This is a genomic window from Paracoccus maritimus, assembly GCF_025195095.1.
GTDB classification, from domain to species: domain Bacteria; phylum Pseudomonadota; class Alphaproteobacteria; order Rhodobacterales; family Rhodobacteraceae; genus Paracoccus; species Paracoccus maritimus.
Window position 1 is genome coordinate 1 of sequence record NZ_JANAVZ010000015.1, and the last position, 47,337, is coordinate 47,337.

The window sequence follows — 47,337 nt, forward strand, 5'->3', positions numbered from 1 at the left end:
GACAAATCCTCCCTTTCTTCGATTGGTTGTCAGGCACCGCGCCTGCGATCCTCGCGCAGCAGGTCGGCGGCCTTCTCGCCGATCATGATCGCGGGGGCGTTGGTGTTGCCCGAGACGATCTCGGGCATGATCGAGCAATCGGCGACCCGCAGGCCACGGATGCCCTTGACGCGCAGCCTTTCATCCAGAACCGGGCCCATCGCGACCGTGCCCGTTGGGTGAAAAATCGTGCCGGCGGAATTGCGCACCCATTCCAGCAAGGCGGCATCGTCCTGCGCATCGGGACCCGGACGCATTTCGGCGGTGATCTTGCCGGAGAGCGGCCGTTCCCTGGCGATACTCCGGGCGATCTTCACGCCATCGACCATGGTCTGACAGTCGGTCTCGGTCGCGAGATAGTTCGGATGGATCGCTGGATAGACCGACGGATCCGCCGATTTCAGGCGGATGCTGCCCCGGCTTTCGGGCCGCAACTGGCAGACAGACATGGTGAAGGCCGAGAACGGATGGACGCCCTGGGTCGGGCTGTCGGCGGACCAGGGCTGGACATGGAACTGGATATCCGGCGTCGCGACACGGTCATTCGTGCGCATGAACCCGGTGGCCAGACTGGCGGCCATGCTCATCGGGCCCGCGCGGAACAGCGCATATTTCAGGGCGATCCGGGCTTGCTGCCACAGCTTGCGCACTTCGTCGTTCAGGGTCGGTTCATTGCAGGTATAAACCAGCCGGGCCTGAAGATGGTCTTGCAGACCCTGCCCCACACCGGCCAGATCGGCGACGACCGGGATGCCATGTTCGGCCAGATGCCCGGCCTCGCCGACACCTGAAAGCATCAGGATCTGCGGGCTGCCGATGGCACCGGCAGACAGGATGACCTCGCCCTTCACATCGATCCGCTGCACGGCGCCCGAGCGGTCGGAATATTCGACCCCGACGGCGCGCCCCCCTTCGATGATGACGCGGCGGGTCTGGGCGCGGGTGATGATGCGCAGATTCGGGCGCTTGCGGACCGGGTGGATATAGGCCACGGCTGCGGAACAGCGCCGACCCTTGCGGGTGGTCAGCTGAAAATATCCCACACCCTCCTGCGTGGCGCCGTTGTAATCGGGATTGAACGGATAGCCTGCGGCCTGTGCCGCCGCCACCCACGCATCGCAGATCGGCCGTGAAAGGCGCATGTCCGACACGTTCAGAGGTCCGCCGGCGCCATGAAACTCGTCAGCCCCGCGTTCCTGATTCTCGGCCCGCTTGAACAGCGGCAGGACATCGTCCCATGACCAGCCGGAAAAACCCATCTGCGCCCAACGGTCATAGTCCTGGGGCTGCCCCCGGACATAAAGCAGTCCGTTCAGCGACGACGACCCGCCCATGACCTTGCCACGGGGCCAGTCAAGCTGGCGCCCGTTCAGACCCGGATCGGGCTGGGTCCGATAACACCAGTCCACTGAAGGGTTGTTCATGGTCTTGAAATATCCGACCGGGATATGGATCCACGGATTCCAGTCCCACGATCCGGCTTCAAGCAGCGTGACCGTCACGCCGGGATCCTCAGACAGGCGATTTGCAAGCGCGCAACCGGCCGAACCCGCTCCGACCACAAGATAATCGGTTTCCAACTTATCCCTCCCACAAGACTGCGAATGACAGAAGACCGCAGATTCCTCTTGCAATGCGAACGTAAACAATTAGAAATGATACTACAAGTCTCAAAAATCGCATCTTTAGGGAGGAGGAGTGTGATGAAGGGAAGTATGGACACCATCCGCGGGCTTTCGCGCCGGGACGTTCTGCGCGTCGCGGGCCGGTTCGGACTGACATCCACGGCCATGGCGATAAGTGGTGCGGCAGGCCTTATGACGACCGCGGAACTGGCCAGCGCCGCCGAAAGCACCTATGAAAAGCGCTTCTCGAAGGAGCCGAAATACACGTTCAAGATGGGCGCGTCGGGCTTCAATGCCCGCAACCTGCTGATCGAACGCACGGGGTTCCTGGAATTCGCCCGGGATCTGGAAGAACGTACCGACGGCGAGATCCGGATCGAATTCATCGGCGACAACCAGATCTGCGGCCAGCTTGATTGCGTCGAGAAGACCCAGCTTGGCGTCGTCGAATTCTTCGCGGCCTCGACCCAGAACTCAGCCGGGGTGGCGCCGTATTACAACGTGCTGGACTTTGCCTACATGTTCCCGACCCGGGCGTCGCAGTATCATTTCCTTTACAGCCCTGAAAGCCAGCGGATCCTGCGCGATCCACTGGAAAAGCGGCATGGGATCAAGTTCCTGTTCTCGCATTGCGAACTGCGGGGAATCCAGTTGGGTCTGAAATGGAAGGACCGCGATCTGGTCACCAGCATCGACCAGCTGGCAGGCACGAAGAACCGCGTCACCGGCACTCAACTGGGCCGGATCGCGATGCAGCTGATGAACCTGAATCCGGTGCCGGTGGCATGGGAAGAGACGATCGACGGGTTGAAACAGGGGCTGATCGACGGGGCCGAGACTTGGGCCTCGGCCGTGGCCTATGCCAACATGACTCCGGTGGTCAGCCAGTCCGTCGATCTTCGCTTTTTCTGCGGCACCGAACATTGCGCGATGTCGTCCAAGGTCTTCGACGCGCTGGAACCGCATCTGCAGGATGCGGTGATGGAATCCGCCTATCTGGCGCAGGTGCATGCGCAAGCCGCGAACGAGGCCGCGCTGATCAAGACGGTCGGCTTCTCGGACCCTCAGATGCCCGGGACATTGTTCGCCGAACACGGCGTTCGCTGCGCTTTCCTGTCCGACGAAGAACGTCGCAAGGCCGAAGAGATGTGCTCGCCCGAGTTCAACCCCGATCCGTGGAGCCAGTGGCGCGAGCGACTGATGCAGTGGTCGGGCGGCATCGACACCTATGACGAGATCTATCGCATCGCGCGCGAGATCCCGGCGGACATGAAGCCCGAAAACGTCGAGCCGCGCCGCTGGTGGCGGTCGGCCTGATTGCAACACGGCGACGTCCGTTCAAGGGCGTCGCAATCGGGGGGGAATTCTTATCATGGCAAGCATATTTGCCGATCTGGGCACGATCCTTTCCGCGCTGGCGACGCGGGATTCCTGGGAAATCAACACCGCACTTGGCCAACCCGCGGCGTGGCTGTTCGGGTTGATGGTGATGTCTGTCGGTGCGGCGCTTATCCTGGCGCTGTTCCGGGCTGTTCCGGTTCTGGATCGGCACCTTGAACGCGTGTTGATGGTCGCTGTCTACCTGGCCATTGCCGCGATCATCTTCGTCGAGGTGATCCGCCGTTTCGTCTTCAGCCTGCAAGAACCCTGGTCCACGACCCTGCCGCCCTATCTGTTCCTGCTGCTGACCTGGTTCGGCTGCGCGTTCAACGTGAAGCTGCGCGCGCATCTGGCCTTCAGCGAGTTCCGCAGCCGCATGGGGCGCGGCGGGCAGTTGGGCTGCCTGGTGGTCGACAACCTGCTTTGGCTGGGCATGGCCTGGATCGCGGTCACGACGACGTTGCGGCTGGCCGCAAACTCGGCCTCGAATTTCCAGATCCTGCTGGGAACCGATCACGTCATGGTCTGGTGGTTCGTGATCCTTGTGCCCGTCTCGTTCACCATCCTCGCCGCTCGTGCGGTCGAAAACCTGTTCGAGGATCTGCGCCGCTTTCGCACGGGTGCGCCGCTGATCGAACTGACCACCCTGGGCGACAGCTGAGAGGCCAAAATGACCGATTCCACGTGGATCACACTAATTTCGCTGGCCGTGACAGGTCTGTTCATGCTGGGCGTGCCGGTCTTTCTGGTCATCGCCTACTGGGTCATCGGCTGCTCGATCGTCCTGGGGATGACCTTCGACAATATCGGCGCGGCGCTGACCTATGCGTTTTCCAACGGCTTCGCGCTGCTGGCCATGCCGTTGTTCATCCTGACCGGCGACCTGATCAACAAGGCCGGCATCGCGCGACGCCTGTCGGATTTCGCCTACGCGGTCCTGGGCTGGCTGCGCGGCGGGCTTGCGATGGCCGCCATCGGGGCGTGTGGGCTGTTCGCCGCCATTTCGGGTTCGAACTCCGCGACGACCGCCACGATCGGGTCGATGATGCATCCCGAGATGGTGAAGGGGGGCTATGATACGCGCTTTGCGGCCGCGACAGCTGCGGCTGGCGGGACCGTCGGCATCATCATCCCGCCATCGATCATCTTCATCGTCTATGGCTTCCTGATGAACCTGCCGATTTCGGATCTTTTCGTCGCAGGGATCATCCCCGGCATCATGATGGTCGTCGCGATGCAGGTGGTCTGCTGGATTGTATCGCGATACAACCGCTGGGGCCATATCATCCGCTTCGATATCGGCCGAGTGCTGCGGACCGCCTTCGGTGCGTGGCTTGGGTTCTTTGCCATCGGCCTGGTCCTGTGGGGCATCTACACCGGCAAGTTTTCCCCGACCGAGGCTGCGGCGGTCACCGTCGGCTTCTGCGTCATCGTCGGCATTCTCAGCCGCTGGCTGTATCCGCTGGTCGCCTCGGGCATGGACGAAGACGGCCGGCCCCGGACCTACACCGCCAGCATTCTGGTTGAAGGGTTTCAGATAAGGGATCTGCCCTCGATCACCATGCGATCCGCCCAGATCACCGGAATTCTTGCGCCCCTGATCGGGATTTCCGTGGTCATGCAGCAGATCCTGTCGCTGCTTGGTGCCCAGGATGCGATCGGAACCTGGGTCGCCGGACTGGGCGGTTACTGGATCGTGCTGGCGGCGTCGATGGCGATCATCTTCATCGGCGGAATGGTTCTGGAAAGCCTTCCGGTCACCATCATCCTGGCACCGATCCTGGCTCCGCTGGCGGCGGCGAACGGGATGGACCCGGTGCATTTTGCCGTGATCTTCCTGGTCGGCGCATCGATCGGCTTCGTCACGCCGCCCTACGGGCTGAACCTCTATGTCGCCTCCAGCGTCACGGGGGTTCCCTACATGCGGTTGCTGCGCTATGCGCTTTACTATCTTGCGGCTCTGCTGACCGTCTGGATTCTTGTCGCCGTGACACCATCGCTGACGACAATCCTGCTTCCCTCACGCTGAGGCGACATGCGGTGGCGCTGATTGTGTGGACAGGGGATATGGACAGTATCGGCCGCGAAGATGACGCAAGCACCGACAAGGCGCCGCAGAACAACCTGCGACCGCTTTATATCCTGAAGACCGTGGCCGAGGCGGCGGCGCCGCTGTCCGCGCTTGAGATCGGTCAGGCGCTGGACCTTCCCAAGCCCACCATCCACCGCCTGCTTCAGACGCTCGAGGACGATGGATGGCTGATGCGGGATCTTGGCGGTCGCGGTTTCGTCGCCGGTCACCTGCTGAGACGGCTGGCGGCGAATACCTTCAGCGGTCCGGGCCTGCGCCGCGAACGCATGGCGATCCTTCAGCGTCTGGCAAGCGAGGTTGGCGAAACCTGCAATATCTCGATGCCCGAAGGAGATGCGATGGTCTATGTCGATCGCGTCGAGACCCACTGGCCGCTGCGCATCCGACTGCCGATCGGAAGCCGGGTGCCGCTGCACTGCACAGCATCCGGCAAGACCTACATGGCCACATTGCCGCAATCGCAATTGTCGCGCCTGCTGCGCCGTGTGACGCTGACCGCACAGACCCCGCACACGATCACCGAACGAGACGCGCTGGTCGCCGAGCTGAAGACGACAAGGGAACGTGGCCACGCCGAAGACGCCCAGGAAATGATCGAGGGCATGATCGCCCTGGCGGTGCCGATCAGCGACAATCTTGGCAGGGTCTTCGGAACGCTTTCCTTTCATGCGCCGGTCCAGCGCCTGACGCTGGATGACGCAAGACTGCACCTGCCGCTGTTGACGAGGACGGCCGCAGAATTGGCAGAGACGGTCTGATCAGCACGGGCCTTCCGGCAGCTGTCACTCAGGCAAAGGGCGATATGCCCCTGCGGAAGGTCCTTTGCGATTGGCGCTGATGGCCGAAACTAGGCTGCGGCCGCTTCACGCCCGTAATACAGCTGCACCACGTGTCGCGCCTCGGCGAAGAACAGCCAGCGCGACACGAACACACCCAACAGATGCAGCGCAAAGGCCAAACCGAAGGCGATCGGGTGCGCGCCGATCAGCAGCGTGATCGCAGGCAGGACCGAGATCAGGCAGATGCAGATCACCCGCAGCTTGGCAGCATGGCGCCGGGCGACCTGAAAGCCGAATTCCTGCAGCAGATAGTTCGTTCCGCTATGCGGGGATTCGAACATGCGGATCTGTCCATGCAGACCGGTTGCCGAGTTCATGTCGTGGCCCCTTTGCGCGAAGCGGCCGTCACCGGACATCCAGCAGAAAACCTGCAACGGCCCCAGAGCGATCAACAGGATCAGGGCAAGGCTCCAGGTTGCTGACAGGATCGCACCGGCGGTCAGCGCGCAGGCGATGAAATAGGTCGGAGTCAGCGGCGAATTCCAGCGCGGAACTGTCTTCATCTGGGCATAGATCATCGAGGTCACGAAGACCGTCGCGACGGAAAGGGCTGCTCCGATTACGCCCAGGATCGGCGGGATCGACCCGAAGAAGATCGCCGAGATGGCGAAAACCGCCATGATCAGCAGTGTCGCGACCGAAGCCCAGCCTTCGCGCGACAGCCAGCTGGTGCGCCACTGCGTGAAGGCCAGCAATCCGCGCTGCGGATTGCCCAAGTGGAAGACCGATGAGACAAGCCCCCCCACCGCCATCGCGAAGGCCAGCGCGAATTGCCAGAAGGCCGGCCAGCCGGTGGAGGCCGCCCCCAGCCCCAGAAAGGCCAGATAGCCAAACCCCGCGCCCGACAGCACGGTAAAGAGAATGACGGAAGGTGCAGGATGCATTCAGATCTTCTCCAGCGTGCGGTCGAGCCAGGCAAGAAAGCCGGTCGCATCGCGCCGTTCTGTCGGCAAGACGGGCGCCGTGGCGACGCCGCCCGTCAACCGATCCTTCGGACGCGGTGGCAGGTATTTGTTCACCGGCTTGGTGCCCTGTTCCGGCATCAGGTCAAAGCCGCCGCGTTCCGCGACCAGCTGGCTGACGGCACTGTCCGGATCGCCCAGATCGCCGAAATGCCGCGCGCCTGCCGGGCAGGTGCGCACGCAAGCCGGAACGCGATCCACCTCTTCCAGATTTTCGTTGTAGATGCGGTCCACGCAGAGGGTGCATTTCTTCATCACGCCCTCGGCCTGGTCCATCTCGCGCGCGCCGTAGGGGCAGGCCCAGGCGCAGAGGCCGCAGCCGATGCAGGCATCCTCGTTCACCAGCACGATCCCATCCTCGGCGCGCTTGTAGCTGGCGCCGGTGGGACAGACGGTCACGCAAGGTGCATCCTCGCAATGCAGGCAAGATTTCGGGAAATGCACTGTCTGGGCACAGCCGCCCCCTTCGGGCTGGATCTCGTAGCTGTGGACACGATTGAGGAAGGTGCCCACGGGGTCCGCGCCATATGCGTCCATATCCGACAGGGGCGCGCCGTAGTTCTCGGTATTCCAGCCCTTGCAGCTGATGACACAGGCATGGCAGCCGACGCAGGTATCGAGGTCGATCACCAAGCCCAGCTTGCGCTCAATCCGTTCCGGAAGTGCGGTCATTTGCCCACCTTCCAGCGCAGGTTGCGCGGGCCGCGGCCGACCGGAGACGCCATGGCGCCCATGTCCGGATCCGTCTCGTGCTGCGCCGGCATCTTTTCTATCTTGACGCGCAGGTCGAACCACGCGGCCTGACCGGTAATCGGGTCGGAATTCGACCAGCGCATCCCGTCGCCGCGGGGCGGCTGCAATTCATGGATGAGGTGGTTCAAGAGAAAGCCTTTCGTTGCCTCGGGCGCGTCCTTGTCCAAGGCCCACGCCCCCTTGCGCTTGCCGATCGCGTTCCAGGTCCAGATGGTGCTGCCGTTCAGGCCGGCATGCAGCGCGACCGGCACGGTGATTGCCCCGTGGATCGAACTGACGCGCGCCCAATCACCGTCGGCAAAGCCATGCGAATCCCAAATCTCGCGCGGCACATACATCGGGTTCCGGCCGTGGATCTGCCGCAGCCACGCGTTCTGGCTGCCCCAGGAATGATACATCGCCATCGGACGCTGGGTCAGGGCGTGGATCGGATATTCCTCGGGATCGGCGTGGCCGTCCTCGAACGGCGCATACCAGATCGGCAGCGGGTCCATCACCTTGCGGATCTGGTCGCGCAGATGATCGGGCGGCTGGCGGTCGCCATGGCCCTCGGCCGCGCGCTGGAACTTGCGCATCGGTTCGACATAGAGGTTGAACAGATAGGGCTGCGGCGCATCATAAAGGCCCATGCCGACAGCCCAATCCTGATAGGCCATGTTCCACGGCTTGTAGAAATCCGCGCCTTCCGGAATATGCGAGACGAAAAAGCCGCCATTGTCGATATAGCGCTTCAACTGATCGGGGTTTGGCGTCCCGCGTCCCACCTGTTCACCGTCGCCCCGAAACCCGGCCAGCGGGCCGACGCCCGGCTTGCGTTCGTGATTGACGATATAATCCGCGTAATCCTGCCATTTCGGGCTGCCGTCTTCATGAACAAAGCCCGGCAACTCCATCAGGTTGGCCAGCTGGATCAGGGCGGTCTGGAACCCGCGAACATCGCGGTCCGGTTCGACCACCGGCCAGCGGATCGCGTCCGCCGCAGCGTCGGCCTCGCAGATCGGACGGTCCAGCAGGCTGATGCAATCGTGGCGTTCCAGATATGTCGTATCGGGCAGGACTAGATCGGCATAGGCCACCATCTCGGACGAATAGGCGTCGGAATAGATGATCCGGGGGATCACATAGTCGCCGTTCTCGTCGGTGTCGGTCAGCATCTTCATGACGCCGCCCGTATTCATCGACGAATTCCACGACATGTTCGCCATGTACATGAACAGCGTGTCGATCCGGTAGGGATCGCCGGCATGGGCGTTCGAGATCACCATATGCATCAGCCCGTGCGCCGACATCGGATTTTCCCAGGTAAAGGCCTTGTCGATCCGTGCCGGGCTGCCATCCGCCTTCAGCGCCAGATCTTCGGGACCATGGACAAAGCCCAGATGCGGGCCGTCCAGCGGCATATCTGGCGTGGTCTTGCAATGCGGTTTCGGATGCGCCGTGGCAGGTTTCGGATAGGGCGGCTTGAAGCGGAACCCGCCCGGAACCTCGACCGAACCCAGAAGGATCTGCAGGACATGCAGCGCCCGGCAGGTCTGGAAACCATTGGAATGCGCCGAGATCCCGCGCATCGCGTGAAACGCGACGGGGCGACCTGTCATCTTCTCGTGCCGCTCGCCCCGGAAATCGGTCCAGGCCTGGTCCAGCGTGATCGCCTCGTCAAAGGCCACGCGCGCGATTTCCGCCGCGACAGCCCGGATACGGGGTGCGGCTATTCCGCAGCGGTCTGCAACGGCCTCGGGTGCGTATTCGGGCTTCAGGTAACGCTCGGCCATCAGCTGCATCACCGTGCGATGGCCGGGATGGCTGGCGTTCAGGTCGGGGCGCACGCCCTTCTCATCGAACGGTCTCAGATGACCGGTCGCGCGGTCGATCACCAGCGTCTTGCCTCCGTCATCGCGCAGGAACAATCCGGTCTCGTCATCGACCAGCAACGGCGCATCGGTATAGCGCGCCAGGTAATCGAGGTCGATCTTGCCCGCCTCCATCAGGCAATGAACCAGCGACAGGATCAGCAGGCCATCCGTGCCCGGCGTGATGCCCAGCCATTCATCGGCCACCGCGTTATAGCCCGACCGGATCGGGTTCACGCCGATGATCCGCGCGCCACGAGCCTTCAACTTGCCAATGCCCATCTTGATGGGGTTGCTGTCATGGTCCTCGGCCACGCCGAACAGCATGAACAGCTTGGCGCGATCCCAGTCGGGCTGGCCGAATTCCCAGAACGCACCGCCCATCGTATAGATGCCCGCCGCCGCCATGTTCACCGAACAGAACCCGCCATGCGCGGCATAATTGGGTGTGCCGAAGGCCTGCGCCCAGAAGCTGGTAAAGCTTTGCGACTGATCGCGACCGGTGAAGAAGGCCAGCTTCGAAGGGTCGGATTTCCGGATCGGGGTCAGCCATTCCCTGGCAAGGCCCAGGGCCTCGTCCCACGAGATTTCCTTAAACTCGCCCGAGCCGCGCGGGCCGACGCGGCGCAGCGGTGCGCGCAGTCGCGCCGGCGCATTGACCTGCATGATCCCGGCCGAGCCCTTGGCGCACAGCACGCCCTTGTTCACCGGATGGTCGCGATTACCCTCGATATAGGCGACGCGGCCCTCCTTCATGTGAACGTTGATGCCGCAGCGGCAGGCGCACATGTAGCAGGTGGTCTTGCGGATCTCGTCCGAAACCTTGGGCGAGGTGTCGATCCATGGCTGATTCATGATTGCTCCTTGGGTCGCCCGCTTATGCGGGCTGCCGTTTGATGCGCGATCTGACAGACGGCCACAGCGACCACAGCACGAAGATCAGGGCGAGAAACAGGATCGTCGCGCTGATCGGGCGGGTGAAGAAGACCGTGTAATCCTGCCGGGAATTGGCGACCGCGGTCAGGAAGTAACGCTCGGCCAGGGGGCCCAGGATCACGCCCAGAACCATCGGCGCCGACGGAAAGCCGACGCGCTTCATCGCCCAGCCTATGACGCCGAAAATCAGGCAGACATGCACATCGAAGATATTGTTCCTGACACCGTAGGCTCCGATCAGGCTGAGGATCACGATGAACCCGGCAAGGATCGCCGGCGGCGTCCGCATCAGGGTCGAAAACATCTGTGCCACGCCCACGCCCGCACCTATCATCAGCACGTTGGCAATGATCATCGCGGCGAAGATCGTATAGACCATCGACGGATCCATGATGAACAGCAGCGGGCCGGGATTGACGCCCTGCAGCATCATCGCGGCCAGCATGATCGCGGTCGCCGCGCTGCCGGGAATGCCAAGTGTCAGCAGCGGAACCATCGCGGCGCCGGTGGTGGCGTTCTTGGCGGCCTCGGGCGCCGCCAGCCCGGCCTCGACGCCGGTGCCGAATTCCTTGCCGCGCGGATTGATCTGCTTTTCGACCCCGTAGGCGATGACCGCGCCTGGCGTGGCGCCCGCGCCCGGAATGACCCCGATCATGCAGCCAAGGCCCGTGCCCCGCGCAATGGCGCCCTTGACGTTCCAGATGTCGCGAAAACTGGCACCGGCCATCTTGCCGTCCGCCTTCTTGGGCCGCAGATCGCGGTCGGTGGCGACCAGATCGACGACCTCGCCGATGGCGAACAGGCCGATCATCACGACGACGAAGCGGATGCCGCTTTCGACTTCGGGAATCCCGAAACTGAACCGGGCCTGCCCGTAAAGCGGATCGACACCGACGGTCCCGATGGCCATGCCGCTGAGCAGCGAGATCATCGTGATGATCGGCTTGTCCTTGGCGATGGCGATGACGCTGACCAGCCCAAGGACCGTGGCCGCGAAGAACTCGGGCTGCGAAAACTTCATCGCGAACTTGGCGAAGGGTGCGGACAGGAAGGTCAGCATCAGGGCGCTGGCCAGACCGCCGACGGCCGAGGCCGTCACCGCGATGGTCAGCGCGCGCTTGACCTGACCTTTCTTGGTCATCGCATAGCCGTCCCAGGTGGCCGGCAGCGAGGCCGGCGTGCCGGGAACGTTGATCATGATGGCCGAGATCGATCCGCCAAAGACGCCGCCGACATAGATGCCGCCCAGAAACAGCATCGCGTGGGTCACATTCATCGCATAGGTAAAAGGCAGCGCCATCGCCATGGCGTTGACGAAGGAAATGCCCGGCAGGGCACCCGCGATCACGCCGACCAGAAGGCCGACAACGACCGTCAGGAACGCGCCGATCTGGAATGCCGATGCGAACCCGGCGAACAGAAGATCTATGGTCTGCATGGTCGCGCCCCCTTAGTAGATGCCCAATAGTTGCAGCAAAGCGACGCTGAACTGGTCGAAGATGCCGACACCCCGGCTGAGCGGCATCAGCGCAAGACCCATGAACATCCACAGCAGCGCGATCGTGCCCAGGGTCGGGACCAGAACCAGGACGAACGGGTTTCGAAGCCCGCCATACAGGCACCAGATCAGCAGGAACCCCGCGCAGGCGATGGCGAAGCCGACATAGGGCAGCAACCATCCGAAGGCGATCACAAGGCCGATCCCAACCAGCGCCTTGCCATAGTGATAGACATCCTCGTCATGGGGGGCCGAGAGGCTGGTCGAGACTCGCCACTTGACCAGCCCCCAGACTTCGATCGCAAGCCAGATCGACGAGAAGACACCCAACAGCAGCAGAACCACGTTCGGCCAGGCCGCCGGACCAAGGCCGGGCACGTCCGGTCGTCGGTCGCCGGTGAACATGAAGGCGGGCAGCACCAGTGCCGCGACCAGCAACATCGCCGGTACCGCCACCGGGATCAGCCGCGCCATCGCCTTGCCACGGCCGCCCTGCGCCGCCACGTGTTTCGGTTCCGCGTCGCGCCAGGACGCGCGGTCGTCTCGCGCCTTCTCGACCATCGCCATCGTCCTGCCTCAGCTTGCCAGCTGATCCGTGATCAGCTGAAGGAAGTCCTGGACCATCTTCTGCGCATCCTCGCCGGTAACCGGCTCGATGCAACTATAGGTCTCGGCGCAGAATTTCTGCCATTCCTCGCTGGCGACCGATTCCTCGACCGCCGATTGCAGTTTTTCGACGATGGCGGGGTCGGTTCCGGCGCGCACCGCGACCGTGCGGAAATTGTCCAGCCCCGAAATTTCGTATCCCAGTTCGGTCGAGGTGGGGACATCCGGAAAAGCCGGGTGCCGTTCCTCGGAGAACACGACCAGCGGTTTCAACTGTTCGGCCTTCAGGAACTGTGCGACATCGCCCGGTTCTTCATAAAGGACTGCGGTATGGCCGCCGATGGGCGATGCATAGCGCTCTCCCGGCGACTGGAACGGTACGTTCTCCATCTGAACCCCGTCCTTGGCCAGCAGTTTCAGCGTGACGTCGTCCTGCGTTCCATACCCCGAGGTCGCCACCGTCAGTTCGCCCGGATTTTCCTTTGCATAGGCGAAAAGATCTTCAGCGGTCTGATAAGGGCTGGAGGCGGGCACGAACAGAAACGACGGCGAATTCTGCACGACGGCGAGCACCTCGAAATCATCGACGCTGCTATCGCCCAGCCCCGATGCCCACGAGGCCACCGTCAGCGAAATCAGCGTGCCGATCGTGTACCCATCCGGCGCGTCGGTCTTGAGCCGGGTCAGGCCGGCATTCCCGGATGCGCCCGCCACGTTCGAGATCGGGATCGAGACGCCAAGCGGCTTTTCCATCAACCGGCCCATCTGCCGGCCCATCAGGTCCGCGCCGCCTCCAGGACCGAAGGTCACGACCATCTCGATCGGACGCTGCGGATAGTCCTGCGCGCTGGCCATCCCGGCCGAGGCGATCAGTGCCGCCGTGCTTGCGCCGGTCAGTGCATATGTCAGTAAGGCTTTGTAGGACATCGGTTTCTCCTCCCGTTACGACCGTTGCTTTTTTGCTGTCCCGTCCTCTCCTCCCAAAGCGGACGGGCTTGCGGTCTTATTCGGTCATCTGTGCCAGCCGCAGGCGTTGAATCTTTCCGGACGGGCCTTTCGGCAGTTCGGCCATCAGGTGAATAACATCGGGCGATTTGAACTTGCCCAGGCGGTCCTCGCAAAGTTGCGTCAGCTCTTCGATCCTCAGCCCTGATCCGGGCCGCAGGGCCACTGCCGCCTCGACGCGTTCACCGTAGCGGGCGCATTTGCGGGCGAAGGCTGCGGCCTCGATCACATCCGGATGGGCATATAGCGCCTCGTCTATTTCGCGCGGGGCGATGTTCTCGCCGCCCTTGATGATCAGTTCCTTCAACCTGCCGGTCACGAAGACATATCCGTCCTTGTCGATCCGGCCCAGATCGCCCGTGCGCAGCCAGCGATCAGCGGTCAGCGCAGCCGCAGTAGCCTCGGGGTTGTCCAGATAGCCGCGCATGACATTGGGGCCGCGCACGCAGATCTCTCCCTCGGTTTCCGGCGGCAGGGGACGCATCTCGGCATCCATGATCGCCACCTCGTTGCCCACGCCCTGACCGGGCGAGCCGATCTTGCGCATGCCGGGCGGCAGCGGGTTCGACAGGATCTGCGCGGCGGTTTCGGTCAGGCCCATCGTCTCGACGATCGGGATACCGAAGCGCTGCTCGAACGCGCTTTGCACCTCGACGGCCAGCGCGGACGAGGCGGATCGGCCGAACCGGATTCGCGACCGCGTGGTCAGATCCGGTGTCCTCTCGCCATGCAGCAGATGCGAGATGATGGTGGGCACGACCGAAAACCACGTCGCGCGATATTCCTCGCACAGCGACCAGAACCGACCTGCCGAAAATCGTTCGCAGACGATTGCGATCCCGCCCGCGATCAGCGGACCCATGATCGTCACGCACAGCCCGTTGATATGATAGATCGGCAGCACGCACATCGCGCGGTCCGCCTCGGTCAGGTGATGCGCCGCGGTTGTCGTCCAGCCTCCGGCCAGCAGGCTGGCATGACTGTGCAGCACGCCCTTGGGTCGCCCGGTCGTGCCGGATGTATACATCAGCAATGCGTCATCGTCGGCGTCATGCGGATGCGGCGCGGCGGCCACCAGACCCGCAGGCCAGGCAAAGCCGCCGGTCCCGGCAGTCACGACCATGGGCTTGTTCTCGTTGCCGACCAGCGCGCGGTCCAGCAGATCGCGCTGCGTTTCGGCGACCAGGACGATCTTCGCGCCCGAATGCGACAGCGCATAGCCAATGGCATCGGCGCCCGCGACAAGGTTGATCATCGTCGCCCGGAACCCGCCATAGAGAGCCCCGAACAGTCCCAGCACCGCATTGCGCCCATTGGGCATCATCAGCGCGACGCTGTCGCCCTTCGCGATCCCCATCCCGGCCAGATTGCCGGCTATCTCGGCGGCGCGGTCGCGCAACGCGGCCCAGCTCAGCGTGCTGTCATCGTCGGGAAAGACATGGCTGATCTGCTGCGCCTCGTTCTCGGCGCGAAAATCCAGCCAGTCGCGGGTCGTCCCGCCCGGTGGCAGGTCCGGATCGAACCTCATTTGCCGACCTCAGCCCAGTATTCGGAAAAGATATCCTCCAGCGCCGGTTCACGTGGGGCAATGGGCCGAACCACGCGGGTATGCTGCAGATAGTGCCGCCAATGCAGGTTCGCATCGATCGAGTTGCCACCCCAGGAACCGCACCCCATCGACAGAGAGAAGGGCAGACCATTGTCGAACGCCCCGCCGGTGGCAAAGCAATGCGCCTGGTTGACGATGACCCGGCAGACCGGCAAGGCGCGGCCCATCGCGACGGGCCGTTCAGCATCGTCGGAATGCAACCCGACGGAATGGCCGGCGCCCTGATGGTCAAGGATCCGGCGTGCGATGGCGGTCGCATCGTCGAAATCGCGGGCCCGGTATAGGGCGACGACGCGGCTCAGCTTTTCGCCGGACAATGGATGTGCCGGCCCTATCCCATCGGTCTCGACAGCCAGAAAGCTGATCCCTTCGGGAACGGTTCCCGTCAGGCCCAGCTTTTCGATCATGACATCGGCATCCTTCGCGATGATCTCGCGGTTCAGATGCCCGTCGGGCCACAGTCTCGCGACGATACCGCCGGCTTCGGCGGCAGATACCACGGCACCGCCCGCGGCCGCCATCGCAGCGACGAAATCGTCATACACCGCATCGACCACGATCAGGGCATTTTCGGACGAACACGAGGTCGCATTGTCAAAGGTCTTCGATGCGGCGATCTTGGTGGCGGCGGCGGCCAGATCAGCCGTCTCGTCCACGATAACCGCGACATTGCCCGCGCCGACGCCGATGGCCGGTGTGCCGCTTTCATAGGCGCGGCGGACATTGTCCTGACTGCCCGTGACGATCGCCAGATCGCAGGTTTCCAGAAGACGCTGGGTCTTCGCCTTGCTGCCGGGCGCCGGCAGCATCTGCACCAAGCGCTTGTCCTCGCCGATCTTGTCGAACTCGGCATGGATGAAATCCAGCAGCATCTCGCAGCAGGCAACCCCCTTGGGCGACGGCGACAGGATGATCGCATTGCCGCATTTCAGTGCGTTGATGATATTGTTCGCCGGGGTAGCGGCCGGATTGGTCGAGGGCACGACAGCCCCCACCACGCCGATGGGCCGGGCGATTTCGACGATTCCGGTGGCGTGGTCGTCCGACAGGATACCGTAGGTCGGAACGCCGCTGATGTCGCGCATCAGACCCAGTGTCTTGCGGTGGTTCTTGGTAATCTTGTCGGCGACATTTCCAAGCCCGGTCGTCTCGACCGCCAGTTCGGCCAGACGCCGGTTGCGTCCAGGCTCCATGATCGCCCAGGCCGCCGCCTGCGCCGCGCGATCGTAACGCGCCTGGCTGCCTTCGGCTTCGAACACGGCCTGAGCATCGCGCGCATCGGCCATGACCGCATCGACCGAAAGGATATCATTCGAAATATTCATATTCGTCACACGCTTTCCGAAAAGCCATGGACGCCGACGCGTGCGCCGGTGGTCCTCCCTGGTGTGCGACCCCGCAACTCCTCGATTGCCGGATCACGATTTTCACGATAGGACATGAAAATAGTCTTGCAAATGTTTTCATAAAATATCCGCAATAGGGCTAAAACTGTTGAAAAAACAGAGTGATAAACCTGATATTGTTTCCGTAGCACGTCTTGCTGGCGTGTCGGCTGCCACCGTTTCGCGGGCGCTGAATCACCCCGATCTGGTTCATCCGGCGACCCGGAAGAAGATCGATCTGGCGATTCGGAAGTCCGGCTATATCCGCAATCGGGCCGCCCAGACGATCCACGGCCGGCGCAGCGCCACGATAGGACTGATCGTTCCGACGATCGCCAATGTCATCTTCGCCGAGCTGGTCCAGGCCTTCAACGACGCGGTCAGCCAGCAAGGCTTCACCCTGCTTCTGGCATCCCACGGCTATGATCTGGCGACCGAATATGCGCTGGTGCGCAAGCTTCTGGAACACCGCGTCGATGCGCTTGCGCTGATCGGGCTGGATCATGGCGAAGATACATATCGGGTGTTGCGCGAACAGGGGCTGCCGGCGCTGGCCATCTGGAATTATGATCCAGTCTCGACGATCTCCTGCCTCGGGATAGACAATGCCGAGGCGGGGCGGATTGCCGCCAGCCATCTTCTGATGCTGGGCCATCGCCGGATCGCGACGATCTTCCCCGATACGGGCGAGAATGACCGGGCCCGATCACGGCGGTCGGCGGCCCAGGCAACCCTGAAGGCCGCAGGGCTTGGTGATCGCGCCGACTGGCAGATACAGACGCCCTACAATACCGGCCAGGCCAAGCGGGCCAGCCTGGAACTGCTGGCCTCTGTCGACCGGCCGACCGCGCTGTTGTGTGGCAATGACGTGATCGCACAGGGGGCGTTGTATGCCGCGCTTAAGCTGGGGCTGAAGGTGCCCGGGGATCTGTCCATCATCGGCATCGGCGATTTCGTCGGCTCGGCCGAGTTGGAGCCACCGTTGACCACGATCCGCATCCCGGCGCGCCGGATCGGGGCGGCAGCAGCGGATCATCTGGTGGCAGCGGTGGACAGCGAATCCGAAGACGCGATGATCCGCACGTGTTTCGAATGCGAGCTGATCATGAGGGCCACCACGGCAACCCCTCCGGTCGGATAAGCAGCCAGGGCCCGGCTCAATCGCGCCGGTCACGAACCGGGGTGACACGGGGCGGCGGCGGGATCAGCGCCCGAATATCGGCGAAGGGATAGCGCGGGCAGAAGGACAGTGCCTCGGCATGGCCGGCATCATCGCCGCATTGTGCGGCACGCAGCCGTGACAAGGTTTCGGCACGCTGGACGAACCGCGCAGGTTGCTGCGTCTGATGGCAGAGAATGGCGCGCGCCTTGTCCTTCGCATGGGGGCCGATGTCGATCCAGTAGCGCGGCTCTACCCCAAGGCCAGAAGGCGGGTCGCAATGTGCCACAGGCACCCGGAATCCCGCCGCCTGCAAGACCGCGGTGGCCAGCGCCCGATGATCCGCATGATAATCGTTCACGGGATGGGTCATAACCAGATCGGGCGCGATATTCCGGATCGCCGCGCCAAGCAGACCCGTCACCTCGGGCAACCGTTCCGTCAGGCTGCCATCCGGCAAACCAAGCATGCTCAATGCGGCACCCAGGACTGCTGCGCCATCGGCGGCCTCTTTCGCACGCTGCGCCGCCAGCGCCTCCGCGTCACCCTTGCCCCCAAGCCGACCATCCGTGGCTATCAGGATGAACGTCTCGGCGCCCACCTCGCGCCAGGCCAGCAGGCTGCCTCCCATGAAGATTTCGGCGTCATCGGGATGCGCCGTGACGGCCAGGATCCGCATCATGCGGCCTTTCGCAGGAACTCGATGACCATCGCGGCGGTCCAGGTGAACCGGCCGCCGCCGCAAGGCGTGCCATCCCGAGGACCGTAATATTCGGCAAAACCACCGGTCGTGATAAGACGCAGGGAATCGTGCCGGATGCGTTCCGCGGTGGACTCGTGGCCCGCAGCCCGCAGCCCATCGGCGATCAGATAGTTCACGATCAACCAGACCGGGCCGCGCCAGTAGCGCAGGGGATCGAAACGCGGATCGGCCGGATCGTGGCTGGGCACCGTGAACTGGACTTGCCCGGCCAGCGCGTCGACCCGCGCGGCAAGCGCGGCCGACCGTGCGGGCGGCAGCGTCGCAAAAGCCGGCAGGATGCCTCCCACCGACGCACTGCCGATCAGATCGCCGGTGACCCGGTCAAGGCACAGATACTGCCCGTGACCTTCGTCCCACAGCGCCTCAAGCGCCGTGGTCGCACGGGCCGCGCGGTCGCGGTTGCGGGCGGCGATCTCCGGCAGATCCAGCCGGTCCGCCAGTTCCGCCAGGTCGGCGCAGGATCGGATCAGGATGCCGTTGAACCCCGGATCGACGACCCGGAAGGGCGAGGCGTCATGCAGTCGCGTATTGTCCCAGCCCATCGACCGGAAATGTTCGACCAGCCACAGATAGCGGTCATACTGGTCCTTGGTTGGGCGATGTTCGGGGTCTGCATGCTGGGTATCGCGACGAGTATATGGCGCGATCCCATCCGTCGGCACCCGTTCGAAGGCCGTGTCCCAGTCGATCGAATTGTCGCGCCCCGATTCCCAAGGATGCAGGATGGCCACCAACCCCTGCCCTTCGGGATCGCGGCAACGGAAGAACCAGTCATGCCATCGGTCGATCGCGCCTGCCAGCACGCGGGCGCGGTCTGCGAAGGCGGCAGGATCGGCACTGCGTTGCATTAGCCGCGCCAGGGCGAAGCCCGCCACAGGCGGCTGGGTGATACCCGAGGTCGGCGTTGCCAGACCAAGGATCGGCGCGGTGTTCCAGACATCGGCACCAGGAAAATAGCCGTCGTCATCGACGTGAAAGACGATATGCGGCACCATTCCATCCGGCCACTGATGCGCAAACAGGGTCTCGATCTCGGTAAAGGCGCGATCCTCGTCCAGCGCCGCAAGCCCCAGCGCGGTCAGGCAGGAATCCCAATTCCACTGAAAGGGATACAATCCCTTGGTCGGAACGGTGTAGGCGCCGCGATCATTTTCGCGCAATATCTCGGCGGCAGCGGCATAGTCGGGTCGGGTCATCTGGGTCACATCTTCCTCAGGCGGCAATGGCGGTTTCGGTTTCCGGATCGAACCAGCGGGCACGCCCTGGCATCGGTGCCAGATGCAGGCGGTCGCCCGGCACCACGCGACGTTCGCTTTCCAGAACGGCGCGGAAGGTCTGGCCCTCGACCTCTGTGGTGACCAGCAGATGCGGACCCAGCGGCTCGACCACCCTGGCGATGGCGGGAATGCCGGCCTCGGCGGGGGTCAGATCCTCGGGCCGGATGGCGAATTCCAGTGGTCGTTCGGCGGTCGGCCCCTGCAGCGAGAACCCTGCAACCGACCAGCGCCCACCGCCATCCGCGCGCGCGGGCAGGAAATTCATCGGAGGGTTGCCGATGAAGCTGCCAACAAAGCGCGTCGCCGGATTGCGATAGACCTCGATCGGTTCGGCTGCCTGTACGATGCGTCCCTTGTGGACGACGGCGATGCGGTCGGCCAGACTCATCGCTTCGACCTGATCATGGGTGACATAGATCGCGGTCGATTTCGCTTCGGCCAGAACGCCCTTCAATTCGGCCCGCATCTCAAGGCGCAACAGCGCGTCCAGATTGGAAAGCGGCTCGTCCATCAGGATCACCTCGGGCTCCATGGCCAAGGCACGCGCGACGGCCACGCGCTGGCGCTGCCCCCCCGACAACTGACCGGAATAGCGTTCCAGCAACTGTTCGATATGCATCAGCTCGGCGGTGCGGGTCACGCGGCGCCGAACTTGATCCTGTGGGGTTTTCTGCATGCGCAGGCCGAAGGCGATGTTTTCGAACACGGTCAGATGCGGAAAGACGGCATAGTTCTGGAAAACCATGGCGATCCCGCGCTGGCGCGGCGGCAGGTGGTCCACCCGTCGCCCGCCGATCCAGATTTCGCCCTCGGATGGGGTTTCCAGCCCGGCGATGATCCGCAGCAAGGTGGTCTTTCCGCAACCCGAGGCGCCCAGAAGGACCATGAATTCCTTGTCAGCGATGGTCATGTCAACATTGTGCAGCGCGGTGACGGCGCCGAAACGCTTGGCCACGTTCTTGATTTCTATGATAGCCATGAACCCCTCCTCAGCGGTTGGCGATGCCCCACATGGCAAACAGATATTTGCGCACGAGGAAGATGAAGATCAGTGCGGGCACGACCAGCACGAAGCCACCCGCGAATTTCAGCGGCATCGGCGAGACGTCCAGCGATTGCAGCAGGAATGCGGTCAGCGTCCGGTTCTGGATGGTCAGCACCGAAGCGGCGAAAACCTCGTTCCACGAAATGACGAAGGCGAACACCGCACTGGCGGCGATCCCCGGCCGGATCAGCGGCCAGACCACCTTGTGAAAGGCACCGATGCGCGTGCAACCCAGCGTCCAAGCGGCTTCCTCCAGCTCCATCGGGATGCCGGAAAACAGCGAGAATGTGATCAACACCGCGAAGGGCAGCGCCAGCGTGGTGTGGACCAGGGCAAGCCCGAACAGGCTGTCATCCAGACCCACGCGAATGAACATCACGGCCAGCGGCAGCGCCAGCAAGGGCAGCGGAAAGGCCCGTGTCATCAGCACCAACAGCCGAAAGCTCTCCTTGCCGCGAAAATCGAACCGCGACAGGGCGTAGCCGGCAGGCGCGCCCAGGCCGATCGACATGATCATGGTCAGCAGTGCGACGATCGCCGAGTTCAGCAAGGCGCGGCTGACACCCTGAAACCCGGCAAAGAACGACAAGCTGCCCAGATCGAATTCCGGCACCAGCGATTTCGGAAATCCGTTCACCGCGTCGGGCGAGCTGAAGGTGTTCACCGCCAGAAGCCACAGCGGCACCAGCACCCACAAAAGCAGCGCGACCACCGCGGCCCGCATCGCGAACCGCCCGCGCTTGCGATGCGCGGGTAGCGCATCCGTCAGGGTTGTCGTGGTCATATCCGGGCCTCCTTGGGCACGCGCAGCGCGCGCATGATGACCAGCGTCGCCGCGATCGAGATGGCAAGGATGACGATCGCAAACGCCGCCGCCACGCCGCGATCCTGCAAGGCGAACTGCCAGTGATAGGTTTCACCCATCAGGACGGGCAGCGAGGTTCCCCCCAGCGCAGCCACGACCGCGAAAACCTCGAAGGCCAGGATGACCCGCAGGATCAGCGCGGTCTGAAGGCTGGGCCTCAGCAACGGCAGCGTGACGCGGATGAAGCGTTTCCAGGGCGAAGCGCCGAAAACCTCGGCGGCTTCATCATATTCCTTGGGAATAAGCCCCATCCCGGCGACAAGGATCACCAGCATGATCGCCGTCGCCCGCCACACCTCGGCCAGCACGACGGCCGCGAAGATCACGCCCTTGCTTTGATAACCAAGCCATGTGCCAGGCTGGTCGATGATGCCAAGGTGATACAGCATCGAATTCAGAAAGCCCGACTGCTCGAAGATGGCCAGCCAGATGATGCCCGCGGCAAGATCCGAGATGCCCAACGGGATCGTGAAGACATACAGCGCCATGTCGCGGCCGCTGGTCATCTTGGTCACCAGCACCGCCATAAGCAGCGCCAGCGCCGTCTGGATCGGCACCACCACCGCCGCCAGCAGCAACGTGTTGGTCATCGCTGCGGGGAATTTCCAGTGCCCCAAAGCAGTCTGGAAGTTCTGTGCGGTGAAAGTTCCGTCACGGGTAAAAGCTTCGATCGCGACAAGCACGAATGGATACAGAAAGAAGGCGCACAGGAACAATGTCGCCGGGAGCAGCAGCAGATAGGGGATCCGGGCTGGCGTCAACATGGCCACCTCTGGCTAGCGGAGTCGATGAAACAAGGATCTTGGGGCCGGCACGGAATTGGCGCCGTGCCGGCCTGATGCCGTCACTCGACCGGGCAGGGACCATCGGACGGGGCGTCCGGTGCCCAACAGGGCGCGCCGGTTTCCTTCATCAGGGCGTCCAGCGCGTTTGCCTGATCGTCCAGCGCATCACGGATCGGCTGGCCGCCAAGTATCGTGCGCTCGAACATGTCGACATAGACCTGGTTGAACTTTCCGCCCGCATCGCCAAGGCCCATGGGCAGCAGCGCCGTGATCGAGTCCTCGGATTTCGAGGTATAGCTGATCACCTCGCCCGCAGCCTTGACCGAGGGCGGCATGTCATCTGGCAGGTCCACATCGACGACGGGGAAGAAGTTCGTGGCCCGAAGCGTTGCGATCTGGGCCTCGGGCGACAGCATATAGTCGATCAGCGCCGCCGACGCCTCGGGATCGGGCGCCGTCGCCGGGATCGCCATGCCGGCGATGACCGGCATGTAGCCGCGACCCTTCGGCCCCTTGGGGGTCGGGAAAGCCACGAAATCGTCGGGCTTCTGATTGAACGCTTCCGCAAGGCGCGCGGTATGGTCGAAGGCGACCCAGACCTCTCCGGTCAGCAGCGGTTCCTGCATGAAGGCATAGTTGGTCGATGCAGGGGTGGTGAACTGCCACAATTCGGCCAGCTTGTTCCACGCCTCTTCCGCCTCGGCAGACTTGAAGGTGCGCACGACCCCGCCGGTATAGGACGGCAGCAGATAGCCCTGGAAGAACCGGTGCTTCAGCCCCTTCGGACCGGCAGGCAGACCGAATTTCGGCCCGCCTGTGGCCTCGGCCATGGCGCCGGCCCACTGGATCAGTTGGTCATAGGTCAGCTCGTTCAGATCGGCGCCTTCCGGCAGAAATTCCAGCGCCTGCTTGTTGGCCGCCATCATATAGGTCGCCTGCATCCAGGGGACGTATTTCTGTCCGTCACCGCCAAGCTTGCCCAATTCTGCATAGGCGGGCACGACATTCGCCGAGTCCAGATCGGTATCCAGATCGACAAGCCCGCCTTCGACCGAGGTGAAATCGCCGTGCAACCCGCCCAACAATGCGATGCTGCCTGACCCGGCCTGTGTTTCGGCCTGAATCCGGGTGATCCAGGGGCCTTCGTCGGCGGCCTGATAGTCCACCGGCTGGTCAAACCCCGACAGAACGTCGTCGCGCATCCGCTGCGTTTCCTCGACGGGCTTGGCCTGCGTGGACCAGAACAGCAGATCCTGCGCCTGCGCCGACGTCGCACAAAGCGCAAGCCCGGCGGCAACAATGCCGGTCGTCAGTCTGAATTTGGTCATGTTGTTTCCTCCCTGTTTTTTCATTCGAGTAGCGGCGCAGGACCGTGCGTCGCCCGCGAAACGAACTGCGCCTGGCACATCATCTGCGTCGGGGCGCCGTCACGGGCAGTCAGCAGATCGTGCATCATCCCGGCCGCCAGCCGACCGACCTGACGGTTGTCGGGGTCGAATGTTGTCAGCGGCGGCGCCGAATAGGCCGATCCCGAGATATCGTCGAAGCCGATCACGGAAAGCTCTGCCGGAACGGACAATCCGATCCGGGCCGCGATCATCAGCACGTCCAGCGCGATCCCGTCGACAAGTCCCAGTATAGCGGTCGGCCTGTCCTTGCCCGCGAGGATCGAGGCGATTCCGTCGTGACGCGCGCGGCGATCGTCGCGCGCCGCCGCACAACGCGACAGACGCAGGCCCAGCCTGCTTGCCGCGGCTTCGGTGGCGGCCTCGCGGCGCCGCGCGAACGTCAGATCGTCCGTGATCGAGATCAGACCGACATGACGATGCCCCAACCCGGCCAGCGTCTCGATCGCGTGATCGAAGGCTGCACCGTCATCGACATCCAGCCACGGGTGATCGGGCATGCCGTCGCGCTGGCGCCCCAGCGTCACGAAAGGCAGGTCGCGATCCAGCAGAAAGGCGATCCGAGGATCCTCGGATGCGATCCTCGTCAGCACCAGCCCATCGACCCGGCGCGCGTTCACCAGCTTTCGGATCGTGTCCAGCGGCGTATGGCCGGGCGCGACGGCCGCGATCATCAATTGCAGATCCCGCTCGGCAAGGCCTTCGGACAGGCCCGCGACGATCGCGCCAAGATAGGCGTCCACGAACTGGCGCTCGCCCACCGGCAGGACCAGCCCGACATATCCCGACTTCCCAGATGCCAGCATTCGCCCGGCCGAATTGGGTTCGTATCCCAGCCGCCGGGCGGCGTCCGCGACGCGTTCGCGTGTCGCAAGGGCAATATCGGAATAGCCCCCCAAAGCGCGCGAAACCGTCGGCACCGACAAGCCCAACTCTTCTGCGATCTCGCGAAGCGAACTGCGCTTGGCCATCTTGATCGGCACCTCCCCGCGCCGGTCGCCTAGTTTCTAAAGCGCTTTAGATCCTGTTCTATGCCTATCCACTTGTCAAGACGCCCACTGATGAAAGGTCGTGTGGAAGGATTGTCACTCATGGCGCGCCGATCCAGAGCGACACACTCCCTGCCGGATTCACAATGCGGCGGTCCACACCCGGAAACGCGTGGCGCCGGTGGTCTCGCGGACCAGCCCCATTCCGGCCAGACGCACCAGCAGGCGTTCCGCAGTGTCGCGGCTGATCCCGGCTTCGGCCTCGACCATCGCCGTGGTCATCTGTGGCGACGCCGCCAGAACCGCCACGATCCGCAAAGGGTTGTCCCCCTTGATCCGGGCCACCCGACGCCGCGCGTGATCTTGCCATGCCGTCAACCGGGCAAGTTCGGTCCTTGCCGCATCGGCGCCCTCGGCGATCGCATCATACCACGCGGAAAGGCGCTGACCCGGCGCGCCGCCCGCAACCCGAACTTTGCGGCGCGACCGGCCGATCGGCGCGAACACCGCCGCGACACAATCACACGCCATGGTCCGGGCGGCCCAACAGGCCGGCTCGACCATGTCGCCCTCGGGCGTAAGATCGGACAACCGCAACGCCAACTCTCCAAAGGCTGCCCGCGTCAGCGGATGCAGACCTGCCGCCGCCGCCATCGCCATGTCGAACTCCGTCGCGGCCGCGTCGAACGCATCGCCGGTCGCCCGCAGCGGCAGCAACGCCGTGGTTCCGCTTGCATCAAGGCGGTGAAGCCCCAGGAAGTCGCGCAGATCGTCCAGACGGCCCCGCCCCTGCAGCCGCCGCAGCGCCCACCGTCCGGCGCGCAGCGCGTCAGGATCGCTGTCGGCGCGGGCATCCATCACGTCGCGGCCCAGAATTTCGGCCGACAGAGGCGTGCCGGCCGTCCATAGAATGGCCTCGGTCTCGCGCATTGCCAGCCGCGCGATCGCACCAGGCCTCAGCCGCGACGCATCCAGCGCCGTCAGAGCACCATCCAGCCGACCCAACGCCATTGCCGCGCGCGCCAGCGGTCCTGCAAGAGTCGCCTCGGCGACCTGCCAGGAGACGGGATCCATGATCCGCGACGGGTCGTCATCGACATCGGATAAAGGGTACTGAACCATACGATCCGCAGATTATCGCAATTCTGCGGATTACAGAAGCACACATTTCCTTTGCCAATTACTCGTGATAAGGTGCACTTATCAGGACTGTTGACAACAGCATGAAACCGTCCCCATTCTCCCCCTCATGCAGCCATGCGACAGCACACGCGCACTAGGTTCGGAAGGGATCTTCCAGCGCCACACCAGTCGGTGCAAAGTCCGCGACATTGCCTGTCACCACCACGGCGCCATGCCGCAATGCGGTCGCCGCGATCATCAGATCGGCGCCGGAATGGCCGATCTGCCGGCTCAGGCGGCCCCAGATCCGGGCGTCCTCGGCCCCGAAATCCAGAATCCGGTCGCCAAAGATCCGCAGCGTCCGGTCAAGCCACGCCTGCAGATCAGACGCAAAGCCGGGATCGCGCTGCACTTGCTGCTGGATGCCGCGCTCGATCTCGCCCACCGTGATGACGCTCAGGAACAGATCCGCCTCGGCCTTGTCGGCAAGCCACGCGGCGACACGCGGCGCGCGGTCGGGACGGCGCGCCGCCGAGATGACGTTGGTATCCAGAAGATACATCAGAACTCGACATCCCGGGGCTGCACCTTGGTACGCGGGATTTCAGGCCCCGGAAATCCCATCAGGTGCTGGGCAAAACTTTCGCGGCCCTGCACCTCACCGGCCAACATGCGCCGATATTCCTCGACCGAAAGCACGACAACGGCAGGCTTGCCGCGCCGGCTGACCTCTTGCGGCTGCCCGGCCAGCGCCGCTTCGACCACCGCGCTGAAGCGGTTCTTCGCATCCTGGAGGGTCCACATGGCTTTCTTCCTGTCTAGCTATCTGTCTAGATATGACATCCGCAGGGTGCCATGACAACCCCCCTGCCCTTCACCGACCACCTGCCGTGGACCGATGCCGCCGCACTGGCCGAGCTGTATCGACGCGGCACGCCCGACAACACAGTGCGGGCCTGGGAACGCGATCTGGCCTATGTCACCGCCTGGAAACAGGCGGCGTTCGGCAACGCGCTGACCTGGCCCGAAGCCGAGGCCGTGGCCCTGCGTTTCGTGCTGGATCACGCCAGCGACCTCAGCGACGCCTCCGGACCTGCTCGCGATGCGGCCGAGGCATTGATCGTCGCGGGGCTCAGGCGCAGCCTTGCCTGCCCGGCCCCGGCGACACTGGATCGCCGCATCGCGTCGTGGCGGGCGTTTCATCGCATGAAGAACCTGCCCTCGCCATTCGATGCGCCGCTGGTGGCGCAGGCCCGGGGCCGCGCCCGGCGCGCCGCCGCGCGGCCCCGCCACCGCAAGTCGCAGAACCCGATCACCCGCAAGGTGCTGGAGGCGATGCTTGCGACCTGCGACAGCAGCCATCGCGGCCTGCGCGACCGGGCGGCGCTGATGCTGGGCTGGGCCTCGGGCGGGCGGCGGCGGTCCGAAATCGTGGCCCTGAACCGTGACGACATCGACGACCGCGACCTGACCGCCAAGGGCATATTGCGCATCAGATTGCTGACCACCAAGACAACCGGGCCCGACGCCGCGCCCCGGCTGCCGCTGAAGGGACGCGCGGCGCACGCCGTGATGGACTGGATCACCGCCGCGCGGATCGAGACGGGCCCCCTGTTCCGGCCGGTCAGCCTGGCCGACCGCCCCCTGCCCCGCCGACTGTCGCCGGACGGCCTGTCGGTGCTGCTGCGGCACCGGCTTGAACTGGCGGGCTATCCGCCCGGATTCGCCAGCGCACATGGCCTGCGCGCGGGGTTCCTGACCCAGGCTGCGCTGGACGGTGCGCCCTTGCAGGCTGCGATGCAGCTTTCGCTGCACCGCAGCGCAAATCAGGCACAGCAGTATTACGCGGATATCGAAATCGAACGAAATCCCGCCACCGACCTTCTGGAGGATTGACCCGGATCGGCAATCTTCCCCGCGGGGAAGATCAGTCGATCTGGTCCAGCAGCGCGGCCACAGCCGCCTCCAGCCGACGACGGTCCACGGCGGTGAAATCGCGCGGCAGGCGGATCTCCAGCCGGCCATTCGCGGCGACGCATTTCGCGCTGCCCTGCGGGCGGGCAAGCTGGAAGGTGGTCTTGGCCTTGCCGCCGGACCCGGTCGGCGCGGACCGCGCACGCGGCGCGGCATCGCCCGACCCGGCATCACCCCCCTGCCCCGCGAAACGCCGCAGAACCTCCAGCTCGTCCTTGACCGAACGCGTGTCCCAGTCGCGAAACTCGGCCTTGATCGCGGCAGCCGTTCCCGGCATCTCGTCCAGCCGTTGCGACAGCGCCAGACCCAGGGCGCGCGGAATTTCCTGCGGATACAGCAGCGTCTCGCCCAGCCTTTCCACCACGCGGATGAAATTCCTGATATAGCTGCGCTTCTGATAGCCCGCAGACCGGAACAGGATCGCGACGGCCTTTTCGGGATCGTTCTCCGGGGTCAGCGGGTCCATCGCATAATGGACGGCAAGCTGCGCCATCTCGGCGAACGAGATGTCCTTGCGGACCATGTTCTCGTCCACCATGCGACGATACAGCTGTTCCAGCGCGTCGCCGCGTGCCGCGATCCCGGCGGGGATCCGGCCCCAGGCTTCGGCATCACCCGTCTCTTCAAGCAATGCGCGATAGGCCGACAGGCGGCGCCAGCCCTGGATCAGCTCGTATCTTCCATCGCCCGAAGGTTCCACGCGGATCGGGTTCGACAGACCGATTTCGCGGATCGAGTCGGTCAACTCGGCCAGTTCGAAATCCGCCCCCGGCGCGCGGTCGCGGATCAGTTTCTGCGTGTCGATCGCATCCAGCGGGATCATGTCGGTGATCAGTCCGGCGCGCTTCAGACGGACATGTTCCTGCGCAAGCGCGTCGTTCTCGGCGCGGATCCGCGCCTCGACCTGCGCGCGGTCGCGGCTGGATTCGGCCGTCTCGGCGATCGCCGTGGCCATCGGACCGCGCCGCGCGTCACGGTCGTCGGTCTTCCCCGCGGGGAAGGTTTCGGCGGGATCTTCCTCTGGCATCTCGATGTCGAACATGCGGCGTTTGCGGCTCATGCGTCAGCCTCCATCTGGTCCCATGCCGCCAGGACATGGCTGCGGAATTCCTCGTAGGCCTGATCGAATGTCGCGCGGGCGCGTCGCCATGTGTTGCGGGTCATCTCGCGATAGTCGATCTCGTAGATCGAGCTAAGGAAGCGGCCGGACTGTTCGACGGCGCGCGTCAGCTCGATCGGGTGCTGGGCCATGCGGTCGCCGAACACCTGCCGGAACGCGTTCAGCATCGCCTGATGCAACTCGTTCGACGGCTCGAACCTGGTCATCAGGAAGCGGACATCGTGGAACGCCTTGGGCAAGGCGATCTTCCCCGTGGGGAAGTTTTCGAACCCGTGCGACAGATCCTCGAGCGCCTCGGACAACTGGCCGATGAAGCTGGTGGTGGAGTCGTATTCCCAGTAGCCGGGACCTGACGGGATATACAGCATGTCGGCGGCAAAGACCGCGTTCATCGACTGATAGCCGATGGCGGGCGGGCAGTCGAACAGGATCAGGTCATAGGCGTCATCGGCCAGCCCGTCCAGGAAACGCGACACCGCGCCGAAGAAAGTCCATTCGGGATTGAGGTGCCGATACTGGGCGCTGGCGAATTCGACGAAGGCCGCGTTGGCGCAGCTGGGAACGATGTCAATGGTCGGCCACGCGGTCGGCTTGATGAAGTCCGACGGGCGCAGCGCGCCCAGGCCCATGTCCCGGATCGAGGACGGCAGCTTGCGCTGGGGCAGGGCGGTGCCGCTTTCGGCGCCGGACCCGACGGCGTTCATGCGATCCGTCTCGCGTTCAAGATCGCGGGCCATGATGCCCCAGACGGTGTGGTCCTCGCCGACATCGGTCAGGCCCATCGAATGTGACAGCGTCGCCTGCGGGTCGAAATCGACCAGCAGCACCCGATAGCCGTCCAGCGCCGCGGCGTGGGCGAAATGCAAGGCCACGGTCGACTTGCCCGCGCCGCCCTTGAAGTTGGCGATGGCCGCGCGGAAGGCGCGCTTGCCCGCCGGACGGGGAGGCAGCAGCGACCGCTTGCCGATCCGGATGCGGCGGCGCAGTTCGTTGATCTCGTCCAGGCTGAACCAGCGCTGCCGGCCTTCTTCCTCGACTTCCCCAAGGGGAAGGTTCGGGTCCGCCGCCAGCTTGCCGCGGAAGGTGGACTGGTTGATGCGGAAGATCAGTTCCGAGACTTCCCAGGACGAAAAGCGTCGCAGCGTCTTCTCGTTATCGGGGCTGAAGGTCTGGCGCCGGATCCAGCCCTGCATCTTCAGGGACTGTGCCTGCAGCCGGGCGAGGTCTTCGTGCGTATACATGTTGTGCCTGTCTTGAAGGACGTTGATTACTGCCATCTCTGCTTTTACGCCGAATTTGCGCTTTTGGCAAAAGACGTTTTCAATCAGGTCAGCATCGGTCGCCAAGGCGCGAATCGCGGCCCATATCTGCGAATCGGCGCGCACCGGGCGCAGCGCCCAGCCCTCGGACCGGACGCCAGAAATGGGGGACGCGGGAAGGCCGCACACCACAGATTGGGGGACATCGGCGCGATATCAGGGGACATCCAAGGCGTCACCCAATACCAGTGATACCGATTTTTCAATCAGGATCGGGACAGGAAACGATCCAGCCGAGCAAAGTTCTTGACAGAATCGGATTTCAGGACGCAAATGCGGTAAGGATGGCGAAAAGCGTTGCGGTCGTTCGACCAAGACACCAGACAGGGCGGCAAAGACCCCCCAAGCCATCGAGGCAGAAAGGCCGCAGCAAGGCGGCATGGCAAGGGCAGCCGGTGCATGACCGGCAGGAGCAGTGATGCAGGTGATCCGACCCGTCGGCCGGGAGGCCGCGGCGAAAAAATACGACATCCTGTCGGCGATGATGGCCCATGCGCTGGCCGGTGACCAGCACCGGCAACGGCTGATCCTGCGGCTGATGGCGCTGATCACCACACGCTACAACTGGCAGCGCAACGAACTTGCCACGGGACAGCGCGAGATCGCCCGGCTGTGGTGCGTGGACGAACGCACCGTCAAGCGCGACATGGCGCGGCTGCGCGGACTTGGCTGGGTTCAGGTCAAGCGGGCAGGGGCCCGCGGTCGGGTCTCGGTCCTGGGGCTGGATCTGGAACGGATCATGCTGGATACGCGCCCCGAATGGTCCCATATCGGCGAGGATTTCGTGGCCCGTGTCGGACAGGGGCCGCAGCCCGCGGAAAGCACCGTGGTTCCGTTCCGCAGACCCGATCCGGTGCCGGGCGACGGCGTCTGGCCTGCGATCTGCGACCGGCTTGCCGCCGAGGATCCGGCGCTGTGCGACGCCTGGTTCCGGGCGCTGCGCGAGGCCGGGATCGCCGAGGGGCGGCTGACCCTGATCGCGCCGTCGCGATTTCATGCGACCTATGTGCGCACGCATCTTCTGGGGCGGCTGAAGATCGCCGCGCGACGCCATGACGGTAGCATCGCCGATGTCGTCATCGACACGCTTTGATGCAACGAAGTCGTTTAATAACAACAGCTTGGGAAATGCGGTTGACGCTGTCCCGGCCCCCCGACATGCTACCCGGTGATAAATGGCGGGTGAAGATCCGCCGTCTTCAGACAGGGAAAAGGGGAAAAGATGATACGCGAATTCAAGTCTCTGGCACTGGCGGGTTGCATCGGTCTGGGCGCGATGAGCGCCGGCATGGCAACCGCGCAAACGGCCAAGGTCGCGACCGACCCCAGCTTCGTTCCATTCGAGATGCTGGATCAGGAAAGCGGCGAGATGATCGGCTTCGATATGGACATCATCGCCGCGATCGCGGACCGGGCCGGGTTCGAATACGAACTGAACACGATGGACTTCAACGGCATCATTCCGGCCGTGCAGACCGGCAATATCGACATCGCGATTGCCGGGATCACCATCACCGATGAGCGGGGCGAGATCGTCGATTTCTCGGACCCCTATTACGACAGCGGCCTGAAGATCCTGGTCGCCGCCGATAACGAGGACGTCGAATCCGTCGAGGATCTGGCCGGCATGAAGATCGGCACCAAGATCGGATCGACCAGCTTCGACTATCTGACCGAAAATCTGGGCGACGACGCCGAGATCACGCCCTATCCCGGCTCCAGCGACATGTATATGGCGCTGATGGGCGGCAGCGTGGACGCGGTCTTCTATGACGCGCCGAACGTGGCCTATTTCGCGCAGACCCGCGGCGAGGGCCGCGTGAAGGTCGTCGGCCCGCTGTACGAGGGGCAGCAATACGGGATCGCCTTCGTCAAGGGCAGCGAATTGCTGGAACCCGCCAACGAGGCGCTGGCCGCGATGCGCGAGGACGGCACCTATGACGAGATCCACGCGAAATGGTTCGGCGAAAGCACCGAATAATCTTCGGGCACGATGCGCCGCCCGCCTGACGGGCGGCGCCACCATGACGCGGGTCCTGTCACGGAGCGGATCACTTGGACAGCACATTTCAATTCGACTGGCAGGCGGCGTTCGATTCGATCCCGTATCTGCTGAAGGGCATACCCTACACGCTGCTGATTTCGGGCGTGGGTCTGGCCATCGGCTTTGTCATCGGCATCATCTTCGGACTTCTGCGGATCAGCCCGATGGCGTGGCTGCGCTGGATCGCGATCATCTATATCGAGGTGTTCCGCGGCACGCCGGTTCTGGTCCAGGTGCTGTTCATCTTCTACGGGCTGCCGCAGATCCTGGGCGGGCCGATCGATGCGGTGACGGCGGGGATCGCCGCGATCGCGGTCAATTCGGGGGCCTATATCTCGGAGATCGTGCGCGGCGGCGTGCAGTCCATCGAACGCGGTCAGCGCGAGGCGGGATTGTCCCTGGGCCTGACGCGGATCGACACGTTCCGATTCGTGATCTGGCCGCAGGCCTTTCGGCGGATGATCCCGGCGCTTGGCAATCAGGGTATCATCAGCATCAAGGACACCTCGCTGTTTGCGGTGATCGGGGTGGGCGAACTGGTGCGCCAGGGGCAGATCTATATCGCCACGACCTTCAACGCGCTTGAGGTCTATCTGATGGTTGCCGTCCTGTATCTGGCGATCACGCTGTCGCTGTCGGTCGGTCTGCGGCTTCTGGAACGCAAGGGATTGGTGGGACAATGAGCCAAGACGACGACAAGGCGCCGATCGTTCGCATCGAGGCGCTGAACAAGCATTTCGGCAGCCTGCATGTGCTGAAGGACATCGATCTGCAAGTGGCACCCGGCGAGGTGGTGGTGGTGATCGGCGCCAGCGGGTCGGGCAAATCGACCCTGATCCGCTGCGTGAACGGGCTGGAGGAATTCCAGCGCGGCCAGATCGAGGTGGACGGCAATCTTCTGAAACCAAACGGCAAATCCGGCGGCGCGCTGCAGGCGATCCGCACCGAGGTCGGGATGGTCTTCCAGCAGTTCAACCTGTTTCCGCATCTCAGCGTCATCGATAACGTGATGCTGGCGCCGATGCGGGTGCGCAATGTCAGCCGGCAGCAGGCCGAGGACACCGCGACGCGGCTGCTGGAACGGGTCGGCATTTCCGATCAGGCGCGGAAATTCCCGTCGCAACTGTCGGGCGGGCAGCAGCAGCGGGTCGCGCTGGCGCGGGCGCTGGCGATGGAGCCGCGGCTGATGCTGTTCGATGAGCCGACGTCGGCGCTGGATCCCGAGATGATCGGCGAGGTTCTGGACGCCATGCGCGAGCTTGCGCGCGAGGGGATGACGATGATGATCGTCACCCACGAGATGAGCTTTGCCCGCGAGGTCGCGGACCGCGTGATCTATATCCACAAGGGCGAGATCACCGAGGAGGGGACGCCCGAACAGGTCTTCGACAACCCCCGCAACGAACGCACCCAAAGCTTTCTGGCGCGCGTCCTGACGCATTGATCGCAGGGCCCGGGCGCGGCGGAACGGCGCCTGGTCACGGGATCGTTTGGAACTGCCCTGTGCTGCCGACTGTTCGGTTGCAGATGACTTTGTCCGCGACGCCGGACGTTACAGGAGGGCACCGATGCGCCGCATCATTCACAACACCACCGCCATAGCGGCATGCCTGTCGCTGATGGCCCCGCATCTTGCGATGGCACAGACCGCCGCCGTCGAGGGCGAAGCCCAGCAACAGCAACCCGAAGTGCTGCCACCCGAGACGGATCAGCAGCCCGAGGGGTCGGAAGACCCGCTGGCGGAGGCCTTGGCGCAGCAGGAAGAAGCTGGCGCTGAAGGCGATGACGCCGCCGGGCAATCCGCGGCCGAGGCAGATGCAGCCCCAGAAGAGCCGGCAGCCGAGGCCGCGCCGGTGGAAGAACCCGCCGAAGAGGCGCAGTCCGCAGAGGAGGCCGCGGACGAAAGCGCGATCGACGCGCAGCCCGCTGCTGAGCCCATGGCCGAGGAACAGGACGCAGCCGAGCAGCCAGCGGCCGAACCCGCCGACACCGCCAGCGACGCGCCGTCCGCCGAGAGCGCCGCGGGTGATATGGCAGCCGACGATATGATGGCCGGTCACACAGCGCCCGAGGAAGATGCCGCCGCCGAAACCTCGGACGCAGCAGAGCCGGTCGGCGATCCGCTGGCTGAGGCGCTGGAGGCAGAACAGGCCGATGTGCCCGAAGATGCCAACGAGGTGCAGGCAGAGGAGGCGCAGCCCGCCGACGAGATGACTGACGAGACCGCAGGCTCTGAACCCGCAACCGAGGAGGCCGAGACCGATCAGGATCCGCTGGCCGAGGCCCTTGCGGCGGAACAGCAGGCCAGCGAGGCCGAAGACGGCGACGCGGTGACCTCGGACGCGCAGGCGGATGTGGATCAGCCCGCCGAGAACATGACCGACGAAGCTGCAGACACCGAAGGCGAAGCCGCGACCGATCAGGACGCGTTGGCCGAGGCGCTGGAGCAGGAACAGTCGGGCGCTGAGGGCGCTGTGCAGGACGCCGAGGCGACCGAGGAACGCGCAGAAGCCCCCGAGGCCGACGCGAAGGAAACCGAGGCCGCCAAGGAGGCTGCCGAGGCGTCCGAGGCGCCGAAGGCCGCAGCGCTTGACGACGATGCCAGCAGCGATGCCGAGATCACCGAAGAGCAGGTGACCGAGGAGAACAGCCGTTCGTCTGCCGAAGATTTCGCGACCAGTCTCAGCGAGGCGCTTGGCGCGGCCACCGGCCAGCCCGAGGCACGCAGCCGCGAGGATGACGACGACGACAACGATCTGACCAAGGCGCTGCTTCTGGGTGCGGGCGCATTGGCGGTCGGCGCGATGCTGAACAATAACCGGCAGGTCTCGCTCAGCACGCCGGACCGGGTTGTGGTGACGCGGCCGGATGGTAGCCAGCAGGTGATCAAGGACGAGGTCGCGCTGCTGCGGCAGCCGGGATCGACCGTGGCGACCGAGAATTTCGATGACGGGTCGTCGCGCACCATCGTGACGCGTCAGGACGGCAGCAAGGTCGTCACCATCCGTGACGCCGATCTGCGGGTGCTGCGCCGCACGCTGGTCTCGGCCGATGGCACGACGACGCGGCTGATCGACGACACCAGCGCGCAACCCGTCGATATTGCCAGCCTGCCCGCGCCGGCTGCGGCGTCGAACGGCACCGCTGGTGAAATGAACGAGGATCAGTTGCGCGAGGCGCTGCGCCGCGAGGCGAATGTCGACCGCCGCTTTTCGCTGGCGCAGATCCGGGACATCCCGCAGGTGCGCGCGCTGGTGGCGCCGGTCGCTGTCAGCGGCATCACCTTCGACACCGGTTCAGCCGCGATCAGCCCAGATCAGGCAAAGCAGCTATCGACATTGGGGAATGCGCTGCGCGAGTCGATCGCCGAGAACTCGGGCGAGGTGTTCCTGATCGAAGGCCATACCGACACGGTCGGCTCGGACGCGGCAAACCTTGCCCTGTCGGATCGCCGTGCGGAATCGGTGGCGCTGGCCCTGACCGAGTATTTCGATGTGCCGCCCGAGAACATGGTCGTGCAGGGCTATGGCGAACAATATCTGCAGGTCCGGCGCGAAGGCGATGTGCGCCAGAACCGTCGCGCTTCGGTCCGCAGGATCACCGATCTGCTGCAGCAGGCATCGGCCGACTGATCGCGGATCATGGCCACGAGCAACCGGGGACGGGCGGCGCTGGCCGCCCGTCTTCACATTTCGATGCTTGCAAGTTCCGACCCGGCTGACGCAATCTTTCTGCTCAGAGGGGGATCGGGATGGACGAGGCGACACGGGTTTACGTCAAGGACGCCAGCAAGCGGTTCGGCCATGGCGCCACTGTCGTGCACGCGCTGGCCGATGTGACGCTGACGATCGAGGGCGGGTCGTTCTTCACGCTGCTGGGGCCGTCGGGCTGCGGCAAGACCACCCTTCTGCGGTTGCTGGCGGGGTTCGAGACGCCGACCGGCGGGCGCATTCTTCTGGGCGATCAGGACGTGACTGCGCTGCCGCCCAACCGCCGGCCGATCAACACGGTGTTTCAGTCCTACGCGCTGTTCCCGCATCTGAGCGTGGCGCAGAATGTCGGCTTCGGCCTGAAGATGCAGGGCATCGCGCGCGCGAAACGTGACGCGCGGGTAGATCAGATGCTGGCGCTGGTCAGGATGCAGGATTTCGCCGAACGCCCGGTCGCGCAGCTGTCGGGCGGCCAGCAGCAGCGGGTGGCACTGGCCCGCGCGCTGGCGCCCGAGCCGCGTGTCCTGCTGCTGGATGAACCGCTGTCGGCGCTGGACCTGAAGCTGCGCAAGGAAATGCAGATCGAGTTGAAGCGGTTGCAGCGCGAGACCGGCATCACCTTCGTGTTCGTGACCCACGACCAGGAAGAGGCGCTGACCATGTCGGACCGCATCGCGGTCATGTCGGCGGGCCGCGTCCAGCAGATCGGCACCCCGCGCGAGATCTATGCCCACCCGGCCAACCGCTTTGTCGCGGGCTTCATCGGCGAAAGCAATTTCCTGCCGGTCACTGTCGCGGACGGGGCGGCGCGGATCGGGGATCATCGCATCAGCCTGGCCGCACCCGCCGATCCCGGCCCTGCGACGCTGGCGATCCGGCCCGAGGATATCATGCTGGAGCCCGGCGCCGCGCTGTCGGCCGAGGTGACCGATACGGTCTATCTGGGCAATGCCGTGCAGATCATGGCGCGGCTGGAGGACGGAACCCAGATCGCGCTGCGCCAGCCGGCAACCATCGACCTGCCGGAAAGCGGCCAGCGGATCGGGCTGCGCCTGCCCGTCGAAGCCGTCCAGATCCTGGAGGCGGAATGAGCGCGGGGCAGGGGCAGGCCAACCGCACCTCCTGGAGCCTTGCCGCACCCGCGCTGGCGCTGCTGCTGATCGGGTCGATCGGGCCCTTGCTGATCGTGCTGGTCTATTCCTTCATGACGCCGGGCGACTATTCCGGCGTCCAGCGGCCCTTCACCACCCAGGCGTGGGAACAGGTCTTTCTGACCCGTGACATCTTCGACGACACGCTGGGATGGGCGGACGCGCACATGACCATCTTCTGGCGGTCGGTGAAGCTGTCGGTCCTGACCGCGGTGATCACCTTCCTGCTTGGGCTGCCGACGGCGTGGTTCATCGCCACGCGGCCGCCCGACCGCCGGGCGCTGTGGCTGTTCCTGATCACCATCCCGTTCTGGACCAACCTGCTGATCCGCACCATCGCCATCAACGAGATCATCCGCAACGAGGGGCTGCTGAACCAGGTGCTGCTGAAACTGGGGGTGATCGGCGCGCCGTTGCAGATCCTTTATACCGATACGGCGGTGCTGATCGGCATGGCCTATGTCTATCTGCCGATGATGGTGCTGCCGATGTATGCGGCCATTGACCGGTTCGACACCAGGCTGCTGGAAGCCGCCTATGACCTGTTCGCAAATCGCTGGCAGGCACTGTGGCATGTGGTGCTGCCGGTGATCCGGCCGGGCATCCTTGCGGGGTCGATCCTTGTGTTCGTGCCCTCGCTGGGGGCCTATGTCACGCCGCGCGTTCTGGGCGGCGGCAAGAACATGATGATCGGCAACTTCATCGAACTGCAATTCGGACAGGGGCAGAACTGGCCGCTTGGCGCGGCGCTGGCAGTGCTGCTGTTGATCGCGGTGGGGCTGGCGCTGACGGTCTATGTCAGGGTTCTGGGCGGGGCAGGGCGGGCCGATGGCTGAGCGGCGTTTCGATCCGACCCGACTGCCGGGCTTTGCGACCGTCGCCGTGGCGGTGTTCGTGTTGCTGTATCTGCCGATCGCGACACTGGTTGCCTACAGCTTCAATGGCGGGGACTCGGTGGCCGTCTGGGGCGGCTTTTCGCTGGACTGGTATGGCCGGGCATGGGCCAATGAAACCGTCAAGGCCGCCGCGCTGCGGTCGGTGGTGATCGCCGCCTGCGCCTCGGCCCTGGCCACGACCCTGGCGACGCTTGCCGCGGTGGGCGTCGTGCGCAACCGGCGCATGAAGGGCAGGGCGGTGGTCTATATGGCGATCAACCAGCCGCTGATGGTCCCCGAGATCGTGACGGCGGTGGCGTTGCTGATCTTCTTTGCCAGCGTCCGGCAGTTCACCGGCTATCAGGGTCTTGGCTATCTGATCGCGGCGCATGCCGCATTCTGCGTGCCCTTCGCCTATCTGCCGATCTCGGCCCGGCTGGAAGGCATGGACGCCACGCTGGAGGCGGCGGCGGCCGATCTTTACGCCACGCCGCGGCAGGCGTTCCGGCATGTCACGCTGCCCTTGCTGACGCCCGGCATCATCGCGGGCGCGATGCTGGCCTTCGTCATCAGTCTTGATGATGTGGTGATCACCGAATTCGTCAAGTCGGCGGGACAGGACACCCTGCCGACCTATATGCTGGCGCAGATGCGGCGCGGCGTCTCGCCCGAGGTGAATGCGATCTCGACCATGCTGCTGATGGTCACCGTCGTGCTGCTGACCGCATTCTTCATCATCAACAAGCAGACCAACAGGGGAAAACAATGAAAACCACAGCGATCCTTGCCATCGGCATCTCGGCGCTTGCGCTGCCCGCGCTGGCCGAGGGGCAACTGAATCTGTACAACTGGGGCGACTATACCAGCCCCGAGATGATCAAGAAGTTCGAAGACCAGACGGGCATCGACGTCACTATCACCGATTACGACAGCAACGACACCTCGATGGCCAAGGTCAGCGCGGGCGGGCACGGCTTTGATCTGATCGTGCCGTCACACAACTATCTGCAGATCTTCGTGCAAAAGGGGCTGCTTGCGGAACTGGACCATGCGCGGCTGAAGAATTTCGGCAATATCGATCCGAAATGGGTGGACGTGCCGTGGGATCAGGGCCGCACACATTCGATACCGTGGCTGTGGGGCACGGTCGGCATGGGCGTGAACACCGACACCTATGACGGCGATCCCAACACCTCGGCGATCTTCCTCGACCCGCCCGAGGAGCTGGTGGGCAAGGTCAATGTCGCCCCCGAGATGACCGACATCATGCATCTGACCACGATGTATCTGGGCGGCGAGCCCTGCACCGAGGACAAGGAGATGCTGAAGAAGGTCCGCGACAAGCTGGTCGAGGCCAAGCCGAAATGGATGTCGATGGATTACGGCATGTCCGACAAGATGGGCAGCGGCGACGTGAAGGCGTCGGAATACTGGTCGGGCGCGATCATGCGGGCGCGGCTGCAGAACCCGGCGGTCGTCTATGGCTATCCGAAGGAAGGCTATCCGCTGTTCATGGACAGCATCGCGCTGCTGCATGACGCCCAGAATGTCGATGAGGCCTATCAGTTCCTCGATTTCATCATGGACCCGGAAAATGCCGCGATGAATTCGGACTACACCAAATATCCGAACGGCATCGCCGGCAGCGAGGAATTCTTCAGCGACGAGATGCGGGCCGCGCCCGAGATGGTCGTGCCCGAAGAACATCTGGCCAACGGCAAGTGGATGCCGCTGTGTTCGCCCACGGCGCGCGACTACATGACCGCGATCTGGACCGAATTGCAGAAATAGGGGTTGCAGGCCACCGGTCCGGGCGCCTGCCCGGACCGTTTGCGATGACCAGTCCGGGTCAGCCGCGCAGGCTGCGCCACAGGGTCAGTGCGGCGTCGGCCAGATCGCCGCTGCGCGCCAGCAGATGTTCGCGTTCCAGGCCCGGCGCCTCGGCCTTGCGGTCAAGGCGCGCCAGCAGCCGCATCAGTCTGCGCCGATGCACGCCGGTCCATAGTTGCAGCGGGTCCGCCAGAAGCCCCGCGAAGGCGGTGACCACGGACGCGGCAATGGCCAGCGCGACGCCCGTGACGGCGACCTGCGCGGCGCTGGGTTCGACCGGAAACATGCCGTTCCACAGCCGACCCAGCCCGCTGCCAAGCACGAAATCGTCGATGGCCTGGCGCTGCGCGCGCAGTTCGGCCACCGGCCCGGCCAACGAGATCACCCCCGGCGTCGTTGCACCGAACATCGCGACCCCGACGATCAGCACGATCATCGAAGTGGTGATCTCGGCCACGGCGTTGCGGGTTTCGGTATAGACCGAGACGGCGCGCCGCAGATCCGCGTCGGGGATATCGGGTGCCAAGCCTTCGGCCTGCATCGCGCGCAGGAAGGCTGTCAGGTCGTCATGCAGCAGCCGCGCCAGATCTGATGGGAGGAACACACGTCGCCGCGCCAGCCAGCCGCCGGCCGCGTGCAAGCCCACCTTGCCGCAGACCCAGGCACCCAGACGTGTCAGAAGAAATACCGGCGACAGCGCGACATTGATGGGCGCGCGCAGCAGATCCAGCCCCAGCACCGCCCGATGCAGGCGCAGCGTGCCGCGCGGGCCGTAACGATCGCGGACAAAGCCCGCGACCGCCCTTTGCCGTGCCACCTCGATATCGTCTGGATTGCCGGTCACCGTGCTGCCGCCCCCGCGCTGGGATTCCGCTGCGCCAAGACATAGGGGCAGCGCGTCTGCGGGTCCAGAACCGCCACGCGCGAATTCAGGAGCGGCTCGCCGCCGCGGCGATCAGGCGGATCCCTTCGGGAATGTCGCGCTGCGCGATCGAACCATAGCCGAGGCGAAAGAACGGGCAGGGTTCGGGGGGCGTCTCGAAGAATACCGCGCCCGGCTCGATCAGCACCCCGTCAGTCAGAAGCTGCTGTGCCAGAACGGCGCTGTCGACATCGCCGGGCGCGCGTAGCCAGATGCTGGAGCCGCCTGAACTGGGCGCCCCGGCGATCTGCAACGAGGTGGAGGCCAATGCCTCCTGCAGGGTCGCACGGCGTGTCTTCAGCGTCTGCCGCAGCCGCACGATATGGGCGTCATAATGCCCCAGCGCCAGAAAATAGGCGGTGATGCGCTGCAGATGACTGGGTGGGTGGCGCAGCATGATCGACCGCAACGCGCGGGCTTGCGCGATCAGGTCGGCCGGGCCGACCATATAGCCGATCCGCAGCCCCGGAAACAGCGACTTCGAGAAGCTGCCGACATAAACCACGCGCCCGTCGCGATCCAGCGACTTCAATGCCGGGGCGGGCGGCGCCAGATAGGACATCTCGAAGTCGTAATCATCCTCGATGATCAGGAAGTCCTGCGCGGCGGCGCGGGCGATCAGGTCGCAACGCCGGTCCAGCGGCATCGTCGCCCCGGTTGGAATGTGGTGGCTGGGCGTGATGATCACGAGGCTGGTCTTTTCGGGCAGATCATCGGGGTTCAGCCCGCCATGATCGACCGGCAGGAAGGTCGTGGGGCTTTGCGCGCGGCGCAGCGTTTCGGCGAAATCCGGGTAGCCGGGTTCTTCGGTGACCGCCAGGCGGTCGGCGCGGGCCAGCAATTCGGTCGCAAGGAACAGCGCATTCTGCGCGCCAAGTGTCACCAGCACCTCGTCGGGGCGGGCATGAATGCCGCGGCGGGGCAGGGTGTTGGAACAGATATAGTCGATCAACAGCGGATCGTCGGCACCATACCGGTCTGCGGCCAGATCGGCGAAGTCGCGCGTGCCCAGGGCGCGGCGCGCGCAGTCGCGCCACGCGTTGTGGTCGAACAGCGTGGGATCGGCCTGCCCGTAGATGAACGGGAACCGGAAGTCGCGCCAGTTCGCGGGTTTGCGGATCACCCGGTGCGGCAGCTGATGGCCGGACAACCAGTCCGACCAGTCGGGCGGACGTGCGGCCTGCTGCCGGATGCCGGGCGGGCGCAGGCGCCGATGGGGCACCGTCGCCGCCACCGCGATCCCGGAACGGGGCAGGGTTTCCAGATATCCCTGACTGACAAGATCCTGATAGACCAACGTCACCGTCATCCTCGAGATTCCCAACGCCGATGCAAGGCTGCGGCTGGAGGGCAGCCGCGTGCCCGGGCGGGCGCGGCTTTCCAGAACTGCCCGTACGATCGCCGCCGCCAGCCGACCCTGCAGCGTCGGCGCTTCGTCGTCGCGCAGAAAGATGATCTCGGTGGGTATGCGGCCTGACATCTGGACCTATGAACGGTTCAAACTGGACATATCGTTCCGGCGCCGCACCTGCAACATTCTGCCGCATCACCACGCATCGCGATCAACGCGACGACAAACAGGGAGACTTCGATGACCTATATGACCCGCCTGCTGACCGGCACCGTGGCTGCGCTTGCACTGGCCCTTCCGGCCGCGGCCACCGAATACCGCGTCGCGGTCGGCGACGGCGCCGGCGGTACGCAAGAGGCGCTGGGGCTGGCCTTCATCGCCGCGCTGGAAGAACAGTCGGGCGGAGAGATGACCGGCAAGCTGTTCCTGAACGGTCAGCTTGGCGACGAACAGGACACCGTCACCGCCGCCGCCACCGGCACGCTGGATTTCTCGATCCTCGCGATCAACAATATCACTCCCTTCTCGCCGTCGGTCGGCACGCTGACGCTGCCCTATGTCATCCTCAGCCAAGATGACGCCGAGGCGATCACCCAGGGCGAGGTCGGCCAGCAGATGATCGACCAGACCATCGAGGATGCCGGCGTACGCATCATCGGCTGGGGCTATTCGGGGTTCCGCGTTCTGACCAACTCGAAAAAGCCGGTCTCGACCGTCGAGGATCTGCAGGGGCTGGTCGTCCGCGTCCCGAAGAACGAGATCATGATCGAAACCTACAAGTCATGGGGCATCAACCCGACCCCGATGGCCTGGGGCGAGACGTTCGCCGCGCTTCAGCAGAAGGTCGTTGACGGTCAGGACAACCCCTACATGACCAACTATGCGATGAAGTTCGACGAGGTTCAGAAATACATCACCGACCTGCACTATATCTTCTCGATCGAACCGCTGATCGTCAGCGAGTCGCTGTTCGAAAGCATGTCCGAAGAAGAGCAGCAGCAGGTGCTGGCCGCAGGCAAGGCCGCGACGCAGGCGTCGGCAGAGTTCCTGCGCACCGAAGAGGCCAAGATCCGCGAAGAGCTGGTCAATCGCGGCATGGAAATCACCCAGCCGGCCAATGACGAACAGGAATTCATCGAACTGGCCACCTCGGCGGTCTGGCCCAAGTTCTATGACCAGATCGGCGGCAAGGAAGTGCTGGACAATGTCCTGACCTCGCTGGGTCGCGAGCCCGCCGCCGACTGACCGGGCGCGCGGCCCGGCCCGCGCGTCCCCGTTTGCCGCCTGTCCTTTTCGCTGCCCCCTTCGGAGGCCCGTCATGTCTGCGCTCTGGTCGTTTCTCGACAGGTTCGAAAGCCATGTTTGCCGCGTTCTGCTTGCTGTCTTCGTGACGCTGCTGTTCGTGCAGATCGTGTCCCGCCAGATCTTCGGTTTCTCGATCACCTGGATCGAGGAACTGTCGATCATCCTGTTCGTCTGGTTCGCCTATTTCGGGGCGTCCTACGCCGCCCGGATCGCTGCCCATAACCGCGTGACCTTTCACCTGAATGCGCTGCCCCGGACCAAGGCACGCATCATCGAGGCGATGGGCGACGCGTTCTGGATTGCATTCAACCTGGTCTTCGTCTGGCAATCGATCGAATTCATCAGCCGGCTGAAGCCGTTCGTGAAGGCCCAGACCCTGGGCTGGGAGATGCGCCATGTCTATCTGGCGTTGCCCATCGCCTTCACGCTGATGACGCTGCGGATCCTGCAGGTGAATTATTTGAAGCTGGTACGCGGCATCGATCCGACCGATCCCGACAAGGCCAGCGTTCAGGCGGCGCTGGAACTGGCCGAGGACGAGAAGCGCAACTTCGAGAAGGGGGAACACTGATGGATTCCCTGCTGATCGAGATCCTGTTCGGCGCCTTCTTCGCACTTCTCGTCCTTGGCGCCCCGATCACCGTGGCGCTTGGCGTCTCGTCGCTGGCCGCGATGCTGTATCTGGGCGACAACCCGATCAAGATGGTGCAGATGGCGTGGTCCTCGGTGGGTTCGTTCCCGCTGATGGCGCTGCCTGCCTTCATCCTGGCCGGCGCGCTGATGGAGGCCGCGGGCCTGTCGCGGCGGCTGATCAACGTGGCCGAAAGCCTGGCAGGTCCGTTCACCGGCGGGCTGTCCGCCGCCACCGTGATGGCCTGCCTGTTCTTCGGCGCGATCTCTGGTTCGGGTCCGGCCACCACCGCCGCCGTCGGCATGCTGATGATCCCGGCGATGGTGCGGCAGGGGTACGGCGCGGGCTACGCCGCGTCGGTGACCGCCGCGGCAGGTGGGCTTGGCATCATCATCCCGCCATCGATCCCGATGGTGATCTACGGCATCTCGGCCATGGGCATGCAACCGCCACCCGAGGCGATCGAGGCACATGGCGCGTTCCAGTCGGTGTCGATCTCGAAGCTGTTCATCGCCGGGTTCCTGCCGGGCGTGGTGATGGCCGGCGGCCTGCTGACCATGAACTATATCCGTTGCCGGATGCGCGGCTTCCACGGGTCGTCCGAGCCGCTGTCGGTCGGCAAGATCCTGTCGGCCTGCTATCATGGCTTCTGGGCGCTGCTGGCCCCGGTGGTGATCCTGGGCGGCATCTATTCTGGCTTCTTCACCCCGACCGAGGCCGCCATCGTCGCGATCTTCTACACGCTGTTCGTGGGTGGGGTGATCTATCGCGAACTGGATCTGCGCCAGATGGTCAAGTCGCTGGACACCACGACCTGGCTTGCCGGGCGTGTGCTGCTGGTCCTGTTCACCGCCACGATCTTCGGCCGCATCCTGGTCGAGAACAACGTGCCGGGCGTGATCGCGGGCGGCATCCTGTCGCTGACCGACAACATCTACCTTATCTGGGCGATGGTGATCGGTCTTCTGCTGATCATCGGCATGTTCATGGAAACGCTGGCCGCGATCATGATCCTGGTGCCGGTCATGCTGCCTGTGGCCTACATGATGGGCATTGATCCGATCCATTTCGGGATCGTCATGATCTGCACCCTGTCGGTCGGCTTCCAGACCCCGCCCCTTGGCGAGAACCTGTTCATCGCCTCGGGTATCTCGGGCATCTCGATCGAGCGGATCAGCCTGCGGGCCATCCCGTTCGCGATCGCCTCTGTCACCGCAATCTTCATCATCGCCATCTTCCCGGAAATCGCCCTGTGGCTGCCCCGGATGATGGGCTACTGACGCAAGGAGTCCACACATGACCGCCACGACCACCCGCACACTGACCGCCGACGACCTGAAGGCCACCTTCGACGCCTTCAACCGCCACGACATCGACGGGGTGATGACCCATTTCGCCGATGACTGCGTGTTCTTCACCGTCGCGGGCGAGAATGAATACGGCAACCGGATCGACGGCAAGCCCGCCATCGCCAAGGCTTTCGAGGGTGTCTGGACCGCGATGCCCGACGTCCAGTGGGCCGATCACAGCCATTTCCTGTCCGAGGATGGCACCCGCGGCGTCAGCCAGTGGACCTTCCGCGCCACCAATCCCGACGGCACGCGGACCGAGGTTCAGGGCGTCGATCTGTTCCGCATCCGTGACGGCCAGATCGTCGAAAAGCAGGCGATCCGCAAGCAACGTCCCTCTGTGCCGGCCAAGTGAGGAACGCAATGGATGTGATGGCGAAAAGGGCAGGGTCGGTGCCGTTCGACCCGTTCTATGACCCCATGACTGCCCCGAACCTGGGTCCGGGTAGCGATTATGCGCCGACCTACTGGATCGGCACGGCGGGAGAGATCCCCGATGACGACGGCCCGGTCACCGGCGATATGGATGTCGATGTCGCCGTGATCGGGTCGGGCTATACCGGATTGTCGACGGCGATCCACCTGTCCAAGATGCATGGCATCAAGGCCACGGTGTTGGAGGCGAATGGTGTCGCTTACGGCTGTTCCACCCGCAACGGTGGTCAGGCACAGATCAGTTCGGGCCGCCTGAAGCGCAGCCAGTGGATCACCCGCTGGGGCCTTGATGCCGCGCGTGCGCTGCATGACGAGGTGGTCGAGGCCTTCGACCTGTTCCGCGGCCTGATCCGAGATCATGGCATCGACTGCCAGCCGCAGGACGGCGGCCATTACTATATCGCCCACAAGGCCTCCGCGATGCCCGCGCTGGAATCCGAGACGCGGCTGCTGAACGAGACATTCGGCTATGGCGCGCGAATGCTGGACCGGGATGAGCTGTTTCGGACCGTCGCCCGCGACCACGAGGCGCACGGCGCGATGTGGGAACCCGACGGCGTCGGCATCCACGCTGCCCGGCTGGCCTTCGGCTATTTGCGCGTGGCCCGCGAACTGGGCGCGACGGTGCATCCCGACAGCCCGGTGCAAGGCTGGGTGCTGAAGGACGGCATCCACCATCTGCGCACGCCGGGCGGCACCGTCCGCGCACGGCGGGTGGCGGTGGCGACAGCGGCCTATGCGCCCCGCGCGCTGCATCCGCGGCTGAAGGACCGGCTGATGCCGATCATGTCGAACAGCGTCGTAACGCGGGTGCTGACCCCGGATGAACTGGACGCGGTGGGTATCCGCAAGCTGTCGCCGCTGACGGATACCCGCACGCTGCGCCATTACTACCGCCTGCTGCCCGACAACCGGCTGCAGATCGGCTCGCGCGCGGCGATCACCGGGCGCGACGCCGCCAACCCGGCGCATCTGAAGGCGCTGCGCGAGGGCATGGCGCGGAAATTCCCGGTCCTGCGCGGGATCGATCTGGATTATTCATGGTGGGGCTGGGTCGATGTCAGCCATGACATGATGCCGCGCATCACCGGCCTGCCCGACCTGCCCGGCGCGTTCTACGCGCTTGGCTATGGCGGCAACGGGGTCATGTATTCCGCGATGGCCGGCCGCCGCATGGCGCAGCTTGTCGCGGGCGAGACGGTCCCCGACCTGCCGATCTTCAATACCGAATTGCCGCATGAGGGATGGAAGACGCCCTTCCGACGGCTTGGCCAATGGGGCCTCTACCATCTCTACCACTTCCGCGACGAGCGCAAATAAGGAGCGACGCC

43 protein-coding genes are annotated in these 47,337 nt (G+C 64.3%); 20 read left to right on the forward strand and 23 right to left on the reverse strand.

All coding sequences use genetic code 11. The features are described 5' to 3' along the window. Positions 1 to 29: 29 nt before the first annotated feature. Positions 30 to 1,619: a GMC family oxidoreductase gene (locus tag MU516_RS17265; RefSeq protein WP_260278503.1), complete on the reverse strand. Its 1,590-nt coding sequence runs from the start codon at positions 1,617 to 1,619 to the stop codon at positions 30 to 32. Positions 1,620 to 1,742: 123 nt separating this feature from the next. Here MU516_RS17265 and MU516_RS17270 point away from each other — a divergent pair, with 123 nt between their 5' ends. The 4 genes from MU516_RS17270 to MU516_RS17285 are packed head-to-tail and all read left to right on the forward strand — an operon-like array spanning position 1,743 to position 5,894. Beyond that, positions 1,743 to 2,981 carry a TRAP transporter substrate-binding protein gene (locus MU516_RS17270; protein WP_260278504.1) on the forward strand — a complete coding sequence of 413 codons (1,239 nt, stop codon included), beginning with the start codon at positions 1,743 to 1,745 and terminating at the stop codon, positions 2,979 to 2,981. Between the two features lie 55 nt (positions 2,982 to 3,036). Further along, on the forward strand, positions 3,037 to 3,705 hold the full coding sequence (locus tag MU516_RS17275; RefSeq protein WP_260278505.1) for a TRAP transporter small permease: 669 nt from the start codon (positions 3,037 to 3,039) through the stop codon (positions 3,703 to 3,705). A gap of 9 nt (positions 3,706 to 3,714) precedes the next feature. After that, positions 3,715 to 5,073 (forward strand): TRAP transporter large permease, encoded by a 1,359-nt coding sequence (locus MU516_RS17280; protein ID WP_260278506.1) that lies wholly within the window; start codon positions 3,715 to 3,717, stop codon positions 5,071 to 5,073. 38 nt (positions 5,074 to 5,111) lie between these two features. Then, entirely contained in the window at positions 5,112 to 5,894 is a 783-nt protein-coding gene (locus MU516_RS17285) for an IclR family transcriptional regulator (protein WP_260278507.1), read from the forward strand. Positions 5,895 to 5,983: 89 nt separating this feature from the next. On the opposite strand, the gene MU516_RS17290 is transcribed toward MU516_RS17285, so the two are convergent. The 8 genes from MU516_RS17290 to sauS form a co-directional block, all read right to left on the reverse strand. Continuing rightward, entirely contained in the window at positions 5,984 to 6,859 is an 876-nt protein-coding gene (locus tag MU516_RS17290) for a dimethyl sulfoxide reductase anchor subunit family protein (protein ID WP_260278508.1), read from the reverse strand. Then, positions 6,860 to 7,609 carry a 4Fe-4S dicluster domain-containing protein gene (locus MU516_RS17295; RefSeq protein ID WP_260278509.1) on the reverse strand — a complete coding sequence of 250 codons (750 nt, stop codon included), beginning with the start codon at positions 7,607 to 7,609 and terminating at the stop codon, positions 6,860 to 6,862. Further along, on the reverse strand, positions 7,606 to 10,395 hold the full coding sequence (locus MU516_RS17300) for a molybdopterin oxidoreductase family protein (RefSeq protein WP_260278510.1): 2,790 nt from the start codon (positions 10,393 to 10,395) through the stop codon (positions 7,606 to 7,608). Before MU516_RS17300 ends, MU516_RS17295 begins: the two co-directional genes overlap by 4 nt. Before the next feature lie 22 nt (positions 10,396 to 10,417). Continuing rightward, positions 10,418 to 11,914 (reverse strand): tripartite tricarboxylate transporter permease, encoded by a 1,497-nt coding sequence (locus tag MU516_RS17305; protein WP_260278511.1) that lies wholly within the window; start codon positions 11,912 to 11,914, stop codon positions 10,418 to 10,420. Positions 11,915 to 11,926: 12 nt separating this feature from the next. Beyond that, complete coding sequence (locus MU516_RS17310) at positions 11,927 to 12,535, reverse strand: tripartite tricarboxylate transporter TctB family protein (protein WP_260278512.1); 609 nt, start codon at positions 12,533 to 12,535, stop codon at positions 11,927 to 11,929. 15 nt (positions 12,536 to 12,550) lie between these two features. Next, complete coding sequence (locus tag MU516_RS17315) at positions 12,551 to 13,507, reverse strand: Bug family tripartite tricarboxylate transporter substrate binding protein (RefSeq protein WP_260278513.1); 957 nt, start codon at positions 13,505 to 13,507, stop codon at positions 12,551 to 12,553. Positions 13,508 to 13,583: 76 nt separating this feature from the next. Further along, positions 13,584 to 15,113: an AMP-binding protein gene (locus MU516_RS17320; protein WP_260278514.1), complete on the reverse strand. Its 1,530-nt coding sequence runs from the start codon at positions 15,111 to 15,113 to the stop codon at positions 13,584 to 13,586. Then, positions 15,110 to 16,519: an acylating sulfoacetaldehyde dehydrogenase gene (gene sauS, locus MU516_RS17325; protein WP_260278515.1), complete on the reverse strand. Its 1,410-nt coding sequence runs from the start codon at positions 16,517 to 16,519 to the stop codon at positions 15,110 to 15,112. Before sauS ends, MU516_RS17320 begins: the two co-directional genes overlap by 4 nt. 169 nt (positions 16,520 to 16,688) lie before the next feature. Here sauS and MU516_RS17330 point away from each other — a divergent pair, with 169 nt between their 5' ends. Further along, a complete protein-coding gene (locus MU516_RS17330; protein WP_311319119.1) occupies positions 16,689 to 17,720 on the forward strand; it encodes a LacI family DNA-binding transcriptional regulator in 1,032 nt (343 codons plus the stop codon). Between the two features lie 16 nt (positions 17,721 to 17,736). Here MU516_RS17330 and MU516_RS17335 read toward each other — a convergent pair whose 3' ends face one another. The 10 genes from MU516_RS17335 to MU516_RS17380 form a co-directional block, all read right to left on the reverse strand. Further along, positions 17,737 to 18,417: a PIG-L deacetylase family protein gene (locus MU516_RS17335; RefSeq protein ID WP_260278516.1), complete on the reverse strand. Its 681-nt coding sequence runs from the start codon at positions 18,415 to 18,417 to the stop codon at positions 17,737 to 17,739. Then, entirely contained in the window at positions 18,417 to 19,697 is a 1,281-nt protein-coding gene (locus MU516_RS17340; protein ID WP_260278517.1) for an MGH1-like glycoside hydrolase domain-containing protein, read from the reverse strand. The genes MU516_RS17335 and MU516_RS17340 overlap by 1 nt, the downstream gene beginning before the upstream one ends. A gap of 16 nt (positions 19,698 to 19,713) precedes the next feature. Continuing rightward, positions 19,714 to 20,757 (reverse strand): ABC transporter ATP-binding protein, encoded by a 1,044-nt coding sequence (locus MU516_RS17345; RefSeq protein WP_260278518.1) that lies wholly within the window; start codon positions 20,755 to 20,757, stop codon positions 19,714 to 19,716. Between the two features lie 10 nt (positions 20,758 to 20,767). Continuing rightward, on the reverse strand, positions 20,768 to 21,607 hold the full coding sequence (locus MU516_RS17350) for a carbohydrate ABC transporter permease (protein WP_260278519.1): 840 nt from the start codon (positions 21,605 to 21,607) through the stop codon (positions 20,768 to 20,770). Then, complete coding sequence (locus tag MU516_RS17355; protein ID WP_260278520.1) at positions 21,604 to 22,452, reverse strand: carbohydrate ABC transporter permease; 849 nt, start codon at positions 22,450 to 22,452, stop codon at positions 21,604 to 21,606. The genes MU516_RS17350 and MU516_RS17355 overlap by 4 nt, the downstream gene beginning before the upstream one ends. A gap of 80 nt (positions 22,453 to 22,532) precedes the next feature. Beyond that, positions 22,533 to 23,801 (reverse strand): ABC transporter substrate-binding protein, encoded by a 1,269-nt coding sequence (locus MU516_RS17360; protein WP_260278521.1) that lies wholly within the window; start codon positions 23,799 to 23,801, stop codon positions 22,533 to 22,535. A gap of 20 nt (positions 23,802 to 23,821) precedes the next feature. Next, positions 23,822 to 24,850 carry a LacI family DNA-binding transcriptional regulator gene (locus MU516_RS17365; RefSeq protein ID WP_260278522.1) on the reverse strand — a complete coding sequence of 343 codons (1,029 nt, stop codon included), beginning with the start codon at positions 24,848 to 24,850 and terminating at the stop codon, positions 23,822 to 23,824. Between the two features lie 159 nt (positions 24,851 to 25,009). Beyond that, the gene (locus MU516_RS17370; RefSeq protein WP_260278523.1) at positions 25,010 to 25,990 is read right to left on the reverse strand and encodes a hypothetical protein; all 981 of its coding nucleotides are present in this window, start codon (positions 25,988 to 25,990) and stop codon (positions 25,010 to 25,012) included. 154 nt (positions 25,991 to 26,144) lie between these two features. Next, a complete protein-coding gene (locus MU516_RS17375) occupies positions 26,145 to 26,552 on the reverse strand; it encodes a type II toxin-antitoxin system VapC family toxin (RefSeq protein ID WP_260278524.1) in 408 nt (135 codons plus the stop codon). Beyond that, positions 26,552 to 26,794 carry a type II toxin-antitoxin system Phd/YefM family antitoxin gene (locus tag MU516_RS17380; RefSeq protein WP_260278525.1) on the reverse strand — a complete coding sequence of 81 codons (243 nt, stop codon included), beginning with the start codon at positions 26,792 to 26,794 and terminating at the stop codon, positions 26,552 to 26,554. The genes MU516_RS17375 and MU516_RS17380 overlap by 1 nt, the downstream gene beginning before the upstream one ends. 51 nt (positions 26,795 to 26,845) lie before the next feature. Between MU516_RS17380 and MU516_RS17385 the strand changes: the two genes are divergently transcribed. Continuing rightward, positions 26,846 to 27,886 (forward strand): tyrosine-type recombinase/integrase, encoded by a 1,041-nt coding sequence (locus MU516_RS17385; protein WP_260278526.1) that lies wholly within the window; start codon positions 26,846 to 26,848, stop codon positions 27,884 to 27,886. A gap of 31 nt (positions 27,887 to 27,917) precedes the next feature. Here MU516_RS17385 and MU516_RS17390 read toward each other — a convergent pair whose 3' ends face one another. Together MU516_RS17390 and MU516_RS17395 are read right to left on the reverse strand one after the other, a co-directional pair. Then, positions 27,918 to 29,024, reverse strand: coding sequence for a ParB/RepB/Spo0J family partition protein (locus tag MU516_RS17390; RefSeq protein WP_260278527.1), 1,107 nt, complete (start codon positions 29,022 to 29,024; stop codon positions 27,918 to 27,920). Next, entirely contained in the window at positions 29,021 to 30,325 is a 1,305-nt protein-coding gene (locus tag MU516_RS17395) for an AAA family ATPase (protein ID WP_209058914.1), read from the reverse strand. The genes MU516_RS17390 and MU516_RS17395 overlap by 4 nt, the downstream gene beginning before the upstream one ends. 496 nt (positions 30,326 to 30,821) lie before the next feature. Between MU516_RS17395 and MU516_RS17400 the strand changes: the two genes are divergently transcribed. From MU516_RS17400 to MU516_RS17440, 9 genes are all read left to right on the forward strand, one after another. Further along, complete coding sequence (locus tag MU516_RS17400) at positions 30,822 to 31,496, forward strand: DnaA N-terminal domain-containing protein (RefSeq protein WP_260278528.1); 675 nt, start codon at positions 30,822 to 30,824, stop codon at positions 31,494 to 31,496. Between the two features lie 129 nt (positions 31,497 to 31,625). After that, positions 31,626 to 32,384 carry a transporter substrate-binding domain-containing protein gene (locus MU516_RS17405; RefSeq protein ID WP_260278529.1) on the forward strand — a complete coding sequence of 253 codons (759 nt, stop codon included), beginning with the start codon at positions 31,626 to 31,628 and terminating at the stop codon, positions 32,382 to 32,384. 74 nt (positions 32,385 to 32,458) lie between these two features. Further along, positions 32,459 to 33,130, forward strand: coding sequence for an amino acid ABC transporter permease (locus MU516_RS17410; RefSeq protein ID WP_260278530.1), 672 nt, complete (start codon positions 32,459 to 32,461; stop codon positions 33,128 to 33,130). Continuing rightward, the gene (locus tag MU516_RS17415; RefSeq protein ID WP_311319120.1) at positions 33,127 to 33,891 is read left to right on the forward strand and encodes an amino acid ABC transporter ATP-binding protein; all 765 of its coding nucleotides are present in this window, start codon (positions 33,127 to 33,129) and stop codon (positions 33,889 to 33,891) included. Before MU516_RS17410 ends, MU516_RS17415 begins: the two co-directional genes overlap by 4 nt. Before the next feature lie 124 nt (positions 33,892 to 34,015). Beyond that, positions 34,016 to 36,079: an OmpA family protein gene (locus MU516_RS17420; RefSeq protein WP_260278531.1), complete on the forward strand. Its 2,064-nt coding sequence runs from the start codon at positions 34,016 to 34,018 to the stop codon at positions 36,077 to 36,079. Positions 36,080 to 36,198: 119 nt separating this feature from the next. After that, entirely contained in the window at positions 36,199 to 37,248 is a 1,050-nt protein-coding gene (locus tag MU516_RS17425; RefSeq protein WP_260278532.1) for an ABC transporter ATP-binding protein, read from the forward strand. Then, positions 37,245 to 38,144: an ABC transporter permease gene (locus tag MU516_RS17430; RefSeq protein WP_260278533.1), complete on the forward strand. Its 900-nt coding sequence runs from the start codon at positions 37,245 to 37,247 to the stop codon at positions 38,142 to 38,144. The genes MU516_RS17425 and MU516_RS17430 overlap by 4 nt, the downstream gene beginning before the upstream one ends. After that, positions 38,137 to 38,952, forward strand: a complete 816-nt coding sequence (locus MU516_RS17435) for an ABC transporter permease (RefSeq protein WP_260278534.1) — start codon at positions 38,137 to 38,139, stop codon at positions 38,950 to 38,952. Before MU516_RS17430 ends, MU516_RS17435 begins: the two co-directional genes overlap by 8 nt. Next, positions 38,949 to 39,974 (forward strand): extracellular solute-binding protein, encoded by a 1,026-nt coding sequence (locus tag MU516_RS17440; protein ID WP_209058885.1) that lies wholly within the window; start codon positions 38,949 to 38,951, stop codon positions 39,972 to 39,974. Before MU516_RS17435 ends, MU516_RS17440 begins: the two co-directional genes overlap by 4 nt. A gap of 58 nt (positions 39,975 to 40,032) precedes the next feature. On the opposite strand, the gene MU516_RS17445 is transcribed toward MU516_RS17440, so the two are convergent. Together MU516_RS17445 and pdxR are read right to left on the reverse strand one after the other, a co-directional pair. Then, positions 40,033 to 40,857, reverse strand: a complete 825-nt coding sequence (locus MU516_RS17445; protein ID WP_260278535.1) for a DUF6635 family protein — start codon at positions 40,855 to 40,857, stop codon at positions 40,033 to 40,035. 85 nt (positions 40,858 to 40,942) lie between these two features. Next, positions 40,943 to 42,415, reverse strand: coding sequence for a MocR-like pyridoxine biosynthesis transcription factor PdxR (gene pdxR, locus MU516_RS17450; RefSeq protein WP_260278536.1), 1,473 nt, complete (start codon positions 42,413 to 42,415; stop codon positions 40,943 to 40,945). A gap of 111 nt (positions 42,416 to 42,526) precedes the next feature. On the opposite strand from pdxR, the gene MU516_RS17455 reads away from it, so the two are divergent. The 5 genes from MU516_RS17455 (at position 42,527) to MU516_RS17475 (ending at position 47,326) form a co-directional block, all read left to right on the forward strand. Beyond that, on the forward strand, positions 42,527 to 43,531 hold the full coding sequence (locus MU516_RS17455) for a TRAP transporter substrate-binding protein (RefSeq protein ID WP_260278537.1): 1,005 nt from the start codon (positions 42,527 to 42,529) through the stop codon (positions 43,529 to 43,531). 73 nt (positions 43,532 to 43,604) lie between these two features. Beyond that, on the forward strand, positions 43,605 to 44,162 hold the full coding sequence (locus MU516_RS17460; protein ID WP_260278538.1) for a TRAP transporter small permease: 558 nt from the start codon (positions 43,605 to 43,607) through the stop codon (positions 44,160 to 44,162). Next, on the forward strand, positions 44,162 to 45,502 hold the full coding sequence (locus tag MU516_RS17465) for a TRAP transporter large permease (protein WP_260278539.1): 1,341 nt from the start codon (positions 44,162 to 44,164) through the stop codon (positions 45,500 to 45,502). Before MU516_RS17460 ends, MU516_RS17465 begins: the two co-directional genes overlap by 1 nt. Positions 45,503 to 45,518: 16 nt before the next feature. Then, on the forward strand, positions 45,519 to 45,926 hold the full coding sequence (locus MU516_RS17470) for a nuclear transport factor 2 family protein (protein ID WP_209058860.1): 408 nt from the start codon (positions 45,519 to 45,521) through the stop codon (positions 45,924 to 45,926). Positions 45,927 to 45,934: 8 nt separating this feature from the next. Further along, entirely contained in the window at positions 45,935 to 47,326 is a 1,392-nt protein-coding gene (locus MU516_RS17475) for an FAD-dependent oxidoreductase (RefSeq protein ID WP_260278540.1), read from the forward strand. Positions 47,327 to 47,337: the final 11 nt, after the last annotated feature.

Bases quoted from the DNA above. Each gene is read 5' to 3' on its own strand.
- MU516_RS17270 (WP_260278504.1), top strand. From the start codon at position 1,743: ATGAAGGGAAGTATGGACACCATCCGCGGGCTTTCGCGCCGGGACGTT.
- MU516_RS17275 (WP_260278505.1), top strand. From the start codon at position 3,037: ATGGCAAGCATATTTGCCGATCTGGGCACGATCCTTTCCGCGCTGGCG.
- MU516_RS17280 (WP_260278506.1), top strand. From the start codon at position 3,715: ATGACCGATTCCACGTGGATCACACTAATTTCGCTGGCCGTGACAGGT.
- MU516_RS17285 (WP_260278507.1), top strand. From the start codon at position 5,112: ATGGACAGTATCGGCCGCGAAGATGACGCAAGCACCGACAAGGCGCCG.
- MU516_RS17290 (WP_260278508.1), bottom strand. From the start codon at position 6,859: ATGCATCCTGCACCTTCCGTCATTCTCTTTACCGTGCTGTCGGGCGCG.
- MU516_RS17295 (WP_260278509.1), bottom strand. From the start codon at position 7,609: ATGACCGCACTTCCGGAACGGATTGAGCGCAAGCTGGGCTTGGTGATC.
- MU516_RS17300 (WP_260278510.1), bottom strand. From the start codon at position 10,395: ATGAATCAGCCATGGATCGACACCTCGCCCAAGGTTTCGGACGAGATC.
- MU516_RS17305 (WP_260278511.1), bottom strand. From the start codon at position 11,914: ATGCAGACCATAGATCTTCTGTTCGCCGGGTTCGCATCGGCATTCCAG.
- MU516_RS17310 (WP_260278512.1), bottom strand. From the start codon at position 12,535: ATGGTCGAGAAGGCGCGAGACGACCGCGCGTCCTGGCGCGACGCGGAA.
- MU516_RS17315 (WP_260278513.1), bottom strand. From the start codon at position 13,507: ATGTCCTACAAAGCCTTACTGACATATGCACTGACCGGCGCAAGCACG.
- MU516_RS17320 (WP_260278514.1), bottom strand. From the start codon at position 15,113: ATGAGGTTCGATCCGGACCTGCCACCGGGCGGGACGACCCGCGACTGG.
- sauS (WP_260278515.1), bottom strand. From the start codon at position 16,519: ATGAATATTTCGAATGATATCCTTTCGGTCGATGCGGTCATGGCCGAT.
- MU516_RS17335 (WP_260278516.1), bottom strand. From the start codon at position 18,417: ATGCGGATCCTGGCCGTCACGGCGCATCCCGATGACGCCGAAATCTTC.
- MU516_RS17340 (WP_260278517.1), bottom strand. From the start codon at position 19,697: ATGACCCGACCCGACTATGCCGCTGCCGCCGAGATATTGCGCGAAAAT.
- MU516_RS17345 (WP_260278518.1), bottom strand. From the start codon at position 20,757: ATGGCTATCATAGAAATCAAGAACGTGGCCAAGCGTTTCGGCGCCGTC.
- MU516_RS17350 (WP_260278519.1), bottom strand. From the start codon at position 21,607: ATGACCACGACAACCCTGACGGATGCGCTACCCGCGCATCGCAAGCGC.
- MU516_RS17355 (WP_260278520.1), bottom strand. From the start codon at position 22,452: ATGTTGACGCCAGCCCGGATCCCCTATCTGCTGCTGCTCCCGGCGACA.
- MU516_RS17360 (WP_260278521.1), bottom strand. From the start codon at position 23,801: ATGACCAAATTCAGACTGACGACCGGCATTGTTGCCGCCGGGCTTGCG.
- MU516_RS17365 (WP_260278522.1), bottom strand. From the start codon at position 24,850: ATGGCCAAGCGCAGTTCGCTTCGCGAGATCGCAGAAGAGTTGGGCTTG.
- MU516_RS17370 (WP_260278523.1), bottom strand. From the start codon at position 25,990: ATGGTTCAGTACCCTTTATCCGATGTCGATGACGACCCGTCGCGGATC.
- MU516_RS17375 (WP_260278524.1), bottom strand. From the start codon at position 26,552: ATGTATCTTCTGGATACCAACGTCATCTCGGCGGCGCGCCGTCCCGAC.
- MU516_RS17380 (WP_260278525.1), bottom strand. From the start codon at position 26,794: ATGTGGACCCTCCAGGATGCGAAGAACCGCTTCAGCGCGGTGGTCGAA.
- MU516_RS17385 (WP_260278526.1), top strand. From the start codon at position 26,846: ATGACAACCCCCCTGCCCTTCACCGACCACCTGCCGTGGACCGATGCC.
- MU516_RS17390 (WP_260278527.1), bottom strand. From the start codon at position 29,024: ATGAGCCGCAAACGCCGCATGTTCGACATCGAGATGCCAGAGGAAGAT.
- MU516_RS17395 (WP_209058914.1), bottom strand. From the start codon at position 30,325: ATGTATACGCACGAAGACCTCGCCCGGCTGCAGGCACAGTCCCTGAAG.
- MU516_RS17400 (WP_260278528.1), top strand. From the start codon at position 30,822: ATGCAGGTGATCCGACCCGTCGGCCGGGAGGCCGCGGCGAAAAAATAC.
- MU516_RS17405 (WP_260278529.1), top strand. From the start codon at position 31,626: ATGATACGCGAATTCAAGTCTCTGGCACTGGCGGGTTGCATCGGTCTG.
- MU516_RS17415 (WP_311319120.1), top strand. From the start codon at position 33,127: ATGAGCCAAGACGACGACAAGGCGCCGATCGTTCGCATCGAGGCGCTG.
- MU516_RS17420 (WP_260278531.1), top strand. From the start codon at position 34,016: ATGCGCCGCATCATTCACAACACCACCGCCATAGCGGCATGCCTGTCG.
- MU516_RS17425 (WP_260278532.1), top strand. From the start codon at position 36,199: ATGGACGAGGCGACACGGGTTTACGTCAAGGACGCCAGCAAGCGGTTC.
- MU516_RS17430 (WP_260278533.1), top strand. From the start codon at position 37,245: ATGAGCGCGGGGCAGGGGCAGGCCAACCGCACCTCCTGGAGCCTTGCC.
- MU516_RS17435 (WP_260278534.1), top strand. From the start codon at position 38,137: ATGGCTGAGCGGCGTTTCGATCCGACCCGACTGCCGGGCTTTGCGACC.
- MU516_RS17440 (WP_209058885.1), top strand. From the start codon at position 38,949: ATGAAAACCACAGCGATCCTTGCCATCGGCATCTCGGCGCTTGCGCTG.
- pdxR (WP_260278536.1), bottom strand. From the start codon at position 42,415: ATGTCAGGCCGCATACCCACCGAGATCATCTTTCTGCGCGACGACGAA.
- MU516_RS17455 (WP_260278537.1), top strand. From the start codon at position 42,527: ATGACCTATATGACCCGCCTGCTGACCGGCACCGTGGCTGCGCTTGCA.
- MU516_RS17460 (WP_260278538.1), top strand. From the start codon at position 43,605: ATGTCTGCGCTCTGGTCGTTTCTCGACAGGTTCGAAAGCCATGTTTGC.
- MU516_RS17465 (WP_260278539.1), top strand. From the start codon at position 44,162: ATGGATTCCCTGCTGATCGAGATCCTGTTCGGCGCCTTCTTCGCACTT.
- MU516_RS17470 (WP_209058860.1), top strand. From the start codon at position 45,519: ATGACCGCCACGACCACCCGCACACTGACCGCCGACGACCTGAAGGCC.
- MU516_RS17475 (WP_260278540.1), top strand. From the start codon at position 45,935: ATGGATGTGATGGCGAAAAGGGCAGGGTCGGTGCCGTTCGACCCGTTC.